This is a genomic window from Castellaniella sp. (genome assembly GCF_034674885.1).
GTDB lineage: Bacteria > Pseudomonadota > Gammaproteobacteria > Burkholderiales > Burkholderiaceae_B > Castellaniella.
The window spans coordinates 112703-160641 of sequence record NZ_JAUCDS010000004.1; the positions used below are offsets into that span (position 1 = coordinate 112703).

General features: G+C 61.9%; 52 protein-coding genes, 1 tRNA gene and 1 riboswitch (1 of these 54 cut by a window edge). Of the genes, 29 read left to right on the forward strand and 24 right to left on the reverse strand.

Annotated features, from left to right (window positions below; genetic code table 11):
• The 4 genes from VDP74_RS04475 to gnd all read left to right on the forward strand — a co-directional run.
• Positions 1-343: the end of a lipoyl protein ligase domain-containing protein gene (locus VDP74_RS04475; protein ID WP_322998426.1), read on the forward strand. The gene continues 413 nt to the left of window position 1, outside the view; the window shows 343 of its 756 coding nt (coding positions 414-756); its start codon lies beyond the left edge, outside the window; it ends in the stop codon at positions 341-343.
• Between the two features lie 112 nt (positions 344-455).
• On the forward strand, positions 456-869 hold the full coding sequence (panD, locus tag VDP74_RS04480) for an aspartate 1-decarboxylase (RefSeq protein WP_322998427.1): 414 nt from the start codon (positions 456-458) through the stop codon (positions 867-869).
• A gap of 88 nt (positions 870-957) precedes the next feature.
• Positions 958-1050, forward strand: a riboswitch (TPP riboswitch).
• 54 nt (positions 1051-1104) lie between these two features.
• Complete coding sequence (locus VDP74_RS04485; protein ID WP_322998428.1) at positions 1105-2385, forward strand: purine-cytosine permease family protein; 1281 nt, start codon at positions 1105-1107, stop codon at positions 2383-2385.
• Between the two features lie 61 nt (positions 2386-2446).
• Positions 2447-3487: a phosphogluconate dehydrogenase (NAD(+)-dependent, decarboxylating) gene (gene gnd / locus VDP74_RS04490; RefSeq protein ID WP_322998429.1), complete on the forward strand. Its 1041-nt coding sequence runs from the start codon at positions 2447-2449 to the stop codon at positions 3485-3487.
• Positions 3488-3558: 71 nt separating this feature from the next.
• Here gnd and VDP74_RS04495 read toward each other — a convergent pair whose 3' ends face one another.
• Positions 3559-5835 carry a nitric-oxide reductase large subunit gene (locus VDP74_RS04495; RefSeq protein WP_322998430.1) on the reverse strand — a complete coding sequence of 759 codons (2277 nt, stop codon included), beginning with the start codon at positions 5833-5835 and terminating at the stop codon, positions 3559-3561.
• Positions 5836-6029: 194 nt separating this feature from the next.
• Between VDP74_RS04495 and norR the strand changes: the two genes are divergently transcribed.
• The 3 genes from norR to VDP74_RS04510 all read left to right on the forward strand — a co-directional run bounded on the left by norR (position 6030) and on the right by VDP74_RS04510 (position 10011).
• A complete protein-coding gene (gene norR / locus VDP74_RS04500; RefSeq protein WP_322998431.1) occupies positions 6030-7601 on the forward strand; it encodes a nitric oxide reductase transcriptional regulator NorR in 1572 nt (523 codons plus the stop codon).
• Positions 7602-7715: 114 nt separating this feature from the next.
• Positions 7716-9512, forward strand: coding sequence for an ABC transporter ATP-binding protein/permease (locus VDP74_RS04505; RefSeq protein ID WP_322998432.1), 1797 nt, complete (start codon positions 7716-7718; stop codon positions 9510-9512).
• A gap of 112 nt (positions 9513-9624) precedes the next feature.
• A complete protein-coding gene (locus VDP74_RS04510; RefSeq protein WP_322998433.1) occupies positions 9625-10011 on the forward strand; it encodes a SirB2 family protein in 387 nt (128 codons plus the stop codon).
• Here VDP74_RS04510 and VDP74_RS04515 read toward each other — a convergent pair.
• Positions 10006-11073 carry a YeiH family protein gene (locus tag VDP74_RS04515; RefSeq protein ID WP_322998434.1) on the reverse strand — a complete coding sequence of 356 codons (1068 nt, stop codon included), beginning with the start codon at positions 11071-11073 and terminating at the stop codon, positions 10006-10008. The genes VDP74_RS04510 and VDP74_RS04515 overlap by 6 nt on opposite strands.
• A gap of 156 nt (positions 11074-11229) precedes the next feature.
• Between VDP74_RS04515 and VDP74_RS04520 the strand changes: the two genes are divergently transcribed.
• Both VDP74_RS04520 and VDP74_RS04525 read left to right on the forward strand, forming a co-directional pair.
• Positions 11230-12129 carry a LysR substrate-binding domain-containing protein gene (locus VDP74_RS04520; RefSeq protein WP_322998435.1) on the forward strand — a complete coding sequence of 300 codons (900 nt, stop codon included), beginning with the start codon at positions 11230-11232 and terminating at the stop codon, positions 12127-12129.
• On the forward strand, positions 12116-13312 hold the full coding sequence (locus VDP74_RS04525) for a patatin-like phospholipase family protein (RefSeq protein ID WP_322998436.1): 1197 nt from the start codon (positions 12116-12118) through the stop codon (positions 13310-13312). Before VDP74_RS04520 ends, VDP74_RS04525 begins: the two co-directional genes overlap by 14 nt.
• A gap of 19 nt (positions 13313-13331) precedes the next feature.
• Here VDP74_RS04525 and VDP74_RS04530 read toward each other — a convergent pair whose 3' ends face one another.
• A complete protein-coding gene (locus tag VDP74_RS04530) occupies positions 13332-14288 on the reverse strand; it encodes a DMT family transporter (protein ID WP_322998437.1) in 957 nt (318 codons plus the stop codon).
• A 42-nt stretch (positions 14289-14330) separates the two neighbouring features.
• On the opposite strand from VDP74_RS04530, the gene VDP74_RS04535 reads away from it, so the two are divergent.
• From VDP74_RS04535 to VDP74_RS04550, 4 genes are all read left to right on the forward strand, one after another.
• Positions 14331-14870 carry a MarR family transcriptional regulator gene (locus VDP74_RS04535; protein ID WP_322998438.1) on the forward strand — a complete coding sequence of 180 codons (540 nt, stop codon included), beginning with the start codon at positions 14331-14333 and terminating at the stop codon, positions 14868-14870.
• Between the two features lie 109 nt (positions 14871-14979).
• A complete protein-coding gene (locus tag VDP74_RS04540; RefSeq protein ID WP_322998439.1) occupies positions 14980-16422 on the forward strand; it encodes an efflux transporter outer membrane subunit in 1443 nt (480 codons plus the stop codon).
• A gap of 12 nt (positions 16423-16434) precedes the next feature.
• Positions 16435-17622 carry an HlyD family efflux transporter periplasmic adaptor subunit gene (locus VDP74_RS04545; RefSeq protein WP_322998440.1) on the forward strand — a complete coding sequence of 396 codons (1188 nt, stop codon included), beginning with the start codon at positions 16435-16437 and terminating at the stop codon, positions 17620-17622.
• The gene (locus VDP74_RS04550) at positions 17619-19220 is read left to right on the forward strand and encodes a DHA2 family efflux MFS transporter permease subunit (protein ID WP_322998441.1); all 1602 of its coding nucleotides are present in this window, start codon (positions 17619-17621) and stop codon (positions 19218-19220) included. The genes VDP74_RS04545 and VDP74_RS04550 overlap by 4 nt, the downstream gene beginning before the upstream one ends.
• Here the strand turns inward: VDP74_RS04550 and VDP74_RS04555 are convergent.
• Entirely contained in the window at positions 19184-19612 is a 429-nt protein-coding gene (locus VDP74_RS04555; protein WP_322998442.1) for a YchJ family protein, read from the reverse strand. The genes VDP74_RS04550 and VDP74_RS04555 overlap by 37 nt on opposite strands.
• 526 nt (positions 19613-20138) lie before the next feature.
• Between VDP74_RS04555 and VDP74_RS04560 the strand changes: the two genes are divergently transcribed.
• Positions 20139-20855 carry an autotransporter domain-containing protein gene (locus VDP74_RS04560; protein WP_322998443.1) on the forward strand — a complete coding sequence of 239 codons (717 nt, stop codon included), beginning with the start codon at positions 20139-20141 and terminating at the stop codon, positions 20853-20855.
• Positions 20856-21298: 443 nt separating this feature from the next.
• Here the strand turns inward: VDP74_RS04560 and VDP74_RS04565 are convergent, their stop codons facing one another.
• Positions 21299-21619, reverse strand: coding sequence for a hypothetical protein (locus tag VDP74_RS04565; RefSeq protein ID WP_322998444.1), 321 nt, complete (start codon positions 21617-21619; stop codon positions 21299-21301).
• A gap of 196 nt (positions 21620-21815) precedes the next feature.
• On the opposite strand from VDP74_RS04565, the gene VDP74_RS04570 reads away from it, so the two are divergent.
• On the forward strand, positions 21816-21962 hold the full coding sequence (locus VDP74_RS04570; RefSeq protein WP_322998445.1) for a hypothetical protein: 147 nt from the start codon (positions 21816-21818) through the stop codon (positions 21960-21962).
• A gap of 244 nt (positions 21963-22206) precedes the next feature.
• Here VDP74_RS04570 and VDP74_RS04575 read toward each other — a convergent pair whose 3' ends face one another.
• A complete protein-coding gene (locus tag VDP74_RS04575) occupies positions 22207-22347 on the reverse strand; it encodes a hypothetical protein (RefSeq protein ID WP_322998446.1) in 141 nt (46 codons plus the stop codon).
• A gap of 3 nt (positions 22348-22350) precedes the next feature.
• Positions 22351-22782, reverse strand: coding sequence for an HNH endonuclease (locus VDP74_RS04580; RefSeq protein WP_322998447.1), 432 nt, complete (start codon positions 22780-22782; stop codon positions 22351-22353).
• A 134-nt stretch (positions 22783-22916) separates the two neighbouring features.
• On the opposite strand from VDP74_RS04580, the gene VDP74_RS04585 reads away from it, so the two are divergent.
• From VDP74_RS04585 to VDP74_RS04595, 3 genes are all read left to right on the forward strand, one after another.
• Positions 22917-23099, forward strand: a complete 183-nt coding sequence (locus VDP74_RS04585; RefSeq protein WP_322998448.1) for a hypothetical protein — start codon at positions 22917-22919, stop codon at positions 23097-23099.
• Between the two features lie 299 nt (positions 23100-23398).
• Entirely contained in the window at positions 23399-23953 is a 555-nt protein-coding gene (locus VDP74_RS04590) for a hypothetical protein (RefSeq protein WP_322998449.1), read from the forward strand.
• Positions 23954-24151: 198 nt separating this feature from the next.
• On the forward strand, positions 24152-24883 hold the full coding sequence (locus VDP74_RS04595; protein WP_322998450.1) for a hypothetical protein: 732 nt from the start codon (positions 24152-24154) through the stop codon (positions 24881-24883).
• Between the two features lie 330 nt (positions 24884-25213).
• Here the strand turns inward: VDP74_RS04595 and VDP74_RS04600 are convergent, their stop codons facing one another.
• Positions 25214-25675 (reverse strand): hypothetical protein, encoded by a 462-nt coding sequence (locus VDP74_RS04600; protein ID WP_322998451.1) that lies wholly within the window; start codon positions 25673-25675, stop codon positions 25214-25216.
• Between VDP74_RS04600 and VDP74_RS04605 the strand changes: the two genes are divergently transcribed.
• The gene (locus VDP74_RS04605; RefSeq protein ID WP_322998452.1) at positions 25666-25869 is read left to right on the forward strand and encodes a hypothetical protein; all 204 of its coding nucleotides are present in this window, start codon (positions 25666-25668) and stop codon (positions 25867-25869) included. The two genes, VDP74_RS04600 and VDP74_RS04605, sit on opposite strands and share 10 nt — an antisense overlap.
• Before the next feature lie 11 nt (positions 25870-25880).
• Here the strand turns inward: VDP74_RS04605 and VDP74_RS04610 are convergent, their stop codons facing one another.
• The 4 genes from VDP74_RS04610 to VDP74_RS04625 all read right to left on the reverse strand — a co-directional run bounded on the left by VDP74_RS04610 (position 25881) and on the right by VDP74_RS04625 (position 27734).
• Complete coding sequence (locus tag VDP74_RS04610) at positions 25881-26252, reverse strand: hypothetical protein (RefSeq protein ID WP_322998453.1); 372 nt, start codon at positions 26250-26252, stop codon at positions 25881-25883.
• Complete coding sequence (locus VDP74_RS04615; protein WP_322998454.1) at positions 26249-26491, reverse strand: hypothetical protein; 243 nt, start codon at positions 26489-26491, stop codon at positions 26249-26251. The genes VDP74_RS04610 and VDP74_RS04615 overlap by 4 nt, the downstream gene beginning before the upstream one ends.
• A gap of 281 nt (positions 26492-26772) precedes the next feature.
• A tRNA-Asn gene (locus VDP74_RS04620) sits at positions 26773-26848 on the reverse strand.
• 64 nt (positions 26849-26912) lie between these two features.
• Entirely contained in the window at positions 26913-27734 is an 822-nt protein-coding gene (locus tag VDP74_RS04625; protein ID WP_322998455.1) for a universal stress protein, read from the reverse strand.
• Between the two features lie 309 nt (positions 27735-28043).
• Here VDP74_RS04625 and VDP74_RS04630 point away from each other — a divergent pair, with 309 nt between their 5' ends.
• Positions 28044-28907 (forward strand): TIGR00730 family Rossman fold protein, encoded by an 864-nt coding sequence (locus VDP74_RS04630; RefSeq protein ID WP_322998456.1) that lies wholly within the window; start codon positions 28044-28046, stop codon positions 28905-28907.
• A 141-nt stretch (positions 28908-29048) separates the two neighbouring features.
• On the opposite strand, the gene VDP74_RS04635 is transcribed toward VDP74_RS04630, so the two are convergent.
• From VDP74_RS04635 to VDP74_RS04690, 12 genes are all read right to left on the reverse strand, one after another.
• Entirely contained in the window at positions 29049-29942 is an 894-nt protein-coding gene (locus VDP74_RS04635; RefSeq protein WP_322998457.1) for a polysaccharide deacetylase family protein, read from the reverse strand.
• Positions 29939-30634: an amino acid ABC transporter permease gene (locus tag VDP74_RS04640; protein WP_322998458.1), complete on the reverse strand. Its 696-nt coding sequence runs from the start codon at positions 30632-30634 to the stop codon at positions 29939-29941. The genes VDP74_RS04635 and VDP74_RS04640 overlap by 4 nt, the downstream gene beginning before the upstream one ends.
• Before the next feature lie 16 nt (positions 30635-30650).
• Positions 30651-31319, reverse strand: a complete 669-nt coding sequence (locus VDP74_RS04645; protein WP_322998459.1) for an amino acid ABC transporter permease — start codon at positions 31317-31319, stop codon at positions 30651-30653.
• Positions 31320-31334: 15 nt separating this feature from the next.
• Complete coding sequence (locus VDP74_RS04650; RefSeq protein ID WP_322998460.1) at positions 31335-32090, reverse strand: amino acid ABC transporter ATP-binding protein; 756 nt, start codon at positions 32088-32090, stop codon at positions 31335-31337.
• Between the two features lie 2 nt (positions 32091-32092).
• Positions 32093-32944, reverse strand: coding sequence for a transporter substrate-binding domain-containing protein (locus VDP74_RS04655; protein WP_322998461.1), 852 nt, complete (start codon positions 32942-32944; stop codon positions 32093-32095).
• 36 nt (positions 32945-32980) lie between these two features.
• Positions 32981-34444, reverse strand: a complete 1464-nt coding sequence (gene hydA, locus VDP74_RS04660) for a dihydropyrimidinase (RefSeq protein WP_322998462.1) — start codon at positions 34442-34444, stop codon at positions 32981-32983.
• Positions 34441-35736: an amidase gene (locus VDP74_RS04665; RefSeq protein WP_322998463.1), complete on the reverse strand. Its 1296-nt coding sequence runs from the start codon at positions 35734-35736 to the stop codon at positions 34441-34443. The genes hydA and VDP74_RS04665 overlap by 4 nt, the downstream gene beginning before the upstream one ends.
• A gap of 98 nt (positions 35737-35834) precedes the next feature.
• Positions 35835-36731, reverse strand: coding sequence for a LysR substrate-binding domain-containing protein (locus VDP74_RS04670; protein ID WP_322998464.1), 897 nt, complete (start codon positions 36729-36731; stop codon positions 35835-35837).
• 143 nt (positions 36732-36874) lie between these two features.
• Positions 36875-37258 carry an RNA-binding S4 domain-containing protein gene (locus VDP74_RS04675; RefSeq protein ID WP_322998465.1) on the reverse strand — a complete coding sequence of 128 codons (384 nt, stop codon included), beginning with the start codon at positions 37256-37258 and terminating at the stop codon, positions 36875-36877.
• 39 nt (positions 37259-37297) lie between these two features.
• Positions 37298-38044: an RES family NAD+ phosphorylase gene (locus VDP74_RS04680; protein WP_322998466.1), complete on the reverse strand. Its 747-nt coding sequence runs from the start codon at positions 38042-38044 to the stop codon at positions 37298-37300.
• Entirely contained in the window at positions 38041-38412 is a 372-nt protein-coding gene (locus VDP74_RS04685; RefSeq protein WP_322998467.1) for an MbcA/ParS/Xre antitoxin family protein, read from the reverse strand. Before VDP74_RS04685 ends, VDP74_RS04680 begins: the two co-directional genes overlap by 4 nt.
• Before the next feature lie 378 nt (positions 38413-38790).
• Positions 38791-39825 (reverse strand): LacI family DNA-binding transcriptional regulator, encoded by a 1035-nt coding sequence (locus tag VDP74_RS04690; protein ID WP_322998478.1) that lies wholly within the window; start codon positions 39823-39825, stop codon positions 38791-38793.
• A 188-nt stretch (positions 39826-40013) separates the two neighbouring features.
• Between VDP74_RS04690 and VDP74_RS04695 the strand changes: the two genes are divergently transcribed.
• The 9 genes from VDP74_RS04695 to VDP74_RS04735 all read left to right on the forward strand — a co-directional run.
• Complete coding sequence (locus VDP74_RS04695; RefSeq protein WP_322998468.1) at positions 40014-40886, forward strand: branched-chain amino acid ABC transporter permease; 873 nt, start codon at positions 40014-40016, stop codon at positions 40884-40886.
• Positions 40887-40892: 6 nt separating this feature from the next.
• Positions 40893-41831: a branched-chain amino acid ABC transporter permease gene (locus tag VDP74_RS04700; RefSeq protein WP_322998469.1), complete on the forward strand. Its 939-nt coding sequence runs from the start codon at positions 40893-40895 to the stop codon at positions 41829-41831.
• Positions 41828-42604, forward strand: coding sequence for an ABC transporter ATP-binding protein (locus VDP74_RS04705; RefSeq protein WP_322998470.1), 777 nt, complete (start codon positions 41828-41830; stop codon positions 42602-42604). Before VDP74_RS04700 ends, VDP74_RS04705 begins: the two co-directional genes overlap by 4 nt.
• A complete protein-coding gene (locus tag VDP74_RS04710; RefSeq protein ID WP_322998471.1) occupies positions 42591-43304 on the forward strand; it encodes an ABC transporter ATP-binding protein in 714 nt (237 codons plus the stop codon). Before VDP74_RS04705 ends, VDP74_RS04710 begins: the two co-directional genes overlap by 14 nt.
• A gap of 131 nt (positions 43305-43435) precedes the next feature.
• On the forward strand, positions 43436-44518 hold the full coding sequence (locus tag VDP74_RS04715) for an ABC transporter substrate-binding protein (RefSeq protein WP_322998479.1): 1083 nt from the start codon (positions 43436-43438) through the stop codon (positions 44516-44518).
• 59 nt (positions 44519-44577) lie between these two features.
• The gene (locus tag VDP74_RS04720) at positions 44578-45945 is read left to right on the forward strand and encodes an amidase (protein ID WP_322998472.1); all 1368 of its coding nucleotides are present in this window, start codon (positions 44578-44580) and stop codon (positions 45943-45945) included.
• 47 nt (positions 45946-45992) lie between these two features.
• Positions 45993-46544, forward strand: a complete 552-nt coding sequence (locus tag VDP74_RS04725; protein ID WP_322998480.1) for a DUF488 domain-containing protein — start codon at positions 45993-45995, stop codon at positions 46542-46544.
• Between the two features lie 198 nt (positions 46545-46742).
• Complete coding sequence (locus tag VDP74_RS04730) at positions 46743-46970, forward strand: hypothetical protein (protein WP_322998473.1); 228 nt, start codon at positions 46743-46745, stop codon at positions 46968-46970.
• 115 nt (positions 46971-47085) lie between these two features.
• On the forward strand, positions 47086-47939 hold an 854-nt coding region (locus VDP74_RS04735; protein ID WP_322998474.1), incomplete at its 3' end, for a DUF3422 domain-containing protein.

The window sequence follows — 47939 nt, forward strand, 5'->3', positions numbered from 1 at the left end:
TGACGGGCGCTACAACCTGGCCGTCGGCACCCCCGCTCGCAAGATCGCCGGAACGGCGCAGCTCTGGCGGCACATCCCGGCCTCTGCCGCGCATCCGGCAGGTACGGCGGACGGCCGTCACGTCGGCCTGGCGCATGCCCTGATTTTGCTGCAATGCGACACGGCGACGGCAACCGCCCGGGCCAACGCCCTGGAAGCCGCCCTGGGCAACCCCAGACGGTATGAGGCAGACCGAATCCTGTCACTCGACACACTCCTGCCCCCGACCGATCGGGCGGGGTTTCCGGCCGCATTCCGCGCGCGCCTGGAAGACGTGCTGCACCACGCGGACGTCCGCCCCTGAGAACGCATATCCGGCCTGCCATTTCGCCAGACCCTCCCCATCATTCACCTGGAATGCTGCAGTGCAAGGCGCTAGAATACGGCCTGCTCAACCTAGCCCTCCTGGAACCACAATGAGAAAAATCGTCCGCGCCAAACTGCACGGCATCCGCGTCACCGGAGCCGACCTGGACTACCACGGATCCATCACGCTGGATCCCGACCACTGCGAGGCGGCCGGCATCCTGCCCATGGAGTTCGTGGACATCTGGAACAAGAATTCCGGCGCCCGCATCAGCACCTACGTCATCTACGGCGAACGCGGTTCGCGCTGCTGCATCCTGAACGGCGCAGCTGCCCGTACCTGCCAGCGTGGCGACGAGGTCATCATCGCGAATTCCGAATACATCCAGGAATCCGAGCTGGAGCACATCAAGCCCGTGGTGCTGACCTTCCATCCCGACAACAGCGTACGCGAACACCTGGGGTATTCCGTGGGCCGCGACGAGCAGGGCCGCCTGAGCTTCGAGATCGTGCAATTCGACTGAAACCGGGCCGGCCGTCGGACCACGTCCGGCAACGTTCTTGCCGATCTGCGGCCGGCCACCTACAATCATTGACGTTTCGCCTATTTTCGAGCCTCGCTAGGGGTGCCGCCACAGCGGCTGAGACAGTCCCTTCGAACCTGATTGAGATCATCCTCGCGCAGGAAAGCAGCTCGCTACAGCGACGGCTTTCCGTCGCGTGCGCCTGCCCTCCTGCCATTAGACAGACAGGCATGCCATGAATCCGCAGTCATCCCCGCTGACCTCCCCATCCTCCGGCTCGCCGATCGAGCGCGTCTTCGGCTGGCATGACCACATGGCCCTGTGGTTCAGCCTGGGCGTGGGGCTGCTGGTCATCCAGATCGGCGCCTACCTGGTGCCCGCGCTGGGCACACGGGCCGCCTTGATCGCGGTGGTGGCCGGGTCCATCCTGGGAGCGGGGCTGCTGGCCTGGGTGGCCCGCATCGGCTGCGACAGCGGCCTGTCCAGCGCAGGCTTGATCCACTCGGTCTATGGCCGGGGCTTCGCCCGCCTGCCCGTGCTGCTCAACGTCGTGCAGCTGGTCGGCTGGGCGACCTTCGAACTGGTCATCATGCGCGACGGCACTCGCGCCATCGGACAACGCGCCCTGGGCCTGGACACCGGCCTGGTGCTGCCCACGCTGTTCTGGGGATTCATCGTCCTGCTGCTGCTGCGCGGGTCGATGGTCACGCTGGTCCGGCGCATCGTCAGTCGCGTCGGCCTGCCCCTGGTGGTGCTGTCGCTGATCTGGCTGACGGTCCAGTTCGGCCTGAAGCTGGATGGCGATGCCTTCCAGAGCCTGTGGCAGCGCATGGGCGATGGCAGCATGAACACTTTCCAGGCCCTGGATCTGGTCATCGCCATGCCGGTGTCCTGGCTGCCCCTGGTCGCCGACTACGCCCGCCACGGGCGCAGCGGCCAAAGCGCACTGGCGGGAACCTGGCTGGGCTACACCATCGCCAACATCTGGTGCTACGCGCTGGGCGTGCTGGTGATCACGGTCACCGGACCGGACACCGACATGGTCAGCGCCCTGCTGATGGCCCAAGGCGGCCTGCTCGCCCTGGGCCTGATCCTGATCGACGAACTGGACAACACCTATGGCGACCTGTATTCGGGATCGGTCAGCAGCCACAGCCTGTTGCCGCGCCTGAGCCTGAAGGCCTGGGGCACCGTGCTGGCCGTGCTGTCGATGGCGTTGGCCATGGTGCTGCCCATGCACTCGCTGGAACCCTTCCTGCTGACGCTCAGTTCGGTTTTCGTGCCGTTGTTCGGCACGATCCTGGGGCGGCTGGGGCTGCGCGACCTGCCCGCCGCAGAGCCGCAGCGGCTGGTGCATGCCGCCCCGGCCCTGATCTGGGTGCTGGGTATCGTGTGCTACCATGCGCTGGCCCTGTGGGCGCCGCAATACGGCAGCGCCCTTCCGACGCTGCTGCTGACTTTCGCGCTGGGAGCGCTGAGCGCCCGGGCACACGCTCGAAGCGCCCAACCCGCCTGACGTCCGAGTCCGGGACAAGCCAGCGGCGACCGTCTCCCCCTTACTTCTTTCGGGTTCCACAATGCAAATCGGCATGATCGGACTGGGGCGCATGGGCGCCAATATGACAACCCGCCTGCTGCGCGGCGGCCATGACTGCGTGGTGCACGACCGGGATCACGCGGCCATCGGCCGCCTGGCGGCGCAAGGCGCCGTCGGGGCCACGACCCTGCAGGATCTGGTGGCCGCGCTGGCGGCGCCACGCGCCATCTGGCTGATGGTTCCGGCCGGCACGGTCGATGCCGTGCTGGCCGAACTGACACCGATGCTGCAGGCCGGCGACATCGTCATCGATGGCGGCAATTCCCACTATCACGATGACCTGCGCCGCGCGAAAGCCCTGACTCCCCTGGGCATCCACTATGTGGACGTCGGCACCAGCGGCGGCATCGCCGGCCTGGAGCGCGGCTATTGCCTGATGGTGGGCGGCGATCAGGCCGTCGAACACCTGACCCCGATCTTCACCACCCTGGCCCCGGGCGCAGGCACGCAGCCGGTCACACCGGGCCGCAATCCGGGCGCCAGCACGGCGGATCAAGGCTGGTTGCATTGCGGCCCGCACGGCGCCGGCCATTTCGTGAAGATGGTGCACAACGGCATCGAATACGGCATCATGGCCGCCTATGCCGAAGGCATGAACATCCTGCGCCATGCCAACATCGGGCACCAGGCGCAAACCGCAACGGCCGAAACGACGCCGCTGCGCCATCCGGAACACTATCAGTACGACATGAACCTGCCCGATATCGCCGAACTCTGGCGCCATGGCAGCGTCATCAGTTCCTGGCTGCTGGATCTCACCGCCTCCGCCCTGGCCGGCAACCCGGCCCTGTCGGGATTCCAGGGGCGCGTGTCCGATTCCGGCGAAGGCCGCTGGACCATCCAGGCCGCCATCGACGAGGCCGTGCCCACGCCCGTGCTCAGCGCTGCGCTGTACTCGCGCTTTGCCTCGCGCGGCGAGGACGACTTCGCCAACCGGGTGCTGTCGGCCATGCGGCATGCTTTTGGCGGGCATGTGGAACTGCCGCACTCTGCAGCAGACAGCGCCGATACCCAGAAATAAAAAACCCACCTCTCTCGAGGTGGGTCCGGTCGGGGGCCCGTTTCGGGCGCCCCTTTGCAAGACTGAAACGATCAGCTGCGTTGCGTGGCCAGGCCGGCATTCGCGGCGGGTGCCGACTTGCTGCCGAACAGTGCCGTGGCAACCTGCCACATGACCCCCAGGCCGCCGACGATGAAGACCACGTCGCCGAAGGTGCGCATCCAGCGCAGGGTCTGCAGGATGTCCTGCTGCATGAAGGCCTCGCTGCGAGCCCACCAGGTTCCCACGCTGATGCTGGCGTGGAACTGCATCAGGCCGATGGGCAACAGGCTGAGCACGATCATCATCACCAGACCGATGTTCATGCACCAGAACGAGGTGTTCATCAGGCCGTCGTTGAACTGCATGTTCGGCCGGATGTAGCGCAGCACGAACAGGGTGAAGCCCAGGGCCAGGAAGCCATAGACACCGAACAGGGCGGCGTGCGCGTGCACGGCGGTCGTGTTCAGACCCTGGATGTAGTAGAGCGCGACGGGCGGGTTGACCATGAAGCCGAACACCCCGGCACCGAACATGTTCCAGAAGGCGACGCAGACGAAGAACTTCAGCGGCCAGCGCAGGTTTTCCATCCACGGAGCGCGGGACTTCAGGCGCCAGTTTTCCCAGGCCTCATAGCCCAGCACGACCAGCGGCACGACTTCCAGTGCGCTGAACGAAGCGCCGATGGCCATGATGGGGGTGGTGGTGCCCGAGAAGTACAGGTGGTGCATGGTGCCCGGGGTGCCACCCAGCATGAACAGCACGGCCGCAGCCAGGCTGGCCGCAGTCGCGCCCCGCTTGGACACAAGCCCCATGGTCGAGAAGATGAAGGCCAGGGCAGCGGTGGCGAACACTTCAAAGAAGCCTTCGACCCACAGGTGGACCACCCACCAGCGCCAGTATTCCATGATGGTGATGTTGGTCTTCTCGCCGTAGACCAGGCCGGCGCCGTAGAACAGGCCGATACAGATCACCGAGGCGCTGAACAGGGCCAGCAGGTTCTTGTCGCCCTTCTGCTTGAGCGCCGGCACGATGCCGCGCAGCATCAGGACCAGCCAGAACACGATGCCCAGGAACTTGCCGATCTGCCACAGGCGGCCCAGCTCGACGTACTCGTAACCCTGGTGCCCCAGCCAGAAGTTCCAGCTTTGGGGGATCAGGTGGGCGATGGCCGCGAAGTTGCCAGTGAACGAACCGACCACGACCAGAATCAGGGCCCAGAACAGGATATCGACGCCCAGTTTCTGGAACTTCGGGTCCTTGCCGCCGTTCAGGATCGGCACCAGGAACAGACCCGCTGCCAGGAAGCCGGTGGCGATCCAGAACAGGGCCGCCTGGATGTGCCAGGTGCGCACCAGCGAATACGGCAGCCATTCGGACACGTTGACGCCATAGAACGTCTGGCCTTCGACCGTATAGTGCGCGGTGAAGCCGCCGATGAAGATCTGGGCGACGAACAGGGCAACCACCAGGAACAGGTACTTGCCCAGGCCCAACTGCGAATCGGTCAGCGCCATGCCCAGGATCGGGTCGCGCGCTGGCGCATCGGGTTCCTTTTCTTCCTTGCGCGTGAAGGCCCAAGCCCAGACCAGCAGGCCCACGCCGGCGATCAGGATGATCACGCTCATGATGGACCAGATGATGTTTTCCGCTGTCGGAACGTTGTCGATCAGCGGCTCATGCGGCCAGTTGTTGGTGTAGGTCGCCGTCGTGTCGGGGCGTTCGGTAGATGCTGCCCACGCCGTCCAGAAGAAGAAATTCGCCAGGCGGGCTCGCGCCTCGGCCGTCGGCAGCGTGCCTTCCTTCATGGCGAAGCTGATACGGCTCTGACGCAGCGACTGATCGTCGCCGAACAGCTTGTCGTAGTAGGCGGCCGTCTGCGTGATGGCCCGGGCGCGGCGATCGGATACCAGGGCGGTATCCGTGGCGGCATCGTAGGTGTTCTTGCGGTATTCAGCCTTGAGCTGACGCTGCAGCACCGCCTGGTTGTCGCCATCGAGCTGATCGAAATTGAGCCCGAAACGCTCTTGCGCAGCCAGGTCCAGCCAAGCCGTCAGTTCGCGGTGCAGCCAGTCGGCCGTCCAGTCGGGCGCCTGATACGCCCCATGGCCCAGGATCGAGCCCACGGTCATGCCGCCCGCCGTCTGCCAGGCCACCTGACCGTCGAGGATCTGTTCCTCGGTCATGAGAACCTGGCCGCTGGCCGTGGCGACCTGGCCCGGGATTGGAGGCGCCTGATGATAGACCTCCTTGCCCATCCATCCCAGGATACCAAATGACACCAAGAGGACGCCGATCAGCGCCCACCATAACTTCTTGTACTCACCCATCCTGCGCTCCTTCTGCAGCTGTGAGGATTGCTGAATCGCGCCGGAAGGCGCTCCCTTTTTTCACTTCACATTTCATCAAGCAAAAACTGTGCCAGTTGCAAAACCTAGGGAAAACACTGATATAGATCAAAAGAGGTAATTTCTACCCGATCGAATGGGGTACAAATCACCCTGGGATGGTCTAAATTACCGTCATGGAAACCCAACTACTGACCGACCTGACGGTGGACCTGCCCGACGGCGTACGACTGCAGCGGGCGGCCACGGCGATCCGGCGGGCGTTTTCCTGCGATGCCGTCGGATTGCTGAGGCTCGACGACCACGACACCCTGCATCTGGTGGCGGCATCGGGCCTGGCGCACGAAGCCCTGGGCCGGCGTTTCGTCGTGGGACAGCACCCTCGTTTCGCAGCCATCCTGTCGCGCCCTGAACCTACCTGGTTCGACCCCGACAGCCTGCTGCCCGACCCCTACGACGGCCTGCTGGACGATCGCAAGGGATCCCCTTTGCCCGTCCACGATTGCCTGGGCATGCCGATCTACCATCAAGACCAGCCCTGGGGCATCATGACGCTGGATGCCTTAACCACCGGCACCTTCGACGAGGCCGCCCGTGCGCGGCTGCAACAGCTGAGCCTGATGCTGCAGACCGCCGTACGGGTCACCGACCTGGAACGGGACAACCGGCGCCTGCGCCAGCTGGGCACATCCCAACAAGGCATCGAGCGCATCGGAGAAACCACCGAGATCCTGGGCCGCAGCGAAGCCATCCAGTCCCTGCTGCACGAGCTGGACCTGGTCGCGGATTCCGACTTGCCCATCCTGTTGCTGGGCGAAACCGGAGTAGGCAAGGAACTGTTCGCCCGACGACTGCATCGCCATTCACGCCGCAGCCGCCAGGCCATGATCCAGGTGAACTGCGCGGCCCTGCCCGAATCCCTGGCGGAAAGCGAGCTGTTCGGCCACGTGAAGGGCGCGTTCTCCGGGGCCACGGCCGACCGGCCTGGGCGTTTCGAGGCCGCGCAGGGCGGCACCCTGTTCCTGGACGAGGTCGGCGAACTGCCACTCAGCCTGCAGGCCAAGCTGCTGCGTGTCCTGCAGAACGGCGAAATCCAGCGCCTGGGCACGGACCAGACCATCAAGACCGATGTGCGCATCATCGCCGCCACCAACCGCGACCTGAAGGCCAATACCCAGGCAGGCCTGTTCCGGGCCGACCTGTACCACCGGCTGTCGGTCTACCCCATCCCGATTCCACCGCTGCGCGAACGCGATCGCGACGTCCTGATCCTGGCCGGGCATTTCCTGGAATTCAACCGCGCACGCCTGGGACTGCGCGGCGTGCGCCTGTCCTACGAGGCCGAGCAGGCGCTGCGGCAGTATCCCTGGCCGGGCAATGTGCGCGAACTGGAACACGTCATCAGCCGCGCCGCGCTGAAGACGCTCAGCCGGGGCGCCTCGCGCGACCAAGTGCTGACCATCGAAGCCGCGCTGCTGGACCTGGACATCCCACCAACGGCCGACGACGTGCCCGCGCAGCCCGGTGCCGCAACGCCGCCCCTTGTCGACGCCGCGCCGGATGCCGTCGACCTGGGTGACATCCCGCCACTGCGAACCACCGTGGACGAATGCCAGCGTCAGGCCATCCGCCAGGCCCTGGCCGCCGCCGATGACAACTGGGCCCAGGCTGCCAAGGCGCTGGGGCTGGACGCCAGCAACCTGCACAAGCTGGCCAAGCGCCTGGACATGAAGCCGCATCCTCGCTAAAGAAACCTTTCCGATCTTTCGCCATCCAACCTAAAATGCCTCGCACGCCACCCCGTTGCCGGGAACACGCGCGGCATGCGGATCGACCCCCCTGATTGGAAGGACACGACATTCATGGCATGGCAAGACATCCTGATCGAAAGCGGCCTGTGGCTGGCCAAGGCCTATGTGCTGACCGTGCTGGCCGGCGCCGCCGCCATCTGGGGAATGCGACGCTTCACCCGCTGGGGAGATCAGTTCTGGCGGCTGAGCGCAGACTTCTTTTCCCCGCGCCGCAATTGGCGACCCCTGGCAGGGGTGGCGCTGATCCTGCTGCTGACCCTGGGAGCCGTGCGTCTGGATGTGCTGTTTTCCAACTGGTACAACACCATGTACAGCGCCCTGCAAGCTCTGGACGCGCCCGGCTTCTGGGCCGCCATGCTGCTGTTCGCCCTGCTGGCCGCCGTCCACGTGGTGCGATCCCTGTTCGACTTCTATGTGCAGCAGGCCTTCGTCGTGCACTGGCGCGAATGGCTGAACGAACGCCTGCTCAGCCGCTGGATGGAACAGCAGGCCTACTACCGTTCGCAGTCGCTCAGCCATCTGGCTGACAACCCGGACCAGCGGATCCAGCAGGACATCACCAGCTTCGCCAGCACGTCCATGACGCTGGCCGTAGGGCTGATCAACGCCGTGGTGTCCACCATCGCCTTCACCCTGATCCTGTGGCACCTGTCGGGCCCCATGACCGTGCTGGGCCACGAAATTCCCCGGGCCATGGTGTTCCTGGTCTTCATCTACGTCTTTCTGGCCACCATCCTGGCGATCTGGATCGGCAAGCCGCTGATCCGCCTGAACTTCCTGAACGAGAAGCTGAACGCCGACTACCGTTACGCCCTGGTGCGAGTGCGCGAGTACGCCGAGAGCATTGCCTTTTACCGGGGCGAACGCGTCGAAGGCCGCACCCTGCGCCATTGGTTCGCCGAAGTGATCGGCAATGCCTGGGACATCATCTACCGGTCGCTGAAATTCCTGGGCTTCAACTTCGTCGTCACACAGACGGCCGTGGTCTTTCCTTTCATCATCCAGGCCGCGCGCTTCTTTTCCAAGCAGATCAGCCTGGGCGACCTGATCCAGACTGCCCAGGCCTTCGGCCAGTTGCAGACCAACCTGTCGTTCTTTCGCAATGTGTACGACAGCTTCGCCACCTATCGCGCAACCCTGGACCGTCTGACCGGTTTCGACGCCACCATCGATGCCGCCCGCCAGATGGTGCTGCCCGACACGCGCCAGGACGGCAGCCGCCTGGCCCTGCAGGGCCTGACGGTCTGCCGCCCCGACGGGCACGCGCTGCTGAAGGACCTGAGCCTGGAAGTGGACCCGATCCACCCCGTGCTGGTGCGCGGGCCGTCCGGGTCGGGCAAGACGACACTGCTGCGCACCATCGCCGGCATCTGGCCATACGGGTCCGGCGAGATCATCCGTCCCGAGGCCTCGTCGCTGTTCCTGGCGCAAAAACCCTATCTGCCCCTGGGCACCCTGCGCCAGGCCCTGCACTATCCGCAGCCGGTCGACCAGGTGCCGGCCGGCCAGGACGAGGCCATCCTGGACCTGGTGCAGCTGGGCCACCTGCGCGACCACCTGGACGTCGAGGACGACTGGACCCGCATCCTGTCGCTGGGTGAGCAGCAGCGCCTGGCCTTTGGCCGCCTGCTGATCGCGCGCCCGGACGCCGCCTTCCTGGACGAGGCCACGTCCGCCATGGATGAGGGCCTGGAAGACGCCATGTACCGGCTGCTGCGCGAACAGCTGCCCACCACCCGGGTCATCAGCGTGGGCCACCGCAGCACCCTGCGACGCCATCATGGGGCCGAACTGGTCCTGGAAGGCGAAGGCGGCGGCTGGCAGCTGCATCCGATCACGGCGCACTGAAGCAGGACATCGGCATCCAGGCGGGCGCGCTCCTGGATGCGCACAGACCGCCCCCGGCACGATCAACTACACTGGCGCCGATCCATCCGACCCAATCCCGAAGAACTCGCCCATGACCGATTACTACTTTCCCATCAAGCACCTGCACATGACGGCCGTCGGCCTGAGCATCATTCTGTTCGTGATCCGCGCCTACTGGTCGGTCACGGGATCCGCCCTGTTGCAGCGCCGGCTGGTGCGCATCCTGCCGCACGTGGTCGATACCGTGCTGCTGGTCTGCGGGGTGATCCTGGCGGCCATGATCGGCCCCAACCAGCCCTGGATCCTGACCAAGATCGTGCTGCTGGTCGCCTATATCGGCGTGGGCACCATTGCCATCAAACGCGGACGCACCACCCGGGGCCGCCTGACGGCCGCCCTGATCGCCATCGCGATCTTCGCCTACATTGTGGGCGTGGCCATCACGAAGAATTCCGGGTCCTGGTTCTCGATGCTATAAGCTGCCCATGCCCCACTGCACGGCCAGGCTGCTGAGCGACACCGCCGCCCAGACGCCCAGGCCCAGCAGCAGCGGCCGCACGCCTGCCACCGCCATACGACGCAGGTCGGACGAAAGGCCGATGGCCGTCAGCGCCATGATGATCAGGAACTGCGACCCCAGGTGCAGGAAGGACAGCAGGGATTCCGGAATCAGCCCCAGGGACCGGACGCCCGAGGCCGCCAGAAACCACAGGATGAACCAGGGGAAGATCTGCGCCAGCGACACACGGGTTTCCGCCTGGCGCGCGCGCCAGGCCGTCCACAGGGCCAGGCCGATGCAGATGGGAATGATCAGGGTGGCCCGGGTCAGCTTGACGATGGTGGCGATGTCGCCCGCCGCCGTGCTGTAGCTGTAGCCGGCGGCCACCACCGACGACGTGTCGTTGATGGCCGTGCCCGCCCACAGCCCAAAGCCCGCGTCGCTCAGGCCCATCCAGTGCCCCAGGGGCGGAAACACCAGCACCGCCACGACGTTGAACAGGAAGATGGTGGAAATCGCCAGGGCGGTATCGTGGTCGTCCGGCTTGATGATGGGGGCCACGGCCGCGATGGCGGACCCCCCGCAGATGGCTGTCCCGACCCCGATCAGGGTGCGCAGGTGGCCGGTCAGGCCCAGCCACCTGCCCAGCAGCCACGCTGCGACGAAGGCGGTGGTCAGCGTCACCAGCGTCACGGCCAGCGACGAGGCCCCGGTCTGCACGACCTGCCCCAGGCTGAGGCCGAAGCCCAGGCCGATGATCGACCATTTCAGCACCTGGCGGCTGCTGTAGCCGATGCCCGGCACGAAGACCGGAGAGACCCCCAGCACGTTGCGCCACAACATCCCCAGCAAAATCCCCATGACCGGCCCGCCGATCAGCGGGAACCAGCGCCCCAGCTGCCAGGCCACCACGGCCAGCCCGCCCGACAGGGCGACGCCGTACCAGCGTGACGGCGCACGCGGCCGCCCGTCGGCAGGGCTGGAAGCCGCCGCCCGACCTGAGGCGGGCAGCGGATGGGGAACGGCAGAGATCGGCAACATGAAGACATCCATGAAAAAGTAGGGCCGATTGCATTCTAGGGAAACCCAGCCAATCAATAAATTCAGTAATAATGACAAATCCAATCAAAAAAATTGATGGATTAGCCGATTGCCGCCTACAATGACTACTGCCCGCAGACACCGGAGTCCCGCATCATGATCGGCCTGAGCATCCGCCAGCTGGAGGTCTTCGACGCCGTCGCCACCACCGGCAGCGTGCGCCGCGCAGCCGAGCAGCTGCACCTGACGCAGCCGGCCATCAGCATGGCCCTGGCGGAACTGGAACGGCAACTGGGCGGCACCCTGTTCGACCGTGAGCGCGGCCGCCTGCGCCTGAATGCCCAGGGCGCCGAACAACTGCCCCTGGCCCGGGAAATCCTGGAACGCCTGCAGGACATGCAACGCCGCCACCCCGGCACCCAGGACACCCTGAGCGGCGCCCTGCGCATCGGCGCCAGCAACACCGTGGGCAACTATCTGGTGGGGGAACTTCTGGGCCCCATCGTGGCCCAACACCCCATGATTGCGCTGCATCTCACCGTGGACAACACCCGGGAAGTCGTCGGCATGCTGCTGGACCACGCCATCGACATCGCCTGTGTCGAAGGCCCCGTTCACCACGCGCGGCTGGACACCCTGACCTGGCGCAGCGACGCACTGGTCGTCTGTGCGGCGCCGTCGCATCCGCTGGCCCGGCGCCCACGCCTGAAGGCCTCGGACTTCGCGGATGCCCACTGGATCCTGCGCGAACGCGGGTCCGCCACCCGCAGTCTGACCGAACAGGCGCTGACTGCCCTGCCGCCCGGCCGCATCCTGCTGGAACTCGGCCAGATCGAAGCGATCAAGCAGGCCGTCATCGCCGGCCTGGGCATCGCCTGCCTGCCCTACGCAGCCACGCTGGACGCTGTCGCCACTGGTCGGCTGCAGGTGCTGCGCACCCCTTTCCTGAATCTGGACCGGCGTCTGTCCCTGGTGCTGCACCGCAGCCGCTATCGCGGTACGCTGATCGAAGCATTCCTGCATTCCCTGGAGGTTGATACCCATGCCCAAGACTGAATCCCGCACTCCAGCGGCCCACGAGGCCTACGACGTTCGCGCACTGGTGCTGCAAGGCGGCGGCGCCCTGGGTGCCTACCAGGCCGGGGTCTACCAAGGCCTGAACGAAGCCGGCATCCGGCTGACCGAGCTGGCGGGCATTTCCATCGGCGCCCTGAACGTCGCCATCATCGCTGGCAATCCGCTCGAAAAACGCGTCGGACGCCTGCAGGAATTCTGGGACACCATCTGCCAGCCCTACGTTGGCCTCGGGGCCAACGCGCTGATGGAACACAGCCTGTTCCAGGTCAACGATCTGGCCCGCCAGTTCCTGGGGGCCCTGCATGCCGGCAGCGCCCTGATGGTCGGGCAAAAGGGCTTCTTCCATCCACGCTTCCCTCCCGCCGCCCTGGTCGCCAGCCTGGATCCGGGCTGCGTGGGCCATTACGATACCCGCCCCCTGAAGGACACCCTGGAATCCCTGTGCGATTTCGACCGCATCAACGACGGCGGCCTGCACGTGTCGGTCGGGGCGGTAAATGTGCGCACCGGCAACTTCACCTACTTCGACAACCGCAAGATCCGCCTGCGGGCGGAACATTTCATGGCCTCGGGCGCCCTGCCCCCGGCCTTCCCCGCCATCGAGATCGACGGCGAATACTATTGGGATGGCGGATTGGTGTCCAACACGCCGCTGACCAAAGTGCTGCAGCAGCGCCCCGAACGCGACACCCTGGTCTTTCAGGTAGACCTGTGGTCAGCACGCGGCCCGGTGCCGCGCAGCATGAACGAAGTCGGCGACCGCGTTCAGGATATCCGCTATTCCAGCCGCACGCGGATGATGACCGAGGAAATGCGGGCGCACCGCAAGATGCAGCGACTGTTGCGTGAAGTGCTGGATCGCGTTCCCGAAGACCAGCGCAACCAGGACCCTGCCTGCCGACAGGCCGCCGAACTGGCCAGCGGGGCGCGCAGCAACATCATCCATCTGATCTACCGGGACAAGCCCTACGAACAGCATTTCCGCGACTTCCAGTTCGGTCCGGCCACTATGCGGGAACACTGGGCCACCGGCCTGCAAGACATCCACAACACCCTGGCGCATCCGCGCTATCTGGCCATGCCCGACAACAGCGCAGGATTCGTCACGCACGACGTGCATCGCGACGAAATCGAGGAAAGCATGGGGTCTGCCAAACCCTGATCGGCAGACCGGCCGCGTCTCAGGCCCGCCCGGGCCGGATGTCGGGCGCCGGACCAGCCGGCTGTGCGCGAGGCCGCCGGCCCAGCACGACCGCAGCGGCAGCCACCAGGACTGTGCCCGCCACCTGCAGCACGGTAATGGGCTCTCCCAGGAACGCCCAGGCCAGGAACAGAATGGACACTGGCCCCAGCAACCCCAGCTGAGCCGTCAGCGGCGCGCCGATCCGTGCCACCGACCACATGATCATGAAGGTCGGGAGCACCGTATTGACCGTCGCGTGAATCAGGGACAAGCCATATACAGGCCAGTCTTGGTCCAGGCCAGCCACACCCTTGACGATGAAAAAATGCGCCATCGTCACCCCGGCGGACACCGTCATGGCGTAGGCCACCAGCCGCGTGGCCGTGACCCGCTCGATCAATTCCCCCGAACCGATCAGATACATGGCATAGGAAAAGGCTGCCCCCAGTACACAGGCCGACCCCAGGATGACGTTATCGCCCGCGATGGACAGATCGGCCCAGAACACCAGGGCGACCCCGGCATAGGCCAGCGCCATGGCCAGCCACTGGCGCGAGGAAATGGTCTTGCCCAGGAACCAGGCCGAGATCAGCAGCACGAAGGTCGGCGCAAGAAACAGGATCAGGCGTTCCAGTCCGGCCGAAATGTACTGCAGGCCCAGGAAATCCAGGAAGCTGGACAGGTAGTAGCCGATGAAGCCCAGAATGAAGATACGCACGCCGTCGCGCCAGCCCAGGCGGGCAATCAGCCCGCGTCGGGCGCGGCCGGCCTGATGCAGCGCCACGACAGCGAAAAACGGCAGGGCCAGCAGCATGCGGAAACCAATCACGTCCAGCGCATCGACGCCATGCAGGTACAGCAGCTTCGCGACGATCGCCTTGGCAGAAAACAGCACCGCTCCCAACCCCGCCAACACGAACCCGGTCCAGAACAGGCGGCGAGAAACGTCCTGCATGATTAGTTGCCTAGTCAGATATTGATGGAGTAGAATTTTAACATGCAAGCCCCCAATCACCCCGCCCCAGATGCTGCCGGCCTCCTCACATCGTCCTGCTGTTTCTACAGCGACAGCCCGGGCGATCTGACCGCAGACCGCAACGTCGGCCTGCTGATTCGGCATCTGCACACCCTGGTGCACCGGGTGATCGACCTGCGCACGCTGCCGATGGGGCTGACGGCCAACCAATGGCGCCCGCTGCTGCTGATCGAATACAAGAAAATCGACACGCCGGCCGAGCTGGCCCGCGCCATGAACGTAGACACCGGGGCCATGACCCGGATGCTGGACCGGCTGGAAACCAAGGGCTTCGTCCGCCGCGACCGCATCCCCGAAGACCGCCGGGTAGTGAAGATCTCTCTGACCGATCCCGGCCATGCCCTGACCGAACAGATTCTGCCCATCATCGCCGACGCCCTGAACCTGCACCTGCAGGGCTTTTCCGAAGACGAGATCCGCATGCTGCTGGCCCTGCTGAAGCGCATGATCCAGAACGGGGAACAGGCCCTGCAGCAGGCCTGCACGCCGCCCGGATCCTGATCCAAACCTGTCATCGCACTGTGTTCCCGAGCGGAACATCCCATCATTTCGCTTTATAATTGTCTAGTCAGATACAGACCACATCAACTACTTTCAGCTTCTTGTCAGCATGAAACCCTTCATCCCTCTGCTTCTGGTCCTGGCCCTGTCGGCCTGCGCCCCCATGGATCCCGGCGCACCAGCAGTCCAAGCCCTGACGGGCGACCGCCTGGATCTCAGCACAGAAACCCCCATCGCCTGGCCCCAGACCGACTGGTGGACACGCTACCAGGACCCACAACTGAACCGCCTGATCGATCAGGCGCTGCAATCCAGCCCGTCCCTGCAGGCCGCTGCGGCCCGAGTGCGCGTCGCTCAGGCCGCCGCCCGGGGCGCTCGCGCCGTGCAATGGCCCCAGGTCAATGCCAACTACCACTTGACCCGGGAACGCCTGAGCGAAAACTACATCTACCCCCCGCCCTTGGGGGGCTCTTACCAGAGCGATACGGGCCTGGGGCTGCAGCTGGATTTCAACCTGGACCTGTGGGGCAAACAACGCGCCCTGGCCTCAGCTGCCGGACAGCGCGCCGCCGCCGCACAGGCCGCCAGCCAGCAAGCCCGCACCGTACTGGTATCCGCCGTCGCGCAAAGCTACTTCCAGCTGCAGGATGCCCAGGCTCAGGCTGCCGCCATTGAATCCATCGTCGGCAAACTGCAGGAAGCCCTGGACATCACGCGTGACCGCTACAAGAACGGCCTGGGTATCCAGGTGGATGTGGACCAGGCAGATTCCGCCGTGTCCTCTGCCCAGGTGCAGCTCAGTCAGGCCCGGAACAACGCCGAGCTGCTGCACCACCAACTGGCCGCCCTGCTGGGAGTATCGTCCGAACAATTGCCCGCGCTACCGGTGCAAACGCAACATGCGCTGCCGACGGGCGTCCCCGCCCACATGCCGCTGGCGTTGCTGGGGCGCCGCGCCGACATCGTCGCCGCCCGGATGCAGGCACAGGCCGCCGGGGCTGAAGTCTCCGCCGCCAAGGCCGATTTCCTGCCCAACGTGAACCTGTCGGCAGCGGCCGGTTTCCTGTCCCTGGGCATGGACCAGCTGATACGCGGCAGCAGCAAGGACTACAGCGTCGGGCCGGTGATCACCCTGCCGATCTTCCACGCCGGCGCCCTGAACGCCCGATTGGCCGGGCAGCGCGCCGTTCGCGACGAAGCCATCGCGCAATACAACGAGACGGTCCTGGGCGCCATCCGCGAGGTGGCCGACGCCAGCACATCGATCCGATCGCTGCAGGAACAGATCCGCTACCAGGAAGCCAGCTTGAAAGCCATCACATCTGCCTATGACGTCGCGCTGGACCGCTACAAGGCGGGCCTGGGCAATTTCGTACAGGTGCTGCTGGCGCAAAGCGAGGCGCTGAAGCAGACCGTGCAAACGACGGACCTGCGCGCCCGCGCCTATGTGCTGGACGTACAGCTGGCCACGGCCCTGGGCGGCGGCTACGAACAGCCCGACGCCCACCCGGACGCCCCCCCCCTGCATCAGACTTCGACCACCATCGACTAAGTTTTAGCCATCATGACTGCAACCAGCACAAAACCCAGTTCCCCCCGCAAACGCCTGATGTGGGGCACCACGGGCGTCTTCATCCTGCTCGCCCTGCTGTACGGGATCTGGTGGATGATCTTCGCATCGCACTACGAGTCCACGGACGACGCCTATGTACACGGCAATCTGGTGTCCGTCAGCGCCCAGATTCCCGGCACGGTCGTCGCCATCGGCGCCGACGACACCCAGACGGTCGCCCAGGGCAGCCATCTGGTGACGCTGGATCGCAGCGACACCGACATTGCCCTGGCCCAGGCCGAAGCCGCCCTGGCCCAGACCGTGCGCCACACGCAGACACTTTTCGTACAGAACGACGCCCTGGCTGCCGACGTTGCCGTCGGCCAGGCCAACGTCGAACAGGCCGAAACCCAGCTGCACAAGGCGCAAAACGACCTGCAGCGGCGCAACGCCCTGCGCGGGTCTGGCGGGGTCAGCGGCGAAGAACTGCTGCACGCCCAGGTGGCGGTCAAATCCGCCCAGGCGGGCCTGGCCCAGGCGCGCGCCGGCCTGGCCGTCGCCCAGGCCAAGCTGGCCACCAACCAGGCTCTGACCCACGGCAGCACCGTCGCCACGCATCCCGACGTCCTACAGGCTGCCGATCAGGTCCGCCAGGCCTGGCTGGCGCAGCAACGAACCCGCGTGCTGGCCCCGGTAGGCGGCATGGTCGCGCAGCGTTCCGTGCAATTGGGTCAACGCATCCAGCCGGGCACGCCGCTGATGACCATCGTGCCGCTGCACAGCCTGTGGGTCGAAGCCAACTTCAAGGAAAACCAGCTGCATGCCATGCAGCCAGGCCAGAAAGCCACCCTGGTGTCTGACCTGTACGGCAGCAAAGTCACCTATCACGGCACGGTCATCGGGGTGTCAGCGGGCAGCGGCAGCGCCTTTGCCCTGCTGCCGGCCCAGAACGCCAGCGGCAATTGGATCAAGGTCATCCAGCGCGTGCCGGTGCGCATCGCCCTGGACGCCAAGGACCTGCAAGATCACCCCTTGCGCGTGGGCCTGTCCATGACGGTGGAAGTCGATCTGTCCTCCACACCGGACCAGGCTGCGCCTGGCGAGCCGACCCAATCCTTGAGCACCCCGGTCTACGACCACGACCCGGCCGAGGTGGACGCCCTGATCCAGCGCATCATCCAGGAAAATCAGACTTCATGAGCACCACGACTCTGGATGACGGCGCGGCCCCGCCCGCGACCGCCCAGCCGCCCGAAGGCGGCCACCCGCCCCTGGAAGGCGCTGCCCGCGTCCTGGGCACGATCGCCGTCTCGGCCGCCGTCTTCATGAACGTGCTGGACTCGTCGATCGCCAACGTGTCGATCCCGACGATCGCGGGCGACCTGGGCGTCAGCACCACTCAGGGCACCTGGGTAATCACATCCTTTGCCGTGGCCAACGCGATCACCGTGCCCCTGACCGGCTGGCTGACCCAGCGCTTCGGCCAGGTGCGTCTGTTCGTCCTGGCCACGCTGCTGTTCGTGCTGACATCCTGGCTGTGCGGCTTCGCGTGGTCCTTCGAATCCCTGGTGTTCTTCCGCGTGCTGCAAGGCGCCGTGGCCGGGCCGATGATTCCGCTGTCCCAGTCGCTGATGCTGGCCAGCTATCCCCGCGCCAAGGCCGGCATGGCTCTGGCGCTCTGGTCCATGACGATTCTGGTGGGACCGATCGCCGGGCCATTGCTGGGCGGCTGGATCTCCGACAACTACGCCTGGTCCTGGATCTTCTACATCAACGTGCCCATCGGCCTGCTGGCCGCCTGGGCATCCTGGCAGGTGTACAAATCCCGCGACTCGCGCCGCTACAACCTGCCCATCGACCGCATGGGCCTGTTCCTGCTGGTGGTCTGGGTCGGCGCCCTGCAGATCATGCTGGACAAGGGCAAGGACCTGGACTGGTTCGCCAGTCCGCTGATCTGCATCCTGGCCATCATCTCGGTCATCACCTTCGTCTACTTCGTGATCTGGGAACTGACGGCTGCCCACCCGGTCGTGGACCTGACCCTGTTCGCCCAGCGCAATTTCACGTCCGGCACCATCGCCCTGTCGATCGCCTACGGGGTATTCTTCGGCACCGTCGTCCTGCTGCCCCTGTGGCTGCAGAACACCATGGGCTACACCGCCACCTGGGCAGGCGTAGCCGCCGCACCCGTGGGCATCCTGGCCATCATCCTGTCGCCCGTGGTGGGCAAGATGCTGGCCCGACACGACCCGCGCATCATCGCCACCGTGGCCTTCCTGATTTTTTCCCTGATCAGCTACATGCGGGCACAGTACAACACCAACGTAGACCTGTTCGGCGTCATGCTGCCGACCTTCATCCAGGGCGCGGCCATGGCGACATTCTTCATCCCGCTGACCACGATCTCGCTGTCCGGCCTGCGCCCGGACCGAATCCCGGCGGCCGCCGGTCTGACGAACTTCTTTCGCCTGGTCTGCGGCGCGTTCGGCACGTCCATCACCACGACGGTCTGGGACGATCGCGCCATCCTGCACCACGCCCGCCTGACCGAAGTCGCCCGCCCCGGCGAGCCGGCCTTCGACCACATCATGGGTGGCCTGCAAAATCTTGGAATCGACCAACTGCACGGCGCCGCCATGCTGGACCGCGTTATCAATCAGCAGGCCTATACCATGTCGGCCACCGACTTTTTCTACGCCTCAGCCTTCATTTTCCTGATTCTGATCGGGCTGATCTGGCTGGCTCGCCCGAAAACGGCGGATCACGGCGGAGGTGGCGCGGCCGCAGGGGCGCATTGATCAGGCTGGGCATCCACGTACAGCCACCGCCCTTCTTCGCGCACGAAACGGCTGATTTCGTGCAGGCGCGCCGCGCGGCCATTGACTCGGACCCGCGCCACGAATTCCACGGTTTCATGATCCGCATCCTGGCGATCGTGGCGGCGCACCTCCAACCCCAACCACTTCGTCCCCGGCTCATTGGGTGTCAGCGAACCCGGGCACGTCGTGGGATGCCAAGTCTGCAATAGATAGTCGATCTCATCGAGCACGTAGGCACTGTAGCGCGACCGCATCAGGGCCTGCGCATCGGGCGCCTGCAAATGCAAGGGCCCCCGATGCCAGCGGCCACAGCATTCGTCATAGGCAACTGGCAAGCCACAGGGGCAGGCGATGGCAGGCGTGTTCGGCATTCAGGCCAGATGGCTAGTCATCGTGATCGCCGTGGACACGGCGGCGAGCAGCAGTTTCATCGTATTCTCTTGATCATTGCAACGACTCCGATTCTATCGAGGCGACATCTGTCCGAGCCTTGAAAACGGTAACGGAGCATATCGCACCGACAGCGCAAAAGATGCCGGGCCCTCAGCAATTCCCCTTTTTGGCCTGCCCCGGCGGGCAGAATGTGCCAGACCCATGGTGCGGCCCAGGATCCACTACCACGGATCCTCGGGGCGTATAGACTGCACACGCGGACAGCAGAGACAACATAGCCAGCACGGCGCCCGCCAGCAGGATTCTTGTTTTCACTTTATCGCTCCATTATTTTGCGGCAGCGCCATTTTTGCCCAAGCCGCAGGCGGATGCTGCTACCAAAAGTGAATGCCCGGCACGACCCGCCAAAACACTGCTTAGATTAGCTGATCGAAGCGCAGGCTGCGAAGGTAAGCTGGACAGACAGGATGGAAACACGCGTCACTCACAAGGCCACGGAACGTCATGACACCCTTCAACACGCTGCTCATACTCGTCATCACTGCAGCCGCTCTTCCAGCAACGGCGGCTGCCCAGGCCCCTGGATTTTTTGCAGGATTGGACGTCAGCGGCGGCATAGCCCGCGGATCGTCCAGCACGCAAGACGGGGGCGCCGCCTTTGCCGGCGGCGGTGTCGTCGAAAACGTAAAATTCGGAAACACCACTGGGATCGGCGGCCACGTCGGCTATCAGATCGACCCTGCCGTGTCCGCATTCATCAGTTATCAGTACACCAGGGGCGACATCGACTGGGATGCGCATTTCCCACGGTTCGGGGTAGCATCCAGCTTTTCTGGAGACGCCACCAGCCATACCATCCTGGCCAATATCGCCTACGACTGGCCGCTGTCCGAAGCAACCACGATCAGGGCGACTGCGGGGCTGGGCGTCACGTTCAACACTTTGTCGGGGGTGACGGAACGGGAGAAGCCATCGTCGGCGTTTGCCAGCAACGTAGCCGATCACACCGAGGCCGGCCCGACAGGCCAGCTGGGCGCCGCCATCCAGCATTACATCACCCCAAACGCCATGCTCAGCCTGAATGTCTCGGCCGCCTATGTAGGCGCCTTCCGGACGGGAGACACAAGAGAAGGCAATCTGGGCGTGACGCAGATCACGCCCTATGAAATCCGCGACACGTGGCGCATGAATCTCGGGGCGTCCGTGCGGATGCGGTTCTGAATCTGCAGGCGACTGTGGACGGGCAAGGGATTGCCACCCTAGAGTTCGAGAGCCCGGAATTCTTGCTGGAACATTTGCCCAACCGTCCGCAATCTAGCGACCCCGTGCTGATCCGCGCCCTGTCGGCATGCGGCCATGCACGGACTTGGCGTTCTTGATTCCTGAATTGCCACCTAGCCCAGGCCAGCGCGGCTGTTTCGGCACGGTCCTGGAGTTTGCGGGCTTCGCCGTCTCTTGCTGCTGATCTTTGTCTTTCTTGTCCATTTTTTCCCACGCTGTCAGGGGCCGAAGCGGATTTGCGACGGCCAATCCATCAGCATAGGCCACATCGCGGAATAAAGCTCGGCCATTACTGGCAGGCAGCTTCGTTCCTTGCTCGGGGCAATCGTCGCGGGATTGCCGCCATGGGCGCTGGCGCATGCCAGCGTCAAACCTGCTTCAAGTCAATCCACCAAAGCAGTTCCAGAACCAAGCGCAACCAACCGAAGCGCATTTCTAAGGTTTTCTCTCATGAGCTTGCTCACGGCCCTTGCAGTATCCGCATCGTTTGGATTCGCCAGGCAAGTGAGCAGCCTTTCGATATCGCCGTCCGTCAACACCACCTGGTGTTGATCCGAGCCATCTTTCCCGTTCGGGACCCAGGCAGTTATCTGAACGGCCAGCTTCCCTTGGTCATCGATCTGTGTCTTGGGTTGCCCAGGAAACTTTGCGCGCAGAGCGCCTGCCTTCCCTTCTGATGACGCTTCGGTTTTCTTGATCTTCATCGCATTCCCGCTTTATCGAATGGCATCGGCTGATTCTAAGCCCGCCCACCCTTAAAAATCCCTCAAGGAAAACCATGACCGCCGGCCAGGTCGGTGGGGCGGGGAGGCTCGGCAACGATTCAAAGCGGTACCGGTAGGCACGTGGCTCTTTCAGCGTCCGGATCGCCCGTTCGACCATGCCGTTCTGTTGCGGGCAATGTGGCGCCATGAATTCCTGGCGCGAGCCGTAGCCGTATCCGACGACCTGCTGCGCGTGGTGTTCATGCGGCTGGGCGAAGAGGTCCAGGAGGCGGCGTTTGATGGCGAAGAGGACGGGCCGGCAGTCAGCTGCACGGTTCACTGAAATCGTGTCGGGCGGGCAGATCGGCACCCTGTTGTCGTTCGGATCAGGGCGCCAGGGGTGTTGGGCGGCCGGTTCCAGCCGGGTATGCTTGGGAGGACCAACAACCAAACGATTCCGGAGGGAGCCGACCATGAAGACATATCTGGCGCTTATGCTGGCCAAGAAGGAGGACATAGCCTCGTACGGCAAAGAGGTGGCCGACGTCACCAGGCCACAGATACGCGGATCGTCACCTGATGCTGCATCAGCCAGTCACCGCGTGCAGCCACGGGCGGATTAAGTCCCACGCCCACGGCATGGCCCAGAACAGCAGGCCCATGATGGCGGCGCCCGCAATGCCAGCCGCAACAGCCAACGCCGTAATCGCGCCGCTCAGATCACCCATGTCTCAATCCTCCACTGGCCAGCCATCAAACCCTGTCGCCTGACGCTGACTGCCCTTGTCCCGGAGCTGTGCGTCACTATCGTGATGTCGGGCGCATAAAGCCTGCCATCGTGACTGATCCCAGAAGATCACCGGATCACCTCTATGAGGCGTCGAATGGTCAACCACAGTTGCCAGCGGCTCAGCCACGCCGCGTCTGGCGCACTCCACAATCACCTCAGCCGGCTGCAGGTCTGTCATGCCCAGCCCAGCCAGGCACATGACGCAGTGCGGGTGCTTGCGCAGGTATCCGGCTCTGGCCTGCTGCCACTTGTAGCCGTACCCGGGTTGGGCTGATGTCTTGCCACCGCGCCAGCTGTCCGGGTTGCCCTGGACTTGTTGACGTTTCGCGGGCAGCTTGCTCAGCCGCGATGGCAGTGTCTGCAATCGCACCATGGTCAATATCCATTTAGCCAACAAAGTTATTCAATCTTTGCTTTTCTTTGAGACGTATCGTTATCTCTCCATCATCAACAGGAGAGGCGACACGTCCGATGAACTGCGTCGGCATGTCTGCAGGAGCAAAAACCATGGCGAAAAATACTGGCGACAATCACCGCGACGGTTCCGTGAAAGACCGCACTCAAGTACAGAATCCTCGCAACGGCAACTTCACGAAGCGCAACACCGACAATGGGCAATTCATTGATCAAAAAACCACTGACGGGAAATTCAAGGGCGTCGCAACAGAAAAGGACGGCCGCCGGTCGTAACTCGCTTCACAGCCCATCACCTAATCGGTGGGCGTGAAGTCGATGCGGCAAGCATCTCTAAGTCACAGGGGGTCGGGCCATAACGCGCCTTTGCGACGCCTATGGCGCACGCCTTTGTGATGGAAGTGAAAAACCGCCCGGAGGCGGCATGCTGTGGATCTCTCCTGGAAAACGCAGGTCCGTCCAGCCTCAACAACATTGACTATTGGACGAAGTAGGTCGCTTTCTGGAAGACACAAAGCCATTTAAAACGGCTCATTAGGAGTAAAAAAGCATCATCCAACCTACGGAGCGATGCTTTGACTCATTCTTTATGTGAATATATCGTGATGGCCTCGATAGCCATCATCTCTGCATTAGCTATTTATGTAATTTCTTTGAAATTGATTTCAATTTACAAACGCACGCGCTCCGATGTAGAGCCAATCGCAATTAAAAATGATGTCGCAAAATCTTTTCAGATATGGATGACCGTGTATCAACAGTCATCAGAGACCTTGCGTGATCAAGCAAAGTTACTCGCCAGCACAAACGTTGCAGGCCTGGCTGCTGCCATCGCGCTTAGCACCAGCAGCAGCAGCATAAAGTACGACGCAATTCTTTTGTCCGCATCGATACTCACCTTCGGGGTCGGCTTGGTTTTTTCATTAATGCCAATCGCGGGAATAGTGGAAAAGCACGGCGAAGATTTAACATCCATAATGAAATCAATGTCCGACGCCAATCGCCACACAATCCGCGTGCCGCATTCGTGGCCGACCGGCTTTCGATACTACTCAGGAATAGTTTCTTTAGTTCTGCTTGGCCTGGGGATATTTTTTCTGTCATTATCCTTGATCAAACACCTCAACTAATAAATTCTGTATTTACCCCCAACAAGCCGCGCCCCGCGAATCTCTCGACTCAGCGGGGCGCGAAACGATGCCGAAGCATCGGGAGGAGACAATCGTTACAGTCGATCCCGCATTTTCAGAGCCAGCAGCGCGGCGGCCACGGTGCTTCGTAGTCCGTCCGCCTACGCTCCATTAACACCTAAACTGAAGAGACTAAAAATGGAAGCAGATAATAATGAAGATCAAACCAATAAGTATGTAGCATTCTGCGACGTACTAGGATTTTCCGCCAACATTGAACGAGACTTCGAATCCACGCTGCAACTATACAGAGAATTCGCTGATTTCGTCGATCCTGTTTTGGAACGAGACGGTGTACAAATTTCCGTTTATTCGGACTCAATTCTGATAACAGGAGAAAATCTCTCCATTGTTGCCCAGACTGCCCAGATAATGAGCTTCATTGCGCTCCAGCACAACATGCTCATTAGGGGTGGAATCAGTTACGGTCGTCACTGGGAAAAGAAGAGCGGAAGGCATCTATTTATGGTTAGCGATGCATTGGTCAGGTCTGTGCGCCTGGAGGCTTCTATAAAAATCCCCGCGATTGTACTGGGAGAAGAGATTAGCATTCCAGACGACTTATGGTTATCTCGCTACGCTCACGGCCAGTTCGCAACGCCGATATTGCACTTCGATGGCAAAAACATTGTGAACCCATTCTCGATGATGTGGGGAAGAAGTGCCGGAATGCGCGCCTCCATGTTAATGGAGGAAAGCGCACCAGAGCACCGGGAAAAGTATGAATGGTTCCTAAGCTTGCATACAGCCGTCTTTAATAATGATCCACTCATCCCCGAGCACATTCTGAAGAAATATCTTGAGTTGGGGGTTCTGAAATTCACACCAGCTGACGCGCAACCCAACAATCAGGATGATGGCGCCCAATAGACACCAACCAAGAAACCCCCGCCCGTGGAGGGGCTACGTTTTCACGGGGCGCAACGCCCCTGCACGTATTGTCCCTTAGGGTGTCCCAATAATCCAGCCTGTCGCGGAACTTCACGTCCCAATAGTCGCCAAGCGTACATAGCCGCTCGGGTGGTGCCGCCGATGCGCTCGACATGTTCGGTGTCGATCAGGTGATCCAGCACGCGCTTGACGCCCTTGCGCACGGCCTCCATCTGCCGAGGCGTCAGCGTTCGGCCTCCTGTAACCTCGCGTACCAATTGCGACATCCTGAACTCCCTGCCAGGGTACGGTCGCATCAGGCCTAGGATTTCAGACGCATACTTCATACTCAAACTCCTTGAAAACCTCGATCTTGAATTCATCCAGGCAGACCATGTACTGATCTCGGCTGATCTTCAGGTCGATCCTGGCGCGCTGCCGGCGGTTGTTGTCTACCCGGATCCACACCGGTCGCATTTCGCCCTCATGCATTTCAACGCTGCGCTCCCACAGGTCATATCGGGATCGCTGGGTGTACTCGTACTGCAGCACCCGGCGCGTAAGCTGCGGCAGGCCATCGAAGATCGCCTGGACCTTGGCAGCCCGATCTGGATTGAAGATGATTTTTGGCGGCACATCACCAGATTCCGATTCCCAGTCCGGCGCCAGCCAGCTGCGCTCAGCCGAATAGCAGCGGTTTGATTCCCTGGGCTCAGGCGATTCACCCGCCCAGCACCAGGCAATCCAGTTCTCAATCTCGGCACGGACGAAGGATGGGTATTGTGCGTTCACTGCCCTCTCCCGTAACCATTCCGGCCTTCAATTCCATTTCCTATCCCGCCCATACTGACCGGCACCGGCTGCGCATCGATCTCATCCTGGCGCAGATGCGGGCGTGGCTTCAGCGGCTGGAATTTCGGCGTGACCGGCACTGTGGCGATCTGCCCGCCGCCGGCGACGTTTCTCGGCTGGCGCTGCCTCGGTAGTTGTCTGGCCATTACCCGATCTCCACAATGACGAACCCTTGTTTTTTGGTGTCCAGCGCGTCATCCAGAATCCATGGCCGGAAGATGCGATCGTCGACGCCCAGCGCCCGCGCAATACCATCGATGTGATGTTTGATGGCGCCTATGCAGCCCTCGATGTCGCGGTTGATCCGGTTGGGATAGACGAACGTGGTCTTGACCGGCACGTGAGCCAGTGGCGTGAATGTGTTCTTGCCCAGGGCTTGCTTGGCTGCAAAGTACCCGTCCTGGCGAGCGCGGACCTTCTGCGCCTGGAATGACGCCCAGTGCTTGCCGCCCTTAGCATTCGGAAACAGTGCGGGATCCGGCCACGGCAGGTGGATAGTGATGCGATCCAGGGTCATGCAGCCCCCATGATTTTCTTCATGAATCGTTCCTGCTCAGCCTCCAGCCAAGGCCGCCGCTTCTGCGAGTTCTCGATGGGTCCCGCCTCGAACATCCGGCACGTCCGGTCGAATGTCGCGCTCTCGTAGCGTCCGGGCCGGCCGTCCTTGGCGCACACGCCGTAGCCTTGCTTGGCCATCGCCGGGGCGGTGCGCAGGTCGAAGTGCAGGCAGTCGATGCAGTTGACGTGATCAGTCACGGAACCCCCGGCGCTGCGGCTTTGCTGGGGCTTCTGGCGGGGCCCACGTACAGTTCTCGAATCGCATCTGGTCGCCCAGATAGGTCAGCGGCACCTTGCCTAAGACCACGACAGAGATATACGTCAAGCAGCGGTGGCGGGAATCGGTGGCATCAAACAACCGGAAAATCAGCGCCTGATAATACTGAACGAAACTACTGGATATGTGATGGCCTCACATATCGCATCACATACAGGCAAAGAAAAAGGACCTAGATTTTCATCTAAGTCCTTGAATTTCTTGGCTCCCCGACCAGGGCTCGAACCTGGGACCTGCGGATTAACAGTCCGTCGCTCTACCGACTGAGCTATCGGGGAACTGCGAAGAAGCGAAACTATAGCATAATTTTCTGCGACCGCACAATTGCTGGAACCGGTGAAATCAGGGCAGTCGCATCAGGATCGGAACACCGGCTTTGCGCAGGCACCCGGAGGTAACGCTGCCCAGCAAGGCGGCTTCGAGCGCGTCCTTGCGGCGGGTGACCATCGCCAGGATGACGTCGCTGCGGTGCGCCACGTGATCGGTGATCGCTTCCGCCGGCTCGCCGTGCAGCACTTCCCAGTCCACGTCCATGCCGTACTGCCTGGTGAGTTTCGTGGCCTGGGAATGCACATAGCCGGATTCCAGCATGCGCATCTCGTGGCCGGGCGCCTCGCCCACCGTCGAAGCATCGATGGGCTGGACCGCGCTGATGATCTTCAGCCCGGCATCGGCCCAAAGCGCAAAGCGGGCCGCGTCGTGGGCCATGGCTTCTGGCAACGGGCTGCCATCCAGGGGCACCACTACGCTGCGCAGCTTCACCTGCGCGCGCGCAGGTGCGCCGCTGGCCCCGGTCGGGTGATATACCAGGACCGGGCCGCCCGCGCCGCGCACCACGCGCCGCGCCACGCTGCCCAGCATCAGCTCCATCAGGCCGGAATGCCCGCGCGAGGTCATTGCCAGCAAGGTAGCTGGCTTGCTGCCGGCCTCTTTGAGGATCGCCTGGGCAGCATCGCCCGTGTTCGGCAGGCACAGGCCGCTGGCGCCATGAGTGGCGGCCATCGAGGCGATGTAGTCCTTTGCATTCTCTTCGTCGGACACCTTGTCCACGATGCGCAATAGCGCGAGTTCCGTGCCATGCACGGACGCCAAGCCAGCCGCATAGGGAATCACCTCTTCCGAAAACGGCGAACCATCGAGCGGCACCAGAATACGTTCGTACATAGCCATGACTCCAGAATATGGTTTCCAGGGAACTACACAGCCATTCAAGGCCTGTCCAGTATAGGGGCCCCAGGGGCGATTGCCATACGGGAGCGCATGCCGACTTTGCGGAAAAGCAATGTCCGGCGGAAAACGCCTGCTGACGTCAGGGCAAATCGCCCGGATTTCATTGACGGGGCCGCCATGCCCTCAGCATAATCGGCCATGGACTCCAATGGAGATCGATATGGCGATCCGTTCTGCCGCACCGGCCACAGCACCTGAATACGGCGGCGCAAGCGACCCGTTCGATGCCAGGACGGGGGCGCAATGACACTGCCCCTGGAACTTGCCCAGCGCCTGCAGGCCATCGTCGAGTCGCCCAGCTACCGGCTGGCGCAGGAAGACGTCGAACTCCTCGGGGAAAAGGACCTGCGGCCACTGCGCCTGCAGCTCGAACTGCTCAAGCCCGAACGCGTCCTGGCCGAACAGGGCGTGGGTTCCACGATCGTGGTGTTCGGCAGCGCACGCGTGACCGATCTGGAAACCGCTCGCACGCGGCTTGACGCGCTGCAGGAAACCGGCGCGGCACCGGCCTCCTCGGCCTCTCGCCGCGAACTGGCCCTGGCCCGCCGCAGGGTGGATCAGGCCCGCTACTATGAACAGGCGCGCCGCTTCGCCCAGCTCGTCTCCTGCCGCTTCCAGCAGGATGAACGATGCGACTTCGTAGTCGTCACGGGGGGCGGCCCAGGGATCATGGAGGCTGCCAATCGCGGGGCATTCGAAGTCGGCGCACGCTCGATCGGCTTCAACGTCAGCCTGCCCCACGAACAGGTGCCCAACCCCTACATCAGCCCCGAACTGGCGTTCCGCTGCCACTATTTCGCCCTGCGCAAGATGCACTTCCTGCTGCATGCGCGCGGCCTGGTCGCCTTCCCGGGCGGCTATGGCACGCTCGACGAGCTCTTCGAGGTTCTGACCCTGATCCAGACCCGCAAGATGGCCCCCATCCCGGTGGTCCTGGTCGGGCGGGACTTCTGGCGTCGCGCCATTGACTTCGACTACCTGGTGGACGAGGGCTACATCGCCGAAGAGGACGTCAATCTGTTCACCCTCGTCGACGAGGCCGAGGAAATCATGGCTGCGCTGGAACACTTCCACGCCGGCCAGATGCCGGATCAGATCACGCCATGAACCACAGCAGCGGCGCATTGAGAATGGCTAGGGGTGGGCCAGCTCAAGACACTGGCAATGCCGACCCGAGTATCAGCCAACAATACCGAGACATATCGCCGCTGCCAGGCCATCACACCCGGTGACGCACCGCTTACTTTATTACGGCACGACATCTTCGGACAGCTTCTGAACGTGGTCATAGATTGCACCCGGCCGGGTAAGCCACACCTTATCCCGTTCGGGATGCTGCAGAATGTGTTGTAGGGCTCTGCGCAGGGCTCGCAGCCGATAGGGTTGCCCCATGATGGGGGTGTGCAGGGCGATGCCACAGACCAGAGGTTGTTGGCGGCTCTGAACGAGCATTTCCTCGAATTGATCGACGATCATGCGCTCGAAATCTTCGGCCGTGTGATGCCGTACCAGGATTTGCGGCGAATCGTTGAGCTCCAACGGATAGGGGATGGACAAAATCCGACCCGAGCGCGTCTTCAGCCAGATCGGCTGATCATCTGCAGGCCAGTCCATCAAGAATTTGAACCCAGCCTCGTCCAGTAGGTCGGGGCTTTGGTGGCTCACCGACATCCAAGGGCTCATGTAGCCGCGAACCGTCTGGCCGCTCTGCGCCAGGATGTCCGCTTTGATCTGGGCGAGCAGCCGCGCTTCGTCTTCCTCCCACAGACCTCCCTGGCGTTCCGCATTGGTGCGTCCATGACCGATGATCTCGTCGCCACGCGCAGTGATGGCCTGGACGATCTCAGGCGCGTAATCGAAAACCGCTGTATTCATCAGGTGGCAGGCCGGCAGCCCCAAGTCATCCAGCAGATCCAGGATGCGCCACACGCCGACGCGGTTGCCATAATCGCACCACGTATAGGCGCGGTGGTCGAGCCCCGGCAACGGAGTGGACAGGTTGTGCGACAGCCCCGCGCCGAAGGCGAAGTGCTCAATGTTCAGGCCGATGTAAAACGCCAAGCGCTTGCCTCCCGGCCAATCGTAGTCCAAACGCTGATGAATGGGCCGATAAGCGTAGCGATGATGGTGAGGCAGTTTCATATGAGGCGACTCGAAGAACGGTGGCCTGCCAGTCTTCGCCTTTCCATGTGACTGATGAGGCGAACGACAGGTACCAGCAGGATCAGGAAGAAGATGCCGGCCAGAACGATGGGTGAAGGGTTATAGAGCAGCGATTGGGCATTCTGTGCCATATGCAGTACTTCCGGCAAAGCGACCGCACTAGCGATCGTGGTCAGCTTGACGATCTCCAGCGAGTTGCTGATCAGGTCTGGCATCACGTTGCGAGTGGCTTGGGGAATCTGTACGTACAGCAGCGACTGCAGGAAGCTTAGACCCGTGGAGCGGGCAGCTTCGGCTTGGCCCTTGGGTACGCTGATCAGGCCCGAACGGAAGACTTCTCCGTAGTAGCAGGAGTTGTTCAAGACAAAGCACAGGATGACAGCCGTCAGGTTCGTAATCTCAATGTTGAGGAACGGCAGGCCGAAATAAACCAAGATCAGCAGCACCAATGGCGGGATCGCTCGGAACACGTCAATGTAGAGAATCAGCAGCGCCTTGACGATGCGGTTCGTGACATGCAGGTACACGATCGACAAGACCAGTCCGAAGAACAAGCCCAGAGGGATGATCAACACAGAGAGCAGCACCGTCATGGCCAGCCCTTGCAGCAATATCGGAGTAACGCTCTTGTAGATGGCTAGGTTGAAAAAATTCAGGATAAGTTCGTGCATATGTCGCGCCTCCGCCCTAATGGAACCGGGTTTCCAGGTAACGGCCCGCCAGGACGACCGGAATGAAAATGACGATGCTGCCGATGGCGCACAGCGTCAACGGCGTCGGATTACCAGCGCTGCTGCTGGCCGACTGGGCGTTGTTCAGGATTTCACCCAAGCCGACGATGGCCCCCAGAGACGTGCTTTTAGTGATCGCGATCACTCGGTTGGTCAAGGGCGGCACCGCCAGTTTGAAGGCTTGTGGCCAAACGATGTACCACATGGTCTGCCCCCAGCCCAGGCCGCTGGAGCGCCCGGCTTCCATTAGACCGCGCGGGGTGGCCTGGATCCCGGCCATGAAGATTTCTTCCGCAAAGGCGGCCAGGACTAGAGTCAAGGCCAGCCAGGTGGCCTGAAACGCAGACATGGAAAGGTCGATGTACGGAAAAGCGAAGAAGAACATCATGATCACGACCAAAGGTGGCAGTGATCGAAACGTATCTGCGAAGAGCACGACCAGCGCATTGGCGGGCTTGAACCCGTAGGCTCGGACAAATGCCAGCACGAAACCCATCGCCAGGCCGCTGACCACCACGGCGATGGCGATCTGCAGCGTAACCCACATGCCAGCCACGATGAAGCCGTAATAGCGATCAATGACGTCGAGATTGAAAAATGAGAAGATCAGGCCGTCGATGTTCAAGGCGCTCTCCTTCGGTCAGCCATGCGACAGCACAGACGACAGAAAAGTCTTCAACCGCTCATGTCGTGGTGCCTCGAAGATGGCTTGCGGGGAGCCCTGCTCCACGATAGCCCCGTTGTCCATGAAGATCACCCGGTCTGCCGCCACCCTGGCAAACCCCATTTCATGGCTGACGACCACCATGGTCATACCGGCAGCCTTCAGTGTACGCATGGCATCCAGTACACCGCCCACCAGTTCAGGATCCAGCGCGCTGGTGGGCTCATCAAACAGAATGATCTTGGGATCCAGGGCGATGGTGCGGGCGATCGCCACGCGCTGCTGCTGACCGCCTGACAAGGCATCCGGGTACGCATCGGCCTTGTCCTCCAAACTGACTTGGCGCAAGGCCAGCAGAGCCTTCTCGTGGGCTTGTTGCTTGCTTTTTTTCTTGACCTTGCGCAGGGCCAGTGTGATGTTGTCGAGCACCGTCATGTGCGGGTACAGATTAAAGTGCTGGAACACCATTCCAATCTGCTGGCGGACCGTGTTCAGGTTGACCCCTTTACCCAGGATAGACTTGCCATCCAGCAGAATCCGGCCGCTTGTGGAGGTCTCCAGCACATTGCAGCAGCGCAACAATGTGCTTTTCCCCGATCCCGATGGGCCGATGATGAACACCAACTCCTCCGGGAGGACATCCAGGCTGATACCCTTGAGGACATGATGCTCACCGTATTGCTTATGTAGATCCTGGATGCTCAGGATTGGAGCTTGGCGATCATCGGACATGGCTACTTCTGCTCACCGCAATTCAGCTGGACCGGGGTGGGGTCGTAGCCCGGCATTCCTTTGAGACCCTGGCCTTCGTAGATAGTCTGCGTGGCCGTGGGGGCGAAGCCCAGCCACTTCTTCGCGATTTCGGCGACGATGCCCTTTTGTTTCAGGCATTTCAGAGCGGTCGAAATCCGGTCGCGCATAGCGATATCGTCCTTGCGAAAGGCGTACGCCCATGCCTGGCCCGTCTTGATTTCCAGGCTGGTCTTGAGTAGTGGGTTTTGCTTGGCGGCCCAGGCCTGGGCCGGCACGCCTGCCATCCCAAGGTCCGCCCGACCGGAGAGAATGGCCTGAATAGCATCGGCGTTGGTTGGGTACACATTGAAGGCAAACCCATACTTTTCATGGTTTTCCTGCGACCACGTCTCGTAGGGCGAACCACGGTTGACCGCCAACCGCTTGCCTTTGAGCTGATCCAGCGATTTGATCGTCTCGGTGTCCTTCTTTTGAAGTATCAGATAGTCAGAGTCCAGATAGGGCTCGGAAAACAGCATCTGTTCCGCACGTTCCCGGGTGGCTGTCACGGCCCCCAGGATGAAATCATACTTCTTGGCATTGAGCGCCGGAATCAGGGCGGAAAACTGCGTGCCTTCGACGGAGATAGTCACGCCCAATTGCTTTTCCAGCGCGTGCCCCATGTCAATGGTGAAGCCTTTGAGAGTGCCGTCCAAGTCGCGGAATACCAGTGGCGCATAAGAAGCGTCGGCACCAGTCTTGAGCGTTTCCGCCTGACTGGCGGCAGTCAGCGTGCAAGCCAGCAAAGTGGGCGCCAGCAGGCAGATCAAGGTTTTTTTGAATGTATAGTTCATATTCATGTCTCCTTCGAACAGATGGTGGTAAAAACGTTAGAACTCGATAAATCTCCCGGTTCGCCGCGTGGCTCCTGGATGGCGATGAAAATCTATTCGCCCCGCCTGGAAGGGCGCACAGGGCACGTACTGCCCGGAGCCCGCCGAGGCCAGCAGTTGGTCGCCCCGGGTCAGAACGTCACCCCGAAGCAAGGTCAGGGTAGGCCAGCCAGTCACGACCATGCCCTCATAGGGCGTGTACCCGGTGCGGTCATGCAGCCGGTCGTGCCGGATCTGGACCTTCACCTCAGGATCCCACACGGCGATGTCAGCATCGCTGCCGACCCGCAGAACTCCTTTTTTCGGATATAGCCCATAGGTGAGCGCGTGATTGGTGGCCGTGATGCGGGCGAACTGCTCGATGCTGATGCGTCCGCGCACGACGCCTTCCGAAAACAGGATCGGCAGCCGGGTCTCTAGGCCAGGAACACCGTTTGCGATATCAGCGAAGGTGGTGTCTTCACCTTCCGGCAGCTTGCCGCTGGCATCCATTCGGTACGGAGCATGATCCGAGGAGAAGATCGCCAGCGTGCCGTCCTGTATGCCGGCCCAGACGGCGGCCTGAGAGCCGGCGTCGCCCGGCGGCGGGGCACAGCAGAATTTGGCGCCTTCCATGCCATTGGCGGCCAGGTCTTCGCGGCTCAGAACCAAGTACTGCGGGCAGGTCTCGGCGAAGACCGGAGCGCCCAATATCTGCGCCGAGCGCACCAGGCGCACGGTCTCGCTACCCGCAACATGGACCAGCAGGACAGGAGCGTCGGCCAACTGTGCCAGGCTCAGCGCCCGGTTGGCCGCCTCGCTTTCCGTGATCGGTTGGTGCGCCGTAGCGTGGTATTTTGGCGCCCTTCGGCCGCTGGCCAGCAGCTGGCGGGTGACCCAGCGAATCATGTCGTTGTTCTCTGCATGCACCATGACCAGTGCCCGATGGCGCGCGCTGGCCTGCAAGAGTTCCAGCAATTGGTAATCGTCCAGTCGCACGGAGTCGTATGCCATGTAGGCTTTGAACGACGTGACGCCGCGAGCCACCATGCCCGGCAGTTCTTCCGCCAGCACCTGCTCGCAAGGGTCGGAAATGATTGCGTGAAAAGCATAGTCCACCACCGCTCCGGCCTGAGCCCGGACTGCATACGCGTCCACTACGTCAGTCAGCGATTCGCCTTTGCGCTGGATGGCAAAGGGAATGACGGTCGTAGTGCCTCCGAAGGCGGCTGATACCGTAGCGCTGTAGAAGTCGTCGGCCGCCATGCGGCCCATCCCGGACAGCTGCTCGATGTGGCAGTGGCTATCGATACCGCCTGGTAGCAGCAAGCGACCAGTAACATCGATGTCCTGAAGCCCTGGCGACAGTTGCGGACCCATTGCAGCGATAACACCATCGCGCACACCAATGTCGAGGTGCTGGACGCCGTGTTCGGTACAAACCGTGCCACCCCGCAAGGTGAGTGTCAGAGCGGCGGTCATATCGGAGCCTGTAGAGTCATGTCGGTAAGGGACTCCAGCGCGTGAGCCGTTGCAAGCACGCGCCTGTCCGTCCCAAATCGGCCGATGAGCTGCACCCCGAAGGGCATGCCGTTATCGGTGCGGCCCAGGGGAATGGTCACTGTGGGGAGATGCAACAAGGTCCAGAGCGCTCCGAAGCGGGGCGAACCGGAGTATGCCAACCCATCTTCCGCCGAACTGTCCGAGGCTGGGTACAGCAGGATGTCAGCCCCCTGGAACAGGCGGTCCAGCGTGCTCTTGGCTTGTTCAACGGAGCTACGGAGCTGCAGGTACGACTGAATAGAAATGCGAGCGCCCTGGACGATTCGAGCTCTGAGTTGATCGCTGAGCGCCTCCGGATGCCGGGTATATTCGTTGCCTAGGGCCTGCGCCAATTCGTAGGAAAAGATGGCCGCCTGGGTTTCCACCAGCGTCTCGAAATTTGCATCCAGGGTCAGGTGTTCCACCACCTGGCTGCTGCGCCCCAGGCGTTCGAGCAAAGTATCCAGGGCCGTCGAAAAGGCCGGTGCGACAAAAGCCCACTGAGAGGATCGACAAACAGCCATTCTGGGCCAGACCAGCGAGTCGCCAGCAGGTTCGTCCACCAGATCGTTGAAGACAATGAAGGCTGCATCGCGCGCTGAGCGGGTGAGTAGCCCGATCGTTTCCTGTGACTGGCTCGTCATCTTCAGGCCAGCTCGACTGAAGAGGTCGAAACTGGGCTTATAGCCCACGATGCCGCAGTATGAAGCCGGCCGACAGATCGATCCCGTCGACTGCGTCCCTAAAGCGAAAGGCACCATATAGTCGGCCACGGCGGCAGCCGAGCCGCTGGATGAGCCTCCCGGCGTATGGGTCAGACGCAGAGGGTTGCGAGTCGGAGCTGGATGTCGGGTCGCAAATTCGCTGGTGGCAGCCTTACCCAGCAAAATAGCCCCTTGCTGCTGCAACGCCCATATGCAAGCAGCGTCGAGAGAAGAACGATGATTCCGATAGATGGGCGAGCCGTAGGAGGTCGGCAGAGTCGCGCTGTCTATCACGTCCTTGGCCAGAAACGGGATCCCCCGCAATTGAGGGCTCGCTTGCTGCGACGCATCCTGGCGCTGCGCCGCAGCCAGAGCCCGGTCCGGGTCGAATGACACAACAGCCTTGACGTCGTGATTGCGCGCTTCAACCCGCTGAATGCAGGCTCTCATCAGAGCTTCGCAGCTGAGCGTCCCGTCCTGGATGCGCTGCGCAACTTCCACCACACTCAACGCGTTTGGCTCTGACATCAAATCGTCCTCTTGCAGATGCTGGTCGATTTGATTGTAGGAGGCCGATAAATTTTAATCCAATTCTAAATTATAGGTCTATTTATTGTATATTTGAATTAATTTGGATCCTGAGCACACTGCTCAACAATCTCGATTAGGTTCACCAACAGCGGGGACGGATTGGTCCTTTGCCAGGATGCGATGAGCTCCACGTGGTCTTGAGGCTGCAGGTCGGTGATCTGTTTGTAGATGACGTTGGGACTGTTGATCCGGCTCACCGAGGCGGGCACGATGGCAATGCCCAGACCAGCCTCTACAAACGACAGGATGGTAGGCAGCAGCGAATATTGCACAATCCGTGGCTGAGCTCCGGCCTTTTGCAGAATGTAGCGGATACGCTCCGAAAAATATGGCGAGTCAGTGACCGAAAAAGCGATGAAGTCCTGCCCGTGTGCTTTGGCGAGAGGAATGGCCTTGCGGGTCGCAAGCGGATGGTTGCGAGGAATGGCGAAAATCAGCGGTTCCGATAAAGCAATGTGGCTTTCCAGCGACTTCTCCATCGAAGGCAGCCGCAGCAAGGCCAAGTCGATAGCTCCTGTGCGTAGTTGTTCCAAGATACGCAGATAAGGCATTTCCTCCAGTTGGATGTCCACACACGGAAAGCACTCCCTGTAGCGGCTCAGCAGCTTGGGTAGCAGCACGTAGGCGGCGCTTGGCACGAACCCGATGCGCAGAGAGCCAAACTGCCCTGCCGCCGTCATGTTCACCTCGTGCTCCAGCACTTCCAGCATCTTGAAGAGCGAGCGAGTGTGCTTGAGCAGCACCTTGCCAGCAGCCGTAAGTTCCACTGTCCGCGTCGTACGGTTTATCAGTAGCACTCCCAGGGACTCCTCCAGGATCTTCAGCCGTTGGGTCAGGGGGGGCTGTGTGAGATGTAGGCGTTGCGCTGCGCGCCCGAAGTGAAGCTCTTCGGCGAGCGCCATGAAAGCCCGGAGATGTTTGAGTTCGTACATAGGCGGCGGCAGGTTGGCGTGTGACCCCCCAGTGTATCGGTACCGGCGGTGGAGGGACCGTCAATGCGATAGGCCGCCCAGTCATCATACGTGCCCCGGGCTAAGCATCCGAAGCACCTGCAAGCCCCGGGACTGACCGTTCCTTACCGCCCCCGCATCTGATCGATCAGCCGCCTGTCTCGTTTGGTGGGGCGGCCGGCGGTCAAGTCTTGTGCCGGTTCCGGCGCCAGGCGGCGCTGTTCGGCAGCCCGTTCGCGGGCAGCGATGCTGTCGGGGGTTTCCCGATACAACAGGGCTGCCTGGGGCGCGGGGCCGCGCACACCGCTGATTGCCCGGATTTCAACCTCGATGTCCAGGCCCGTCTTGCGCACCCGCACATGGTCGCCGACCGAGACTTCCCGGGCGGGTTTTGCGACGACCTGGTCGTTGATCTGGATGCGCCCGGCGCCGATTTCGTGCGCAGCCAGGCTGCGGGTCTTGTAGAAACGGGCGGCCCAGAGCCATTTGTCGAGCCGGATCTTGTCCATGCGCCTTCCTTGCTGCAATCAGGACTACACGATAGGGGATCAGGCGGGCCGGGGCAAGGTGCCTTCGACCAGGAAATCATCCAGGCGATAGGTCACCACCAATGGCCGGGCCAGGGGCTTGAAGGCGACTTCCCGTTCGCGCAATTCGCACAGCCAGGGCGTCCGCGTCAGGGGCTTGAAGCCGGCCAGCGCCTGAAGGCTGAACAGTCCCACACACGGCCGATGCTGCGGATCGCGGGCCGATGAGTATTCAAAGGCCTGGACGCCCGCGCCCCGCATCTCCGCCCCCAGCTGCTGGGTCGCGATGTAATCGGACGGATGCATCAGCAAAGGGCCGAAGCGATCGAACGGCGGAGCCTGCAGCATCACCCCCCGATCCGTGCGATAGGGCGCGGTGAACAGCGTGTGCTGGCTGATCAGTTCGTCCTTGGGGGCCGGACCCGACATGGACTGGCGGAAAATGAAACGGTAATAGGCAGCCTCGGCCAAAGTGGCCTGCTGGCTGAGACCGCCATACAGCAGGCCTGGTTCATGGCGGGCTCCGAACCGAGACCCCCACGGCAAGGGCGGATAGCGGAACGGCGTGCGCAACAGATAGTGATACCGCCCGCTGTCGGCCGGCCACTCAGGCTTGGCCTCGTCCAGCAGGGATTCCAGGACGGCCTGTTCTTCCAGGGTATCGACGTATGCCAGCGTGGCGACCTGTTCCTGGCTTTCGACCAGCCGGTACAGGGTTCCCCGGATCGGCCGGACCTGCTGCGGCCCGCCGCATTCCGCCCAGATCAAATCTTGCCCCGCAGCGCGTCGACGAAGCGCAGCACCGTCATCAGGCCCTGAATGGTGCGAATCTGTTCGGCGGGCACACCGCCGGTGACAGTGTTCGGGGACTGCATGAAATGCCGGATCCACACGGCGTCGCCCCCCGCCAGGGCATACAGTGCCCGCGCCACCCGGATCAGCAGCAAGGCGATTTCACCCTGCTTGGAATCGGGGTCCAGGGTCTGGGTCGTTTTCAAGCGGCTGACGGCCGTGCGATGCATGCCCAGGACCGCCGCCAACTGGGCCTGGCGCAGCCCCAGCTGATCGCCGGCCCGCAGCACGGCTTTCGCCAGGACGGCATCGGGTGCCGGCGAGATCTTGAGCAGTGCGGTCATGGCAGTTCCAGAAAAGTGCTATTTGCACAATTATCTTATAAATGTTCATTTATCACAATCCGGAAATTGGTACGAGCAATAGACTGGAATACTGCGGGCGCGAGTAGCCGCTTGCTGCGAGCATATCGGATCATCAACCCTTTGCAGGCACGCGAGAGCGCCGTATATCTGCCCCCTGAAAACCGGATTCAGCCGTACTGATATTGAAAGGGCACTCGGCAATGGTGGCTGGGATCGCGCAGTAGCCCTCCCCGGAACACTTTGGCGGCGCAGCCGGAAATAGATTTCATAGTTCATTTCCCGGATATGGTCGTCGATGGCACGGACCACCAGCCAATTTCTGAACTTGACCTCGATGCGCAGAGTCAGTGCCGGATATCAACGCGCTCGGATATCCAGTGCGCTGCTGGCCCGCACAATCAACTGGGGTTCCAGCTGTTCAGTCAGGGGGGTCTCTCCGGCAATGCGGGCCAGCAGCAATTCGAAAGCCCGATAGCCCATTCGATGGCGAGGTGATCGCACCGATGACAAGCCAATCGGCAGATGCGCTGCGATCGGAGTGTCATTGAACCCCACAACGGCGATGTCCTGTCCTGGGATCAGCCCGCAATCCCGCACGGCCCCCATAAGGCCGATTGCCAGGAAGTCATTGGCGGTAAACACCGCCGTCGGCCTTGTTTTCCGGGAAAACAGGCGACGGCCGAATTCGTAGCCGGTCTCGGCTCGGAATGACCCAAATAGCACACGATCCGAGGGAATTTCTACACCCTGCTCATGGCACGCCTGTATGAAACCCTGGCTGCGATCATACCCGGTGCTGGAATAGCGTTCGCCCGCCAGAATCGCAAAATCCCGATGGCCCAGCGCCAACAAGTGCCGCGCAGCCAACCCCCCTCCGCAAACGTCATCGCATGTGACTGCACAATGCCTGCCCGCATGCCGGCTGACCAGCAGCAGCGGTGTCCCCCGAAGAGCCAATTCATCGATGAAACGGACATCATCCAGGCGGGCATCCGCAAAAATGATGCCTTCCACGCCTCGATCCAGCGCCATCTCGGCCAATTCGCGCTGTCGGCCAGCCGAGTCCCCCGTATTGGAGACGAAGCTGAGGTAGCCGTGATCCGCAGCTGCAGCCTCGACACCTTCGTAGATCGTGGCGATCGATAAGTCGGACAGACGCGGGACCAGCACACCCACGCTGCGCGATTTATGCGTGCGCAAACCGATCGCATGCAGATTGGGGCGGTAATTCAGTTCGTCGGCCAAGGCCCGGATGCGAGCAACCGTATCGGGCGACGCCGCGCTCTTGGCATCGTCGGCTTTACCGTTGAGCACCCGGGACACGGTCGAGACATGCACATTCAGCCTTTTGGCCAAAAAGGACAAAGTAACCGGTTTGTGAGGGGTAACCATCTCCGACATCGTGCAGATGCAGCCTCGAGGCTGCGCAAGCAGTATGAAACTGATAGGCCGCCGACAGGGCTGCGAAACAAATAAGTTGAATCTTAGCACGCCAACCCAAACGTTAGGGTGAATACCAATACCGAGGACCGAAGCGCCTGCCTAGAATGAAGCCCTAACGTTTGGGTTGAGCCTCTATCATGCAAGATTTCCTGCAGCAATTGATTTACGGGCTATCAGTCGGTAGCGTCTATGCACTCATCGCGCTGGCCATCACGTTGGTGTATCGCGGCATGGGCATCATCAACTTCGCACAAGGCGAACTATTCATGGTGGGCGGGTTTCTAGGCTACGTTTTTCACGTGGACCTGGCGCTATCCATGTGGCTGGCCTTTCTGCTGGCAATCGCGGGATCACTGCTGATAGGTTCGATGCTGGAAATCGTTTTCCTGCGCAAACTGGAAAAAAGCAGTCAGATGTCGCTTTTCATGATGACCATTGCCCTGTTCATCCTGCTACGCAGCACAGCGCAGCTGCTCTTCGGCTCGTCTCCCTACCGATTTCCCCCCATGTCGGATCACATCTTCCATATTGGGCGCGTCCAGATCAGCGGCCAGTATCTGATCGTGATCGTCGCCACGCTGATCACCATGGCGCTCATCTACCTGCTGCTGGTCCACACCCGGCTTGGCCTATCGGTGCGCGCCGTCGCGCAGGACAAGACCACCTCCCGCATGATGGGAATCAACGTTTCTCGGGTCAACAACTTCACCATGGCGCTGGCCGCCGCACTGGGCACGATTGCCGGCATCGTCTACACCCCTTTGGCCGTCCTGATCTTCGACATGGGAAATCTGATGCTACTCAAGGGCTTTACGGCGGCCTTGCTGGGCGGGCTGGGTTTGCTGTCGGGGGCAGTGTTCGGCGGTCTGCTGCTGGGCGTCATCGAGCAATTCGGCACATTGACGCTGGACTCCGCCTACAAAGAACTTGTGTCGTTCTCCATTTTGCTGCTGATCATCCTGGTCAAGCCCAACGGCATCTTCGGTAAAAAACAGATCAAAAAGGTGTAGGCAAACATGAATCTCCTGACAGACAAAAGGCTCTTCCCCGGCATCGTGCTGCTGATGCTGATCGTCCTGCCCTTGATCCTGGACAACCCCTTTCTGAACCATATGGTCATTCGGGCAGCCACCTTTTCCATCGTCATCATGGGATTGACGCTGTTCATCGGCTACACCGGACAAATCTCCCTGGGCCATGCCGCTTTTTTCGGCCTGGGTGCCTACCTATCGGGCATGATGGTCAAGGCCGGCATGCCCTACCCGGCTGCCATGCTGATTGCCATCATGGGCGTCAGCCTGCTGGGCTACATCGTGGGGCTGATCGTGCTGCGCACCAGCGGCGACTATCTGGCCCTGGCCAGTATCGCCGTGGCCGTCATCATCCAGGTCATCATCAAGAATGCCGGCATCACCGGCGGCCCCTCCGGCCTGACGGCAGTCCCGCCGCCCTCTTTCTTCGGCTGGGAAATTCTCAGCGACCTCGCGTATTACTACTACGTCCTGTTCGCAATGGTGATCGGATTCTTCATCTTGAAGCACATCATCGAATCCAGAACCGGAGACGCCCTGCAGGCGATTGCCAACAACGAACTGGCCGCCCAGTCGCTGGGTATCCCCGTCTTTCGCTACAAAGTCCTGTCGTTCACCGTCAGCACCGCATTCGCCGCGCTCGCCGGGGTCCTGTTCGTACATTACGACGGCTTCATTGATCCAGACCGCCTGGGGATCGACGTATCGGTGCTGTTCCTGATCATGGTCTTCATCGGCGGCATCGGCAGCTTGTACGGATCCATCATCGGTGCTTTTTCCCTGACGTTCCTCTCGGAATACGCCCAGGAATTTGGCCAATACAACATCCTGGTGTACGGCTCCCTGCTGGCCATCATCATTCTGTTCCTGCCAAAGGGGCTGGTCGATCTTCCTCATAAACTGCGCCTGAGGATCTCGAAATGAGCACGCTGTCCATCGACAATGTCACGCTGGCCTTCGGCGGCGTCAAAGCCCTGTCCCAGGTCTCCTTCGAGATCACGCCCGGTGCTATCCATGGACTGATCGGTCCCAACGGCGCGGGCAAGACATCGCTGTTCAACGTCGTCAGCGGCATCTACACCCCGACGTCGGGCAGCGTGCGCTTCGACGACCACACCATCAGTGACCTCCGGCTCGACCAGATCAACCGGCTGGGCGTCGCCCGCACGTTCCAGAACATCATGGTGTTCCCAGAGCTGTCGCTAGTCGCCAATGTCATGATCGGCCGTCAAAGCCGCACATACGCCAGCGTTCTCCAATCGATATTGCGGACGCGGCACGAACGTTCCGAAAGGCAGTTGGCCCACCAACGCGCCCTGGAACTGCTGTCCTATGTGGGGCTCGATGCCAAGGCGGACGAACTGGCCGCCAACCTGCCTTACGGGGAACAAAGGCAGCTGGACATCGCCCGCGCCCTGGCGACGGACCCGAAGATCCTGTTGCTGGATGAGCCGGCCGCAGGCCTGAACCAACAAGAGCGCCTGTCGCTGCGCAAGCTGATCCTGAAGCTGCACGACTTCGGATACACCGTGGTGCTGATCGAACACGACATCAAACTGGTGATGGGCCTGTGCAGCCATATTGTCGTACTCGAATACGGCAACAAGATCGCCGACGGTACGCCAGAGGACATTCAGACGGACGAGCGCGTCATCGCAGCCTATCTGGGCACGGGATTGAAAAATGCTGAAAATTGAACGGATCGACACCTTCTACGGTCATATCCAGGCGCTCAAGCGTTGCAGCCTGTCCGTGGATCAGGGGGAATTTGTCACCCTGATCGGTGCCAACGGGGCTGGCAAAAGCACGCTGCTGATGTCGATTCTGGGCATCCAGCCCATCAGCGACGGCAGCATCGAATTCCTGGGTGCACGGATCGACCGCCAAAGTGCGGACAGCATCATCCGGCAGGGCATCAGCATCGTCCCCGAAGGACGGCGGGTATTTCCCGAATTCACCGTCGAGGAAAACCTGATCGTCGGCGCCAAGGCACGCAAATCCACCCGCCAGGAACTGGCGCAGGACATCGACCGCATCCTGGAGCAGTTCCCCCGCCTGAAGGAAAGGATCAAGCAAAAGGCCGGGACGATGAGCGGTGGCGAACAGCAGATGGTGGCCATCGGACGCGCCCTGATGGGGCGGCCAAAACTGCTGCTGCTCGACGAGCCGTCGCTGGGGCTCGCGCCACTGGTCGTGGCCGACCTGATGGAGCGCCTGGCCAACATTCACGCGTCCGGCACCACCATCCTGCTGGTCGAGCAGAACGTCACCCTGGCCCTGCAGATCGCACAACGCGGCTACCTGATGGAAACCGGCGAGATCGTCCGTCACGACAATGCCCAGACACTTCTGGGCAGCGATGTCGTGCGCAAAACCTATCTGGGCATCGAGACCTGACGTTCCCGACTGCCGATAGACCCTGCAACACATCGATAACCCTGTATTTCCCGAGGAGTGGATCAATCATGTATTCAGCAACCCGAAAAATAGTGGTGACCGCAGGCTTGACCGCCCTGGCCTCCCTGGTCATGAATGCCTACGCAGACGACCAGGTTCCGGATGCGCAGGAATTGCGCATCGGCTTCATCGAATCGATCACCGGGCCGGCTGCCTCTTACGGTGAAGAACACACACAAGGAACGCAACTGGCAATCGAAGAGATCAACAAGGCCGGCGGCTATAACGGTCACCCCGTAGTCGCCCTGCGCGAAGACGACAAGAGCGACCCGGCCAGTAGCATCACCTCGGCCAAGAAGCTGATCACCCAAAAAAAGGTCGATGCCATCGTCGGCTCATCCGCCAGCCTGGTCACCATCGCCTTCTCAAAAGAAGACGAACGCTACAAAGTGCCACTGGTCAACGGCATGGCCGGATCGCCAAAAGTCACAGAGCAAGGATACAAATACACTTGGCGTATCAAGATAACCGACCAGCAGACCGACACCAAGGCTGTTGAATATTTCATCAAGCACAAAGGGGCCAAGACAATCGGCTTCCTGGTCGAGAACTCCGACTACGGCAAGCCGCCCACCAAGGGTGCGGCTGAGCGGGCCAAAGAACTCGGCGCCCAGGTCGTCGCCTACGAGGAATATAACCGCGGCGATATCGACTTCAAGGCGCAACTGAGCAAGATTCGCGAGCATCAGCCGGATCTGCTGTTCATCCACGGCTACTACACCGAAGGATCCATCATTGCGCGGCAAATCCACGATCTGGGCATCAAGTCCCAGGTGATCGTCAACGAAGGTCAGGGTCTGCCGAAATTTGCCGAACTGGCCGGCAAAGCAGCCAACGGAGTCGTCTTTCCGACCACTTGGCTGGTCGGTTTGCCGGATGCCCGTTCCCAGCAATTCGAAAAAGCCTATGAAGCGAAATGGGGGCAAAAGCCCGGCGCATTCGCAGCCGGCTCATACGAGGCGGTCTATACCGTGCTGGAAGCCGCCAAGCGCGGCGACGGTGCCACCCGCGCTCAAATCCAGGCTGGCCTGAGCAAGCTGGATGGCTTCGACACCCTGCTCGGCCCGATCCACTTCGATGTCAAAAACCAGAATGACGGCGAAGTCCGTCTGGCCCACTTCAAAGAAGACAAGATCGAGCCCCTGCCCCTATAAGCAGAAGCCCGCTCATCCACCCTCAACCGGGGGCCCCGTCCCCCGGACCGTTTTCATAAATGGCAGCATTCTTCATGACCCATATCCGCGAACTGGCCCACGCCTATCAGGCCGGCGACACACGCCCATCGACCGTCCTGCGAGCTCTTCTGGATAAAATCCAGGACGGCCGCCACCTGAACACCTTCATCAGCGTGGATCCAGACCAGGTCATGCGAGACGCTCTGAGCGCCGATCGGCAACTGGCGCAATCCGGCCAGACCCGGCCCCTGCTGGGCATCCCCATCGCGGTCAAGGACCTGATCGATGTGGCCGGCATGCGCACCACCATGGGATCAAGCCAGTACCAGGACGCGCCTGCGGCCACTGAAGACGCCCCAGTCGTCGCCCGGCTGCGCGCCCAAGGCGCCATCATCATCGGCAAGACCAACACCCACGAATTCGCCTACGGATCAACCGGCGACCGTTCCGTCGCCGGGCCTGCCAGAAATCCCGTCGACCCGAGCCACATGACCGGCGGTTCCAGCAGCGGATCAGCCGCTGCCCTCGCGGCCGGCCTTTGCCTGGGCGCGCTGGGTTCCGACACCAGCGCATCGATCCGCCTGCCAGCCGCATTTTGCGGTGTGGTGGGCCTGAAACCCAGCTACGACCTGCTACCCTGCCAGGGCGCATTTCCGCTCAGCAGCACCCTGGACCATGTCGGCCCCATGGCCCGCTGCGTTCAGGACAACGCCTTGCTGCTCGACTGCCTGAGCCCGTGTACCTCCGGACAATCTTATGAACAGTACATCGGTGCCTCGATCCATGGCCGTACGGTCGGTCTGATCATGGGGTTCTACCACGAGTATCTGTCCGATGATGTCATGAAGGCCACCGAACACGCCAGAAATCTTTTCGAGCAGGCGGGCGCCCGAGTCATACCAGTGGAAATCCCCGACATTCAACGCATCTACGACGCTCAGCAAACCATCCTGAAGGCCGAGGCGTTCCATGTGCATCAACAAGCCCTGGAATCCGGGCTGCATTTTCAAGAGGGCGTGCGCGAACGGCTGATGAGTGGCGCGGATATCCTTGCTGCGAACTATCTGGAGGCCCTGGCATTCCGCCCCTGGGCCACCGAGGCATTCAACCAGGCTCTAGACAGGGTCGACATCCTGTTCTCACCCACCTGCGGCATCACGGCCCCTCTGCTGGACGAACGCAGCACATCTTTGAATGGCAGGACATATTCCACACCCTGGCTGTTGACACGCCTGACCGCGCCCACCAATTTTTCCATGCATCCCAGTTTGTCCATACCGCTGGACCAGGATCATCTTGGACTGCCAATCGGGATTCAACTGATCGGTAGGTTGCGTGACGAAGCCAAGCTGTATCAATACGGATATATCCTGGAGCAGTCCCAAGCCGCCGCCCCACTGCCATGACACCAGACTGGTGGGATTAACATGGAGACGCCCAGTCACGGACGACACTGATGCCCCCCATCTACACCATCGGCCATTCCACCCATGACCTGCCCACCTTTGCGGCGCTGCTGCAGGCATCGGGAATCGAACGGCTGGTGGACATCCGCACAGTGCCGCGTTCGCGCACCAACCCGCAATTCAATCGTGACACGCTGCCCGAGGCGCTGGCGCCCTACGGCATCGCCTACGAGCATCTGGCAGCCCTGGGCGGCCTGCGCGGCAAGTCGAAAACCGTGGGGCCGGAGATCAACGGCTTCTGGGAGAACGACAGCTTCCACCACTACGCGGACTACGCCCTGACGGACGAATTCCGCAAAGGCCTGGACACCCTGCTGGCTCGGGCGCAGGCGCAGCGCTGCGCCATCATGTGTTCCGAGGCCGTCTGGTGGCGCTGCCACCGGCGCATCGTCAGCGACTATCTGATCGCCCGGAAGGTCCCGGTCTTTCACATCATGGGGCTGGGCCACGTGGACGAGGCCAGCCTGACGCGCGGCGCCGTCATCCAGCCCGACGACACGGTCCTGTACCCACCGGCCGTCGAACAGGCCGGCCGCTAAAGGCCTGGCAAGGCATCCGCCTTGAGCGCCCGGCCTTCCTTGGCTCATCGACACCCGCATCCATTCAGCCAGCCGTCAACATGGTAAGCCTTCATGTCGGCGGCGAACCATTTCGGCAAGCCGTGATCTGAGCAACAGGTGGATCGTTCTGCCTGCCCAGACGCAAGGTGCGCCCGGGCACTCTCTGGAGTTCATGTCATGACGACACGTTCCCGCATTGCCTACCTGACGGCCTGCTCCGTGGCCGCTCTTGGCCTCGCCACGGCCGCGCCTGTTTTCGCCGCCAATGCGGCAGGCACCCCCGCCCGGACAACGGCCCAGGCGACTGCGAAACATGCCCCGGCCCACAAAGCCAAGGCTCAGCACAAGGCCAAGAAAGCGCATCCGTCCGCGAAGAAGCACACCATGCCGAAAACCGGAACCTGACATATCACGATTTCCTGATCAGCCCTATTCAACGCCGCAGCCAGCCGCTGCGGCGTTTTTCATCCTGTTTTTCGATACACTGGACCTCTTTCGACCCGCCCCAGACCGAGGCCGCATGCACCTGCACCGCAATGCCCTGCATAACGAGCTCCACGCGCGTCCCTCGATGTATTTCGATGCACCCGCCCAGGTGTTCCACCTGGCCTTCCTGGACGAGAACGATGCCGCAGGCCTCATCATCCGCACGCTGTGCGATCGGCATGTGGCGCTGGCCGACCCGAACCTGCCACAGGGGGAATTCCCGGTCGGGGACGCCCATCTGAAATGGGAACGCCACACCGAATTCCTGACACTGACCCTGGTCAGCCCCGGCACCCAGACCAGCCCCTGGCCGGCCTTGCCTGCCGTGCTGGCCGAAGTGGCCGAAGCCCACAGCGCACTGCTGATCAATGCCGATCAGGTCTGCGTGGAATCGGAATCCTCCTGGCGCGACAGCCTGGAAGCCTACGGCTTCCACGACCCGGTCGGGTCCGATCTGGACGAGGGCAAGGCCACCGTCTGGAGCGACCTGCGGCTCAATGGGAACGGGCTCAACCGCATGCTGGTGCTCAATCGCCAGCTGGACGGACGACGTCTGGGCCGGATGGTGCGCCGCCTGCTGGAAATCGAAACCTACCGCCTGATGGCTTCGCTGACCCTGCCGGTCGCACGCGCGCTGGGCAGCGAACTGCGGCAATACGAAGTCGAACTGGTGACGCTGTCGGACGACAACACCCGCACCGACGCCGGCGACATCCGGGTCTTGCTCAAACGCATCACGCAGTTGTCGGCCCGCGTGACCCAGACGCGGGCCCGCACGCGCCTGCGCTTCAGCGCCACGCAAGCCTACGCCCAACTGGTGTTCGAGCGCATCGCCGAACTGCATGAAAGCCGCACCGGCGACTGCCAGCAACTGGGCACCTTCATCGC

Excerpts from the sequence above, each read along its gene's own strand:
- VDP74_RS04625 (WP_322998455.1), bottom strand. The coding sequence starts at position 27,734 with ATGTACGAACGTATTCTGGTGCCGCTCGATGGTTCGCCGTTTTCGGAA.
- VDP74_RS04575 (WP_322998446.1), bottom strand. The coding sequence starts at position 22,347 with ATGGGTGATCTGAGCGGCGCGATTACGGCGTTGGCTGTTGCGGCTGGC.
- VDP74_RS04690 (WP_322998478.1), bottom strand. The coding sequence starts at position 39,825 with ATGGTTACCCCTCACAAACCGGTTACTTTGTCCTTTTTGGCCAAAAGG.
- VDP74_RS04710 (WP_322998471.1), top strand. The coding sequence starts at position 42,591 with ATGCTGAAAATTGAACGGATCGACACCTTCTACGGTCATATCCAGGCG.
- VDP74_RS04485 (WP_322998428.1), top strand. The coding sequence starts at position 1,105 with ATGAATCCGCAGTCATCCCCGCTGACCTCCCCATCCTCCGGCTCGCCG.
- VDP74_RS04595 (WP_322998450.1), top strand. The coding sequence starts at position 24,152 with ATGGAAGCAGATAATAATGAAGATCAAACCAATAAGTATGTAGCATTC.
- VDP74_RS04520 (WP_322998435.1), top strand. The coding sequence starts at position 11,230 with ATGATCGGCCTGAGCATCCGCCAGCTGGAGGTCTTCGACGCCGTCGCC.
- VDP74_RS04720 (WP_322998472.1), top strand. The coding sequence starts at position 44,578 with ATGGCAGCATTCTTCATGACCCATATCCGCGAACTGGCCCACGCCTAT.
- gnd (WP_322998429.1), top strand. The coding sequence starts at position 2,447 with ATGCAAATCGGCATGATCGGACTGGGGCGCATGGGCGCCAATATGACA.
- VDP74_RS04510 (WP_322998433.1), top strand. The coding sequence starts at position 9,625 with ATGACCGATTACTACTTTCCCATCAAGCACCTGCACATGACGGCCGTC.
- VDP74_RS04535 (WP_322998438.1), top strand. The coding sequence starts at position 14,331 with ATGCAAGCCCCCAATCACCCCGCCCCAGATGCTGCCGGCCTCCTCACA.
- VDP74_RS04685 (WP_322998467.1), bottom strand. The coding sequence starts at position 38,412 with ATGACCGCACTGCTCAAGATCTCGCCGGCACCCGATGCCGTCCTGGCG.
- VDP74_RS04525 (WP_322998436.1), top strand. The coding sequence starts at position 12,116 with ATGCCCAAGACTGAATCCCGCACTCCAGCGGCCCACGAGGCCTACGAC.
- VDP74_RS04570 (WP_322998445.1), top strand. The coding sequence starts at position 21,816 with ATGTGGCGCCATGAATTCCTGGCGCGAGCCGTAGCCGTATCCGACGAC.
- VDP74_RS04730 (WP_322998473.1), top strand. The coding sequence starts at position 46,743 with ATGACGACACGTTCCCGCATTGCCTACCTGACGGCCTGCTCCGTGGCC.
- VDP74_RS04635 (WP_322998457.1), bottom strand. The coding sequence starts at position 29,942 with ATGAAACTGCCTCACCATCATCGCTACGCTTATCGGCCCATTCATCAG.
- norR (WP_322998431.1), top strand. The coding sequence starts at position 6,030 with ATGGAAACCCAACTACTGACCGACCTGACGGTGGACCTGCCCGACGGC.
- VDP74_RS04700 (WP_322998469.1), top strand. The coding sequence starts at position 40,893 with ATGAATCTCCTGACAGACAAAAGGCTCTTCCCCGGCATCGTGCTGCTG.
- VDP74_RS04695 (WP_322998468.1), top strand. The coding sequence starts at position 40,014 with ATGCAAGATTTCCTGCAGCAATTGATTTACGGGCTATCAGTCGGTAGC.
- VDP74_RS04655 (WP_322998461.1), bottom strand. The coding sequence starts at position 32,944 with ATGAACTATACATTCAAAAAAACCTTGATCTGCCTGCTGGCGCCCACT.
- VDP74_RS04640 (WP_322998458.1), bottom strand. The coding sequence starts at position 30,634 with ATGCACGAACTTATCCTGAATTTTTTCAACCTAGCCATCTACAAGAGC.
- VDP74_RS04560 (WP_322998443.1), top strand. The coding sequence starts at position 20,139 with ATGACACCCTTCAACACGCTGCTCATACTCGTCATCACTGCAGCCGCT.
- VDP74_RS04675 (WP_322998465.1), bottom strand. The coding sequence starts at position 37,258 with ATGGACAAGATCCGGCTCGACAAATGGCTCTGGGCCGCCCGTTTCTAC.
- VDP74_RS04650 (WP_322998460.1), bottom strand. The coding sequence starts at position 32,090 with ATGTCCGATGATCGCCAAGCTCCAATCCTGAGCATCCAGGATCTACAT.
- VDP74_RS04545 (WP_322998440.1), top strand. The coding sequence starts at position 16,435 with ATGACTGCAACCAGCACAAAACCCAGTTCCCCCCGCAAACGCCTGATG.
- VDP74_RS04555 (WP_322998442.1), bottom strand. The coding sequence starts at position 19,612 with ATGCCGAACACGCCTGCCATCGCCTGCCCCTGTGGCTTGCCAGTTGCC.
- VDP74_RS04670 (WP_322998464.1), bottom strand. The coding sequence starts at position 36,731 with ATGTACGAACTCAAACATCTCCGGGCTTTCATGGCGCTCGCCGAAGAG.
- VDP74_RS04580 (WP_322998447.1), bottom strand. The coding sequence starts at position 22,782 with ATGGTGCGATTGCAGACACTGCCATCGCGGCTGAGCAAGCTGCCCGCG.
- VDP74_RS04715 (WP_322998479.1), top strand. The coding sequence starts at position 43,436 with ATGAATGCCTACGCAGACGACCAGGTTCCGGATGCGCAGGAATTGCGC.
- VDP74_RS04585 (WP_322998448.1), top strand. The coding sequence starts at position 22,917 with ATGGCGAAAAATACTGGCGACAATCACCGCGACGGTTCCGTGAAAGAC.
- panD (WP_322998427.1), top strand. The coding sequence starts at position 456 with ATGAGAAAAATCGTCCGCGCCAAACTGCACGGCATCCGCGTCACCGGA.
- VDP74_RS04610 (WP_322998453.1), bottom strand. The coding sequence starts at position 26,252 with ATGACCCTGGATCGCATCACTATCCACCTGCCGTGGCCGGATCCCGCA.
- VDP74_RS04705 (WP_322998470.1), top strand. The coding sequence starts at position 41,828 with ATGAGCACGCTGTCCATCGACAATGTCACGCTGGCCTTCGGCGGCGTC.
- VDP74_RS04515 (WP_322998434.1), bottom strand. The coding sequence starts at position 11,073 with ATGTTGCCGATCTCTGCCGTTCCCCATCCGCTGCCCGCCTCAGGTCGG.
- VDP74_RS04665 (WP_322998463.1), bottom strand. The coding sequence starts at position 35,736 with ATGTCAGAGCCAAACGCGTTGAGTGTGGTGGAAGTTGCGCAGCGCATC.
- VDP74_RS04540 (WP_322998439.1), top strand. The coding sequence starts at position 14,980 with ATGAAACCCTTCATCCCTCTGCTTCTGGTCCTGGCCCTGTCGGCCTGC.
- hydA (WP_322998462.1), bottom strand. The coding sequence starts at position 34,444 with ATGACCGCCGCTCTGACACTCACCTTGCGGGGTGGCACGGTTTGTACC.
- VDP74_RS04630 (WP_322998456.1), top strand. The coding sequence starts at position 28,044 with ATGACACTGCCCCTGGAACTTGCCCAGCGCCTGCAGGCCATCGTCGAG.
- VDP74_RS04495 (WP_322998430.1), bottom strand. The coding sequence starts at position 5,835 with ATGGGTGAGTACAAGAAGTTATGGTGGGCGCTGATCGGCGTCCTCTTG.
- VDP74_RS04550 (WP_322998441.1), top strand. The coding sequence starts at position 17,619 with ATGAGCACCACGACTCTGGATGACGGCGCGGCCCCGCCCGCGACCGCC.
- VDP74_RS04530 (WP_322998437.1), bottom strand. The coding sequence starts at position 14,288 with ATGCAGGACGTTTCTCGCCGCCTGTTCTGGACCGGGTTCGTGTTGGCG.
- VDP74_RS04565 (WP_322998444.1), bottom strand. The coding sequence starts at position 21,619 with ATGAAGATCAAGAAAACCGAAGCGTCATCAGAAGGGAAGGCAGGCGCT.
- VDP74_RS04505 (WP_322998432.1), top strand. The coding sequence starts at position 7,716 with ATGGCATGGCAAGACATCCTGATCGAAAGCGGCCTGTGGCTGGCCAAG.